We start from the raw sequence: 46,848 nt of genomic DNA, 5'->3' as shown, positions 1-46,848 counted from the left end.
CCAGCTTCTGGGTGACCCAAGTGGGTATCGCATGGTTCAAGGCACCCCACAAGGCCAGCGGCAGGCCCAGGATCAGGGGAAAAAAATCTCTTTGGATGAGGCAACAGGGAACAGGGAACAGAGGTAAAAGTTTCAGAGTTTTAATGTATTTTTTTATTTTTAACAAATCATTTAGAATTCCTACATCACTAGTTTGTGCTAAGATTACATCTTTTTCTACTTGAGGGATACTATCAAATAGTAGCGATTATAGAGATTAGTAAACTTTTATATATTGACAAAATAACACTTTTGTGAATATGAGCTTAAATCCTGAGATTATACTACTCAAGATGTCAAAACTTGTTAACTTTTATATATTGACAAATAGAAATATTTATATATACATGGCTCCTCAGTGTTTTCATCCTCAAGTTAATCATACTATTTTAAAGAATATGTAAAATTACTAAGATTTTATTTAAAGATTTAATGAAGATATAGAGTTTTTTTCAAAATGAAATATATCAACTTTTATATATTTTCATCCTGAAAATTAATTGGCATGATTGTATAAGATAAATGTCAAAGCTTTAGCAATCAAAGATAACCTAGCTTCAGTCAAAAAATATGAAAAAATCAAGTGAAAATAACCAGGAAAGTATTTGGAAACAAAATATAGTTAAAACTAAAAGAAAAGGATATTTTAGAAATATACAAGAAGTAAAAGTTGTAGCAACAGTAGCAAATATTGCTCAAGAATCATCTGCATCAAAATCTTTTACATCAAAAGTTTGGGTAGCTTATACTTCCATATAAAGACAATATTACGTTGAGCAGAGTGGGCAAAAAATCTGCCGATTGTAGAAAAATTAATTACTATCAAAGTTTCCAAATTTTTTTGGAAACTTTTTTTTATTAAGTCTGTTATTTGGGGTATGACAAAACAAAATTTATTATAATTAAGTAGCATTACATAATTAATTGCAGACCTTTATTCTCTGTAATGCCTATAGAATAAAGGTTTTAGTATTGCTAAAATTGGAATTAATTTTGTGTACCCACTTAACAAAATATCATTAAATAAATGAATAAAAAAACTTGTCTTTTCCAACCCAATGAATTGAACATAAATTGTACATAAGAGAGTGAATACACAAGCAAAGATTAAGGTAGGATATTGGCTTAATATTCGGTATGTTCGGTGGGTTATACCAAATTAATAAATGTTTGCTACAAATAGTTAGGCTATTTCTTAGAAGTCAGGTAGGGGAGCCGTCGGTAGGGTGACGTACAGGATAAAGGAGTCAGAATGAATAAGTTTAATATCATTTTTGATGTCGTAATTTCTCTTTTTCATCAAATAGATATTTTCGATCGAGTCTTTTAATACTGCTTATTATTCGTAACATTCTTTTTTTCATCCATGGTATTATACCGTTTCACGGCAGTTAAAAGTCAACCCCCCTTTCCCCTCTAAGGGAGGAAGTCAAAAGTCATGTATTAAGATTTCATCGGCTCAAAACTTTGACGCGCTCAGTAATTTCAGGAAATTATTTCAGCTCTAAAGTTTGAAACTATTTGTGCCATCTTTATAAAGTGAATTGGTATTACCGCAGACAGTTAAAAGTTTGGTGAGTTACCATAAGTGTTGCTGCCTTTTTATGTTGGCAACAGCGGTTTTGCTCCGCTATTCATGTTGCGGAGCTTTGCTTTAGTAAAACCCACCCTATGGCAGGGTTTAATATTCCTTTAACAAACAGTCTCTAATATTGACTATATTCAAGAATTGATAATTGATAATGCATAATTGATAATTACCTCTCCCTAAAACCGATTGGATTGAGACAAGGGAAGAAATTTTTGACTTTTTATTCTTAAAAGAAGAGACTTTTAACCTGAAATTAAGTAATTATCAATTGTCAATTTTCAATTATTAATTGGTAAGTACCTGTTCATACATAAAGTTAACTTTTTATTAGGAGTAGTCAGGAGTAAGAATAGTTGGGAAAAATTTACTTCCTACAGTTATTTTACATTTGATTTTTCCTACCTACTTAAATATCTAATTATCAGTCATCAGGTATCAGTTAATTGTTAACTTTTTCAACGTCTAAGTTTGGCAACTCTCACTATATCAATCTGCGCATTGGTTGTGACAATTTTTATAACAGTTAATTTGAACTGAAAACCTTGAAAATTATGACTCCTGATTCCTGACTCCTGTACGGGCGATTCGCATAGATGCCCCTACCACCAAAATATTACAACTGTGCAGAGGATTGCTATATATTTTTAAAATTAGTAATTCAGGAATTTTGGCGGGTTTGAATCCACCACTGCTATACCTTAAACTTCGCCCTTAATAGGGGGGTTTTGATAACTCTTAACTGTTAACTGTTTCAAGTTTTTGCCTGTAGCAGTGTAAATTAAAATACATGAGGGAAGAGTAATGTTATTTTCAAACTAGGAGAATCTCCAAGTTTGTATAAGTTTCTAAGAGTGGCATAGTTAGGATGACAGACATCGAATCAATATCATTATTTACTGAAGAATTGGTAAGAGTTAAGACAGGCAAATCTCTGTCAGACATTGAAAGGGAAGTTCTCAGAGAATCCTTATCTGGCAAAACCTATAGTCAAATAGCCTCAGAATTGGATTACTCAAGAGATTATATTAGTCAAAATGTAGCTCCTAAATTATGGAAGCTACTTAGTATTATCCTGAAAGAAAAAATTAGCAAAAATAACTGCCGTTCGGTACTAGAAAGAAAAATAATTATCTATCAAGGAAGTAGAAAGGAAACTACAAAGACAGCTTTAATTAATCTAAATACAATCAAAGATTCAGAAAAATTAGACATTAATGATTGTAAACTACTTGATGGTAGAGTTCCTATGGGTTCTCCTTATTATATAGAACGTGCTGAAGAATTAATCTGTTATTTAGAAATTAATAAACCAGGAGGATTTCTCCGCATCAAAGGACCTAGACAAATGGGAAAAACTTCTCTATTAATGAGAATCATCGCCTATGCTACAAAACAGCAATATAAAACAGTTCGATTAAGTTTACAAAGAGTAGATAGTACAGTAAGCAAAGATATAAATAAATTTTTAAGATGGTTCTGTGCTAATGCAACTAGAAAACTACAACTAGAATCAAAATTGAATGAATATTGGGACGAAGATATTGGTAGTATAGAAAGCTGCACTTTCTATTTTCAAGACTATCTCCTATCTATAATAGATAGTCCTATAGTTTTAGCAATAGATGAAGTAGATTATATTTTTCAGTTTCCGGAAATAGCCAATGATTTGTTGTCAATGTTAAATTCTTGGTATGGAGAAGCTAAGGAAGTTAAACTCTGGCAAAAACTGCGGATAGTGTTAGTAAAATCCACAGAAGCTTATATTAGAATGAATATTAATAAATCACCATTTAATATGGGGATAGCTATAGATTTATCACCATTTACTTTAGAGCAAACCCAAGAATTAGCACAACGTTATCAAATCGAATTATTGCCAGCAGAACAAAAGAAATTAATGCGATTAGTGGGTGGTCATCCCTATTTAATTAACACTACTTTTTATCAGATAAAATGTAATCATACTAGCTTAGAAAGCTTAATCGAAACAGCCACGACAGATACAGGTATTTATAGTGACCATTTACATCGACATTTACAAAATCTCCAACAATATCCAGAGTTAAAAAAAGCTTTTGAACAGGTATTAAGGGCTGTTACCCCTGTAGAATTAGAACAAGCATTAGCATTTAAGTTAAAAAGTATGGGTTTGGTAGTACAACTGGAAGGTAATTTAGTTATACCTAGTTGTGATTTATATCGGCGATATTTTTATGATGTTCTGATCGATATGTAGTAGGGAGTGGGGAAAAGTTAAAATATATCTAGTCTATTTTAAATATAGATGTTGATTTGAAAAAGTCTTTAATAGTTTAACAGTCTTTGCCTTTTGCTTTTATTCGTTATCTTTATTATTTCCAAAATAAATGTATCTTAGCTTATCAAATAATGACTTTAGAAAGAGAAGTTAAAAAACCTCGTTATTATCTTCATAATGGATTTCGGATGCCTATGGGATTCCCTCCAGAAGGGTTCAGCTCTGGGATTAGTTATCAAGCACAACCTTCAGATATTTTGATCGCAACTTATCCTAAATGTGGAACTACATGGACTCAATATTTAGTCTGGTTAATTCTAAATAATGGACAACCTTTGTCAACTTCAGAAACTATATCTGACGTAAGTCCTCATTTAGAAGAAGTTGGAAAAGAAGTTATAGCTAAGTTAACAAATCCGAGAATTATTAAAACCCATTTACCTTATAATTTAACTCCTTATCACCGAGAAGCAAATTATATTTATGTAGCGCGTAATCCTTTTGATTGTGCTGTTTCTTTTTATCATCATACGAGGGGATTTATTAAACATTATGATTTTGCCAATGGCACCTTTGATGACTTTTTTGAATGTTTTATTAGTGGAGAAGTAGACTTTGGGGATTATTTTGATAATTTAGTGCCTTGGTATGAACATAAAGATGATGATAATGTTCTGTTTTTGACTTATGAGGAAATGAAATATAATCCCCAAAAAGCAATTTTTAAAATAGCAACCTTTCTAGGTTCAAAGTATGTTAAAAATATCAAAAATGAACAAGTTTTAAATCAAATTATGACTCATAGTAATTTTGAAAGTATGAGCAAAAAACAGGAACGTTGGTCAAGCAAAAGACCTGAAAATATGCCCCCATTTATTCGTAAAGGAGAAGTGGGAGATTGGAAAAACTATTTTTCACCAGAACAGACAAAAAGGCTGAGGGATAAATTTAAAATGCGGACTGTAGGAACTGGGTTAGAAAACCTTTGGTTAGAAGTTTAATTATTAATACTATTTCACAGAAGTTAAAAGTCAAAAGGTGCATCTCAATTTTGAAGAAAGCCAAAAATTTATCGCTTTTAGGGAACAGGGAACAGAAAAAAGTATTTTTGCAAATATGAGATACACCCAAGTCAAAACTAATATTTTATCAGGTCAAAACTTTGATACTATAGCAATTTCAGGAAATTATTTCACAATATAGCAATTCCCATACTGGTAAGGTACAAAATTTTAGGTTTGAGGGAACACTTAACTGGGAACACTTAACACTTAACAGGGAACAGAAAAGAAGAAAAACAACTGTACCTCATAACTTTGGGAATTACTATATATAGTTTGAAACTATAGCAATATGATTTTAGTTGTGAGATATTGGATACTTTTAGGGAACAGGGACTAGGGAACAGAGAAGATGAAAAAAATGTATCTTATTCAATCAGATAACTGCTATATTTTATACTTTTAATGAACACCTAAATTATCACATCTGATTCCTGATTGCTATATTTATAACATTCTTTTTTGAAATTTGTATAATATGAAATCCATTTGTTTAAAATATTAAATAGCAATCTTAAATTACTTATAAATTCACCATGATTACTTTAGCTAAATGGTCAATACAAGACTATCATCAGATGATTTATGCGGGTATTCTGAGCGATCGCCATGTAGAATTATTAGAAGGAGAAATTATTGAAATATCCCCAGAAAAAGCTTTACATCGGAAAATAACTGATTCTGTTGCCGAATATTTACGAGAAAAGTTCCGAGGTCTGGCAAAAATCTACGAAGCACATCCAGTTACTCTTCCTAATTCAGAACCTGAACCAGATATTGCTGTTGTTAAAATGCTAGTATCTTTATATGATTCTCGTCATCCTTATCCTGAAGAAATTTATTTGTTAATAGAAGTTTCTGATACAACTCTAGAAAAAGATTTAGAAAAAAAACGATTTGTTTATGCTCGTGCTGGTATTTTAGAATATTGGGTTGTGAATCTAGAAGCTAAACAACTCATCGTATTTCAACAACCATCAACAGATAATTATCAAGTCCAAAAAACCTACAGTCAAGGAACTATTTCTACAGTTGTTTTTCCCGATATTGAAATATTAGTAGAAAAGTTATTGAAATTAAGGAGTAAGGAGTAGAAAGTAGGCAAGATGGGTCAGAGAATAACAAGCAAAAAATATTTATAGGAGTCGCCATTACTAGCGCAGACATTCTCACACCTTTCAAATTTAGTCTGTGCTACGAATTTAACTTCTGGGTAGTCCTGTAGATGTAGTGATTTAGACTGGAGTAAGGGAATAGGGAACACAGAAGGTGGGAACAGAAAAGCCCCTAAATTCTATATTTCAAAAGAATAATATTCCCTCTCTAATTAACCTTATTATCCGAGTATCACTACTTGTACACCACTACCAATTTCTGATATAGAATTCGGTTATAGAGTATATGTTTATAATTCTATAATTACTTTAATATTCAATCTCCCCATCTCCCCACCTCTCCCAACTATTCTGACTTATGACTTCATCTATACTCAGGTTTAGTTGCTGTAATAAAAACCATGCGATCGCTAAATTTCAACACTGACTTATCCTGATATTTGTCTTCCATTTCTTTTAAACCTGCTGCTAATTCAGTATCATTAAATTCAGAAAGGAAAAACATATAACGATTTTCTACCATTTCAAAATACTGACTTTTTGGCAATTCTAAAGGATACTCTATAATATCAACATCGACAATAAAATCTACTTGTTGAAGTAAATTAATTAGTTCTTGATAGTGAGGTTGTTTTTTTTCGTACAACTCTAGTGCTTTGGCAAATAAAGGATACTCAATAGTGGGTGGTAAGAGCAATAATAGAAAAATCCCCCCAGGAGTTAATCTTTGCCATAAATTCTGGAATAGTAGAAATTTTTCCTCTATATAATGGATAGCTTCTTTTAAGAAAATTTTGTTATAAATTCCTGGTTTTTGAGAGAATTTTACCCCATCCATTTCTACAGGATTTAATCGACTATTTGCCGGGATTTTTTCTAGCATTTCCGCAGAAGGATCGACGCAAATAATCGGTTGCTGTAACTGAATTTGATTGATAATTTCTTTGCTATAAATTCCTGTTCCACACCCAAGATCTACCAAAATATCTGTGGGAGTTAGGTGTAGATGTTCGATGATTTTTTGAGTTGTGAATTTAATATATTCAGGAGAGTATGACCAGAGATTATCGTAAATATTGGCGATATTTTTGTAATGGTTTTCGGAAGGGTTGTTTGTCATAGTAAGGAAGGTAGAACTATAGATTTTAAGGCGGATGGCACAACACAGATTTTGCCACGGATATACGGATGATTAGAAAAATGAATATAGAGATTCATTGATTAGAAAACTATTGCTACTGTACTTCATAAACCTGGAATGCTTTCTATAATAAGACAGAAGTTCAATACTTGGGATTTAATCATAATTTTTGCTCATTTTTTTGACAAAATTTTGATATTCTGGAGAATCTAATCCCTGTTGTAAAATTTCTAATACTAGGGCTAAATATCCTGCAAGTAAAGCTTCTTGAGCTAACCATAAACCAGGGAAATATTCACTACAAATAATACCTTTTTCATTGGGTTTAAGTTTAATATATTTCCCTTCTCTTAGCCGAAACCAATCAATTTCTCTATCATAAACCCGCCAGACTAAATATTCTTGGACTTGATTACCTTGATAGGCTTTTAATTTATCATGTAAATCAATAGACGCTGTGCTAGCTGCAATTTCTACAATTAATTCTGGCGCACCTTCAACATAGCCATCTTCACTAATTGTTGATTGCCCATTAACAGTAATTCTTAGTAAAACATCAGGTTGAGGTTCATTTTCTGCATCAAGACGTACTGTACAATTATCCCCTAGTTGAGTATTAGGAGTATAAGCTTTATAGAAACCAAGCCATGTCATAATTGAAGCATGGGGTTCTCCATGTTGATTAATTCTTAAAGGTGATGCCATATAAACAATTCCTGCAATTAATTCGGCTTTTTTGATATGAGGCATCTGTTCATAACGCTGTTCAAATTCAATACAAGTAAGTTTATCGCCGTTTTCCAGGGGTGGAATTTTTGTTGATGTTAGGGTGTTTTGAGACATAAAAATTTTTGAAATTTAGGAGTTTATTTATTGCATTTTATCAAAAAAATAAAGCTAGTTTACTCAATATTATCTTGAGGAATTGGTAACTCAGGAAGTGAATATCGTAACGCTTCTATAATTGCTTTATCATTATGGCTAATTAACCGCTTTACATAGTCTTTTAATCCTGTCCCTTTAAAAGGAAAGAAGCTTGAAATTTGATTAATCAATCCTTTGTTATTATATAGACGTAATGCTTCAGAGTAATTTTGATCATTCAAAACTTTATTGATTAAAGTTTCCTTTGTCAGATATAGAGATTTAGGATTAACTTGTGATGACATATCTTCAAATGATTGCTTTAATGCTTCTTCATCTTCTTCTGGTTTAAAATTTTTAAAACTTTCTCTAATCTCAGCAGCCACAATAGAACAAACTACCTTTTTTTTCTCCCTTTCCATGTGACTAAATACTAATTCTTTAGTTTTTTGTATTAGATTTTTTATATCATCTTGGTCTCTGCGTAAAGAATTAGCTACTACTTTAAGTACACTTTCTGATAAAAAAATATTCTCAATTTCAGAAAAATTAAGACAATATATTCCAGGTGGTAAATTAGCAATCTGTTCATCTGTTCTATAATCACGATCAATAATACCTACACACTCAAGCTTATGAAGATTTTTCAGCTTAGAAAATGAACGAGTTGCGTTAATAACTTCACTGCAACCTCCACAGGGAATGACAGTATAATCTGTATAAATATGGGAATAAACTAAAAAATCTAGACTTTCCTTACCTCCTTTACTTTCAATAAAAAGAATGGGTTTTCTACTTCCCATAATTTCAAGTAATAGTCGTTCTGGAAGGTTTTCTGTCTCAGGGATTAAAGACCAATCCCATTGATTATTCTCATAACTTTTTACCCAAATCTTAGTAGAATTAACACGGGTTACTGCAAAATCTAAATCGTGAGTTAAATAGACAAATAAACAATCTGGTCTTTCAGCTTCAATTGCATCCCATAAGCGATTTTGTAATGCTTTATGTAAATGAAGTTCAGGTTCGTCAATAACTATAATACTGTTTTTTTTCGCAGCAAGACATTGACCAATAAGATAAAAAATTACTCGTTCACCATCGCTCATTTCAGCAGAGTGATAAGTTTCTCCATTTTTAGGACAAGCTTCTATTTTTCCTGCTTTTGTTGTAATAAGCTCTCGATGTAGAATAACAGACTCCCAAATACGCTTGATAGTATCAAGAAGAGTTTCTGGTATATTTTCTGGTTGTTGTTTAATCTGAGCTTGCTTTTGTTCTTTAATCTTAGCTTGCCGAAACTCTGCGTTTTCCTGATATTCTTCCGTGAATAAACAGGTTAGTAATTTATCATAATCATTCTGAAGTGAAGTATTTGGTTTACTTCGCCATTTATTTCCTAATTTGTAAGCTAGGAAATTTGTATCATCTATAATGTCGTTATGCAAGCCATAATAAAGCATATTTTTAGCCACTTCCATAGAAGATGTAGGAGAAAAATCTGGTATGGAAAGAGATTTTTGTGCTGCTACTCTATGCACGGAATAACGTTGTGTTTGTGGTGACTCTAAGTTATTTTCAATCCAGGAACCAAGGCGAGTTTTTCCTGAACCATTTGCACCAACTATTACAACACTTGCAGCACTTGAATTATCTCGAAACTTAATTACAACACTTGAATTATCTTGAACCTCAATTACAACGTTTGAATTATCTTGAACTTTAATAAAATCATCTGAATTGAAACCTGATTTAGGGAGAGGGAGAACTAACTTTTTCTCTTCAATTTTTTCTGGCAAATTGATGTTTTCTTGCATGATTATGCCAAAACAGTTAACGATAATCTTGAAAAATTTACAGCAGTTTCTATTTTAGCACAAATAAAGTAGAAACGTTTTATGAAACGTCCCTACAAAGTTATGGTTTTAATTGTTGTATTTATGTATTTAAAAATTACGATGACTGTGGTTTTTCCATTACCATCTACACCACACTCACCACAGTTTCTTGACACTGATTTTCCAACATCAAACCATATTCCAAACCTTCAACAACTGCCTGATAAGAAGCATCCAAAATATTAGTAGAAACTCCCACAGTCGTCCATCGTTGTTGACCATTACTCGACTCAATTAATACCCTAGTCTTAGCAGAAGTACCCGCTCCACCATCCAAAATTCTCACCTTATAATCTGTTAAGTAAAAATTAGCGATCGCTGGATAAAAATTTCCTAACGCTTTCCGCAAAGCAGCATCCAAAGCAGAAACCGGACCATTCCCTTCCGCAGCTTCCAGAATATCCCTACCATCAACAGCAACTTTCACCGTTGCCAGAGAATTAGAAACCTTACCACTTCCCTTATCCAAATTCACCTGGAAACCCTTAATCTCAAAAAACTGCTGCCGTTGCTCCAAAGCAGTTCGCATCAATAACTCAAAACTCGCCTCCGCACCTTCAAACTGATAACCCTCATTTTCCAACTCTTTTAACTTCTCCAAAATTTGCCGACAAGCAGGGTTTTGGCGATCTAATTCAATACCGAAACTTTTCGCCTTTGCCAACACATTACTCAAACCTGCTTGGTCAGAAATCACAATGCGACGACCGTTCCCCACCTGTTGCGGTTGAATATGTTCATAAGTTAGAGGGTTACGTTCCACTGCTGACACATGAATACCACCCTTGTGAGCAAAAGCTGATAAACCTACAAATGGTGCATGATCGTCAGGAGCAAGATTAACTATTTCACTAATACCTCGACTGGTCTGAGTCAATTTTTCTAGTTGTTGCGACTGAATACAGTCATAACCCAACTTGATTTGCAAATTAGGAATTAAAGTACAAAGGTTAGCATTACCGCAACGTTCCCCATAACCATTAATAGTTCCTTGTACCATCCGCGCTCCTTCCATGACCGCAGACAAAGCATTGGCAACAGCAGTTCCAGAATCATTATGGGTGTGAATGCCTAATTTTGCAGTAGGTAAAGCTTGAGAAACATCTGCCACTATTTGACTGATTTCGTGGGGTAGAGTCCCACCGTTAGTATCGCACAAAACTAACCATTCTGCTCCGCTGTTGTTGGCAGCAGCTAAAGTTTGCAAAGCATAATCAGGGTTATGTTTGTAACCATCAAACCAATGTTCAGCATCATAGATAACGTGGCGACCTTGACTGCACAGATAAGAAATTGTATCTGAAATCATCGCTAAATTTTCTTCGAGAGTAGTTTTCAACCCTTCGGTAACGTGCAGATCCCAAGATTTACCAAAAATTGTCACCCAGCGCGTACCCGCAGACAAAATAGGTTGGAGAGTAGGGTCGGATGCTGCTTGCTTTCCCGGACGACGGGTGGAACAAAATGCTACAACTTCTGCTTGAGTCAGGGGTTGGTCTTTCAGCTGCCAAAAAAATTGTACGTCTTTAGGATTTGCACCAGGCCAACCGCCTTCGATAAATGGAATCCCTAAACTGTCGAGTTGATGGGCGATGCGTAGTTTGTCTTCCAGGGATAGGGATAATCCTTCTCGTTGGGCACCGTCGCGCAGAGTTGTGTCGTAAATCCAGATTTTGTTCATGGTGGTTGATGGTAGGTTTTAGGTACTAGATTAGTCAATCATACAACTTAGTTTGAAGGAAGATACTTACAATTAAAATATTTTTCAACTTAATTTAAACTTTATCATTCAAAGGTTTACTTTTGAATAGATGGGAATTACTATTTACCAATGGATAATTGATAATTGATAATTGATAATTAATTCCCAGAGCTTGAAACCCTCTCCTAATAATTAATAATTGAGAATTGCGGAACGCAAAACGCTTTTCATGTTGCCCAGCGTTTCATGTCGGCTCTGGCAGCCGAAAACAAAAATAATTCTCCATTAATGAACCACTCTACTTTACTTTTTATGTTAATTTTTATCTGTTGATATATAATCAATATTAGTCAATATAATGAAATAATTTGTTATGGTTAAGATTCAGGCTCAGGGTAAAACTATCAATTGTGCTAAAGGAGCAAATTTACGTCAAGTTTTACTGAAAAATAATGTTGATGTTTATAATGGCAATGCCTCAATTATTAACTGTCGTAGTATTGGTACTTGTGGCACTTGTGCTGTAGTAATAGAAGGAGAAGTTTCTCAACCTCAATGGCGAGAAAAAGCTAGACTTTCTTTGCCTCCCCATATTTCTAATTCTCAGAAACGTTTATCCTGTCAAGTGAAAGTTTTAGGAGATATAAAAGTAACTAAATACAATGGTTTTTGGGGGCAAGGTTCTGAGATTGTCTGGACTCCTGAAGGATAAAATATATATTAAGAAAAATCATTAAAAATATCAGTTATAGGAAAATAAAATCAAGACATAAAAAAAAGAGTAATTGCTCTTTAGAAGAAAAACAAAGTTCAAGCTCATAAACTGTTTCTTATTCCTAATAATTATCTGTAGAATTATCAGAAGCTGTTTGAGCATTGGTGTATATAACCGATGAATCCGTAGAAACCTAACATCCCTACCCTAGAATAGAATCAGGGTTTCAAAGCCTCTATCCTCGTAGGATAGAGGTTTGGAGAGAGGTTTTTATTAGTTGACAAAAAGTTTCTCAGTCCATCCGTGTCAAAAATCCTTGTCATGTTCTTCTTCCTTTATTTAAAATGAATAAATCAAACAACATCCTAATTATTGGTGGCGGTATTATCGGTCTATCAATAGCAATAGAACTTAAACTCCTCGGAGCCAAAGTCACAGTTATTAACCGTGATTTTCAGCCAATTGCCACAAATGCTGCTGCGGGAATGTTAGCTCCTCAAGCTGAAGCTATTCCCCCTGGAAAAATGTTAGACTTATGTTTAAAAAGTCGGACATTATATCCAGAATGGGTACAAAAAATAGAATCAATTAGTGGTTTAGAAACTGGTTATTGGTCTTGTGGAATTTTAACTCCAGTTTATACATTAAAAGACAGACAAAATTATGCTTTACCAAACCTAAATTATCAATGGCTAAATCAAGTAGCAATTCATCAATATCAATCAGGATTAAGTCCTGAAGTAATTGGCGGTTGGTTTTACTCTCAAGATGCGCAAGTAGATAGTCCTTACTTGTATAAGTCAATTATTGCAGCGGCTAAAGAATTAAAGATTGATATTATCCAAGGCTCTGTTAAAGAAATAATTTGTAAAAAAGGGAAAATTCAAACTCTGAAAACATCAATAGGTGAATTAGAAGCAGAACATTATGTATTAGCTACGGGTGCGTGGTCACAGGAGTTATTACCAATTCCTGTTTTTCCTACAAAAGGGCAAATGTTGTCATTAAAAATCCCCTCAGATGTAAGTACAGAAAATTTACCTTTACAGCAAGTTTTATTTGGAAATCAAACTTATATTGTACCACGAAAAGATGGCAGAATAATTATTGGTGCTACCTGTGAAAATATCGGATTTGTTGATGGAAATACAGCCGCAGGAGTTCAACAATTACTAGGAAATGCAATTAGATTATATCCAGGTTTAAGAGATTACGAAATCTTAGAATTTTGGTGGGGTTTTCGTCCTAATACTCCTGATGAAATGCCCATATTAGGAGAAAGTAATTATGATAATTTGACATTGGCAACTGGGCATTATCGGAATGGAATTTTATTAGCACCTGTAACAGGAATGTTAATTGCTGATTTAATTTGGAATAATCAATCTGACCCCTTATTAACAGCTTTTAATTATTCTCGGTTTATGGAAGTAGGAAGTAAAGTTTGAGGAAGTTATGTGATATTAAATCCGGTAGTTTTAGTATAAATAAAGTATAGAAACCGGGTTTGTATGAGATGCCCTACCATATTAACATCCATCTCCCATAAAGTCGGTTTCTTATAATATCAAATCCACTTAATTCGATATAAAAAAATGTTTCATCTTTACTCATTCCCAAATTTTTCTATATCTCCCCCGCACCGCACATTCCCCTCCTGGGAGGGGTTAGGGGTGGGTCTCCACACTATGAATCTAATTACACCAATGCTACCGGATTTGATATAATACTCCAAAGTAAGCAGATTTGATATGGAATGACTTTTGATTTAGTAGATTTAATTTATTTGGTAAAAATACTTAAACTAGGAAAATAATAGTAGAAAAAGAATAGAAAAAATTAGTAGATTCACTGATGCAGAGTTGTGTAGATTCTTGATAGAGTACAGTTGGGATAAAAATTCAATCATTTGTTAGAGGATATATATACGAATGACTACTACAAAATCAGGGAATAAGTCAGAGATATTAACTCTTGCTAAACAGGGAAATATCACAGCGATCGCATCTGTACTTAATTATTTTTTTAAAGATAAAGGAATTACTACTCAAGTCACTATTATAGATAGTGTATTGTGTTTAACTCTAAAATCTCTAGAAGTACCAGACAAAAAAAAATCTGTTTCTTTTGTGCATAGAGCTATTGTAAAGTTAGGAATAGAATCAATAGATTCTGTCAAAGTTTCTGGTCAAGATATAAATACAGATTCTCCTCAGTGGACTGAATTTATTAGTTTGTACAATCAAGCTAAAATACAACAACAAATAATTAAACCTGTAGAATCTATAGAATCAGATAATCAGCCCAAAAATACAAATACCACAACTGAGCAAAAGAAATTAGATAAACTGATTAAATTATCTCAATGCAGTATGTGGTTAACTTTTTTGTTAGGTTTAACTATTCCCATAGCTACATATATTTATACTAAGCGGAAAGTTGCTTTTTATATTTGGTTTTTCGTATTTGGAATTTTCTTACAAGGTATTTTATCTGCAAGTTTAATCAACTTTTTACTAGAAAATAGTGATGGTGAAGATATATTTATTAAAGCATTTTATTTACCTTTCTTAGTAGTGTCATTCATCAGCATTATTGACAACTGTCTGGCAATTAAACGAGGGCGGAGACAAACCTATTTATTAACGGGAAAAACACTTTGGAAACAGAAGGGGAAAAACAAACAGGAAAATCAACAGAAAGAAAACAAAGTAAATAAATGGCCTATATGGTTTCCTTATCCTAGTTCATGGCTAAAAAGTTTATTTATGTTAATCTGGACAGTGATTATAATTAGAGTTTTTGGTTTCTGGAGTGGGATTGTAGGGTTTATTTTATCAGAAATTACAGGAAGTGAAACTCTATTTCTAAAAGCTGTAGGATTAGGAATAATCTTATCTATACTTGTGTTATCCTACGTTGACCATATTTTATCTAATAAAAATATTTTCTTTGGTAAAAAACCTTCTTCAAAATCTTTGATGTGGGTGCCTCATCCCATAAGTATATGGCAGGGTTTTTATGCTCATATTGTCCTAGTTTTAGCTTCTATAATCGTGATGATTATTCTTTTACCATTTTTATCTATTTGTGACTATCAAACATTCGGGGATTTTGGATATTGCACTCGAATGGTAGATACGAAACTAACTGACTATGATGAATTAATTAGTTACTTTGCACTAATAAGTTGGTTGACTATAGTGGCGTATTTTTATCAAATTGAGCGTTGGTTAAGGAAAAATTTTTCTCTCAATGATTTAGGCAAACTTATTCTGACAATATTTATTATTTTATCTTTAAACAGTCATATTTCAATAATTTCACAACTTTTATAAAATAGTAGTATAGCTACTATTTTTATTCCTTATTTAAAACTTCTTACTTATTCTTTATTCCTTCTTGAAGTATAGAAAAACCCTGATAAGGAGATTGACTTGACAATTGTACTTGAAAATTTACTCTGTCTACCATTTCTCCTGAACGTACTTCCAAATGCCACTTACCAGGAGTTAATTTCCAAAAAAAAGAATTGCCAGAATTAACTGCTAACTTCTCTCCATTCAACCACCATTCCACAGATTTTTTGGCTGAATTTGCCAACTTAAATTCTAACTTTTGTTCTCCTGTACTACTATCAATTAAAAAGTAATCATCTTCTTGGGGAAATAAAATTTTTAACTCACCATCAACAAAACTAGACTCACTTTGTCTTGCTAACCATTCGTTATATTCAGCAGGCAAATTCCCCACTCGATAATTATTAGATAAATGCTCGTATTCTGCCAACTTTTCTGAATAAAAATACTCGGTCATTACCGACGGACAATCGGATTTAGGACGCAATCCAGAAATTGTACAAACTGGGCGCTGAACCATATTTTTTGGTGTGGAAAAAAAAGTCGGTTCATTCTTTTCATGTAAATGCAGCATAATTCGATTCCATAAAGGTGCAGCACCCATAACTCCTGATATTTGCATCATCGGTTTGCCACTAAAATTACCTACCCAAACTGCTACAGTATAATCTTTGGAAAAACCGACCGTCCAAGTATCACGAAAATCTGAAGAAGTACCCGTTTTTACTGCTGCTGGAAATGGCAAATTTAAAGCAGAATTAATTCCAAATTCTGTAGCTCTAGCATGAGTATCGCAAAAATCTGAGGAAATGGATTGGTCTTAAATCTCTTGTCATAATAAAATTAATTTCCCATCAACCCGTTTTTTTATAATACTATCGGTGTCAAAAATCTGAGGAAATGGATTGGTCTTAAATCTCTTGTCATAATAAAATTAATTTCCCATCAACCCGTTTTTTTATAATACTATCGGTGTCAAAAATCTGAGGAAATGGATTGGTCTTAAATCTCTGTCGGGAGGTCCGTGTAGGGAGACGCTCGAAAGTAGGAGGAATAATTGTTTGTACCTCTATCTTTTTGTGCTTGTCTACCTTTCGTCCTAACTTTTTGGTCTTAAAGGCTGAAAAATTTGCACTTTTTTCGCTCCAAAAATGCTAAAACCTCTATATATCAGTGCTTTTAGATTATATTGGCCAGCCATACTTGACTAATCCCACACTTTGCGCTATGCACAACCGCATAATTAAAGTTACTTTACTGTAGAGATGAGTTTTTTTGCAGGTCGCTCTGGGTCTCCCGTTAAATCCGAGATTGTAACGGGAGACCCGGAGCGACATTTAGTTGGGAGCAAGAAGTGTGACAAGGTGTAGAGCAATTTTTAAAAGAACATTCTCAAAAAGAATTTAGTATCGAAGGTGAAATTGGCTTGAGATCGGGTTAGTTTTAAAATTATGACTTAGGCAGAAACCGGGTCGATCGACGAAATTTCCTGGTTTGAAAAACAATAATCATGGCAATAAACCCAGTTTCTTTTTTGGGCGCGTAAGTCCTGAAAATTATACTTTAATTTGCTCAAAAATTCCAGATACCGAGTTTCTCACCCTGTTTTAGTTAGAGACTCGGTTAATTTTTTGTGTCTTGTTGTTGTCAATATCAATTTTTAATTGCTACATTTTTTAAACTTTTATATTCAAGAAAAAGCTTGTTTTTAAAAAACAAAAAATTCACAAAATTATTTTTATTTGTAATTTTAATAAATTCAAAATTAATAATTATCAAAAATTGTAAATTATACCAGTTTCAAAAAATAATGCTACATTAACTTTTTTTTGTAGTTAGGGAAGACCTGGATTTGGCTATGAAAATTAAATAAATAACAACGTTTTTCTCTATACTCTATTCTCTATTGCCTTTTTTACTGTAACGACCTTTTTTGAATTTGCTATTAAATTATGAATAAAAACGAAAATTGTTAACGAAAATTGTTCTGGTTAAAGCGGAGATCAAAAGAATAAGCTATAAAGTAATAAGATGTGAGGGGTTATACCCCTCAAGTAGTAAATTGATTAAGGAGGTCCAATGGTACAGAGTTTTGAGATTGATACAACCCACAAGATAAATCCTCTAACTGATAACTTCAGGGTCAAAAATGGATATGAATTTGTAGCTACTCCTGAGTATGACCAGACTGAATCAGAATTATTAAAACTTTCAACTATGCCCAGTTGTATTCGCCTTGGCCTAAAAGATTTAAAATCCTTTGAAGTAGTAGACCATCAATTTCAAAATTGGGGCGTAACTTTCTCTAATGCGATCGCTATCGAACCCTCAAACCCAGCTTTTGCAGTTCCTCCAGGTACCAAAGTCTTAATGGGAGCGCCAAAAAGTGGCCTAATAGAAATGAACTTTACATCTCCAGTCAAGTTTGTCAGTGGACTGGTAAGGAGTTCCCGCCGAACTGTTTTGTCAGCCTATAATCAAAATGAAGAACTCTTAGCTCAAGACGAAATGTCCGCTTCAAACTTGCTTTACCCAGATTCAATTATTCGTCCTGATGCTGAACTAACGGTTGATGCTGAGAATATTTACAAAGTTAGTTTTTATGCTTTTGACGGCCAACTGATAGTTATAGATTTGAGCTTTAGGTTTTAACTAGAATTTAGAATTTAGAATTTAGAATTCTGAATTTAGAATTCAGAATTATGGAAAATTAACTCAAAAGAAAATTTTATTTTCTATGGTACCAAAGAACAAATAAATTAAATTAGTTGTCTTGTACTAGGGAGTTTGAGAATTGAGAATTGAGAATTATGGAAAATTAACTTAAAAGAAAATTTTATTTTCTATGGTACAAAGAACAAATAAATTAAATTAGTTGTCTATCTATTAGACCTCTCCAAAAATCCCGCTCGCTACGCTCGAACGGCGCTGTGAGGGTTTGAGAAGATTTAGGAATAATAATGTCTATTGACAAAGACTTAAATTTAGGTATATACTTTAGATATGCGGCCATTGCAAAACCCGTCAATGCCTGTGGATGAGTAGCCGCCGACGGTCTTAGGGACGTTGCATGCAACGTCCGTACAGCGGGAAGTAAACATTAAAATATCACGCTATGTGAAGTTTTATATCAGTTTTATGAAGCAGTTGCCGAAGTGTTAAATAATCCTCAAGTCTTATTTGTTCCCTGGTTACATTTTCACCAACCTCCGATTTGGAATAATGGTCAATTACACGGCAACTTAGAAAAAATGCTCGGTGGTGAATCCAATTCAGAAGAGCATTGGAATGCTCAATGGTTTGCCCAAGCATACAAAAATCCGGCCCGTTATGCCAAAAAACTATCTGAAGAAGGTCATCAACCTCGGATGATGGTAGATTATTCTGGGGTATTGCTGGAAGAGATGGCAAAACTCTCTACAAATGGCATTTTCTCTAATCTTTATGTTGATGGCGAAGCAGTAGGAGATGTAATAAGTCTCTGGCGAGAAGTTCTGACGGAATATTCAGACACAATAGAATTTACTGGTAGTGCATATAGTCATTGTTATTTTCCAGCTACTCCCGAACGAGACCATGAAGCTCAAATTATGGAATGGCGAAGGGTTTTTGCAGATTTGTTTGGGGAAGAGGCACTATTGCGGATAAGAGGGTTTTGGCCTCCAGAGATGGGAATGACTGGCGACCCCGCGGAAGCGTTGAGATTTATCCGTCTGTTGAAAAAGTGCGGTTATGAATGGATAATTTTACCGAATGCAGCATTGGAACATCCTGAAGGTTGGAGTACCCCAGAGTTAGAAAACCGGGTACATTGGTTGGTGGTAGAATCAGACGGTGAGTCGGAATGTATTATATGTGTGGTTAGGGATACGGATATGGGGATTCGACAACAAAGCGGTCAAAATGCTGAAGGTTGTATTAATGATGTGCGATATCGTGGTGGAGAAGTGGGAATGAAACCACCTGCTTTAGTGGTGCCTACTTCTGATGGGGAGAATGGTAATGTGATGATGTTTGAATATTTTAAGAATTCTTTTGCTCCTCTATTTCGAGAGAGCGATCGCTGGTCGGATGTGGGTTTTATGACGGTGAGTCAATATATCGATACTTATTTATCAGAAGGACCAGTAACAGAGGTGAGGTTGAAGTCTACAGGGGGTTCGTGGATCGGAGGTCATCAGCAATGGCAAGAGGGAGACTTACGACAACAGGTATTGGCAGCAGTTGAACAGTTGAGTCAAGATTATGCCAAGGTTGTAGAGTCTGGCAAGGGTTCTGCTGAAAAAAGTAGAGCGTTGTTATTGTGTGAAACCAGTTGTTTTGTTTATTGGGGTTCTGATTTTTGGGCGCAACAGGCAAAGTTATTTATTGAGTGGGCAAGAGAAATGTTAGGTTCATAATTTAGGAATGTCAAGCTAGTGCCGCTGCGGGGAAGTCAAAATTAAAAATTAAAAATTAAAAAGCATTAGTTAGTAAGGCTTTTAGGATTTTGTAACTGGTCAGTTATTTGTGCCATCCTGCACTAGGCTTAATCATATTAGTAAAATTTTTTAGGAATTAAATTATCGTCAATTCTATTTTCCCAGTCTTGCTTTGTAATTATAGTAATCAGATGAAGATCATAAGCACAATATTTTAGATTTTTAGGGCGCTAACATTTCTAAATTATCAAACTCAGTCAAAGAGTATTTTTTACTTTTGACTGTCAGATGTGCGTCTTATACCATTTTGAAAAAAGAATGTTACGAATAATAAGCACCAGAAAAAGACTTCATAAGAAAGTCTATTTGACGAAAAGGATAATTGACAACATCAAAAATGGTATTAAATCTATTCATTCTGACTCCTGAATTCTGAATTCTGAATTCTTACGAAATACCCTAACTATTTGTAGCAAACATTTATCAATTTGGTATTACATTCTGGAGGGGCTGTGTGCGGAATTACTTCCGCACAGTAGGCGCCCGGTAGGAGACCTCAGAATTACGCACTCGATGCATGACTTGCGCGTAGTGCTATACTTTCTGTTTCTGCTTTTGTTTATCTTTCTGTTTGAAAGCTGACGTCCCTAGGAAACTTAAACCTAATCCCAACAAACTCAATATAGAAGTAGGTTCAGGAACATCTTGACTATATTCAGGAACAGCTTGATTATTTTCAGGAACAGCTTGATTATATTCAGAGTTCAGAGCAGATATAGCTTCATTTGCTATTAACTGATAAAATTTTGTTGTAGGATGAATGTAATCCCAGTATAAGTATCCATCTGATAAGTTTTCATCTGATAAGTTTCCATCTGGAGCTGCTGGATCTGCAAGATTAACATCACACCGAAATTTGTTGTCGCATTCTAACCAACTGTCTGTTACATTAGTAAAACCGAACTCACCGGGATTTTCAAGTATATTATCGAAAGTAGAGTTAACATCTAATAATGTGATAGTCACTTCAGAAAACTCTTCCTCAAACTCAGCTATCTCTAACTCCAATTTTTGGTTATGATCATCTGTTAATTGATTGAATATCTTTTCATCTATACCTTGGATTTTATGAAAATCTGAGTTTGTGAATGATAGCAAGTTAGGGATCAGGAAGTCACGAGCGCCTACATTATATAAATCTCGAATACCATCGATCACATTCTCAACAGTTGTATCTACAATATCAGGAGAGTTACCTGCAATATAATCTTTTGTACCGGAAAGATAATCAGTAGAACCTATCCAGAGAGTATACAGTGCATTAGAGTTAGCTGACTCACCTTCAAGATACCCCAGAAAAGAGTTAAGTTGTTTTCCTAAGCCATTATCTCCACTATTATTTCCACCTTTAGCAAAATTAGCTCCATCTGAACGCGCACCACCACGATTAGGTTTATAAAAAGTTAGAGGATCTAGCTCTAAATGCGATGCTACAATATCTGTAAAAACATTTCCGTTAGAAGCTCTACCCTCAAAATAAATATCGGCGTTCCCAGTTCCGTTTGTATTTCCTGGATCTGAAAGGCTGTCCCCAAAAACAAACATTTGGGAAAAGTCTAAATCGGAATCTGCAGCGTAAACTGGTGCAGTGCCTATAGTTAGAGTAGATGCAGTTATAGCAATGCTGAGTGACACAAATTTATTCATTGATTTAAGCTTTATTATTTGATAAATATACTCTTTAAGTATAAATAAGAATTGTTAGTGTTTTATGAAAATTCAGTAAAGATTGGGGAGAATTTCACTGGTTATATAAAGATTTGATGAAATTAATATAGTAATTTATACTGATAGATGAATATTTGATGAAGTAGGTATTTTTTTCTTGATATAAGGGGGGAGAGAATTCATAATCCGAAAAGGGCCTTGGTAAATTAGGGTATGATTTGTATTTTTTGGTAATTCCTAAAGTATTGAATAACAAATATTTGAGATTGTTCAATTTTTATTTTCATACCTTTATTCACCAACGCCTGATTATACTTTACTGTTTCTGCTTTTGGTTATCTTTCTGCTTGAAAGCTAACATCCGTTCTACTAAACTTACCCAAACTTACCCATGAGTGATTCCATGAGCTTTGGAGCTAGCTTCCTGTTTCACTGAAAACCACTGACCGCCGTCTGCGTACGGACGTTGCATGCAACGTCCCTTCTTCTCCACAGGCTTCAAATCGGTGAGAACTCCACCTACTCACGCGCATAGTTTTCGCTCGTTGACAGCAACATTAAAATCTCTGTCTGTCTCCAAACCACAGCGTTCACACTTGTAAGTTCTCTTGTGCAACGGCATTTTCTGTTTGTGCCCACACTGAGAACATATTTGAGAACTTGGATAGAATCTAGGAGCTATCACTAACTCGCTTCCATACCACTCACACTTATATGATAACTGACGCTTAAACTCATAAAAGCCACAGTCTGCTATGGCGCTTGCTAATTTCTGATCTCTTGGTCGATTGGAGGCAAGCGTTTGCGCTTCGCAAAGCTTCGAAGTTCGCGTAGCGTCCCGGAGGGAACGGAGACCTCGCCATCCCATCCTGACGGAATGCTCCGCTTTCCGACCGCTTTTTGAGCATTCCACTTACATTGTCATACTTCTATCACTATGGTGCTGTGGTTTTTAGCTAACCAGGTTGTCAGTTTATGTAGTGCATCTGCTCTGATATCTGCTACTTTTTTATGAATCCTTGCTAGTTTTTTGATGGCTTTGGCTCTGTTTTTGCTCCCAAGCTCTTTTTTGTTGACACGACGTTGATAATGAGTTAGTCGTTTTTTAGCTTGCTTATAGGCTTTTTTGTTAGCAAATTTGGTTCCATCACTACAAGTTGCGCTTAGATTTATTCCTACATCTACACCGATAATATCTCGTTCTTTTGTAGTCTGATTAGGCCGAGCATCATATTTAAAACTAATGTACCAATCACCTGCCCGCTTAGATATAGTAAGGTTTTTTACTGGTACAGAGGGTAAGATTTCATAAGTTTTTACTATTCCTATTCTTGGTAGTTTTATATAGTTTCCTTTCAGAATTTTAATGCTTCCTTGTAGATAAAAACTATCTTTTTTCCCTTTTTTCTTAAACTTCGGAAATCCATATTTCGGAATAGTTAACAAGTTTTTAAATGCCCTTTCTAAATCTCTTAATGCTTGCCCTTGGTGCACACTTTGATACTTGATAATACCAGGGATTTTCACTTTTTACTTCAGCTACCAAACTATACATGTAACGTGATAGCACTCAGTCGTTTCTTGGTTGATTTGTATTCAGCAATACAAGTTGCTAATCCCCAATTGTAAGCGTGTCTAGCTACACCCGCGTGTTTGGCAAGTATGGTTTTTTGTTTATTATTGACTTTGAGTTTAGTCTTGATTGATTGCATTTCAATTTATTGGCCACCTCTTTTAATATTTTAATAAGTTAGACATAAATCTAGTATATCACAGTAAATGTCTATTTATGTTAAATTTTGTCTAATTATTTTAATACTGTTGATAGCCCCAAAAACAAACATTTGGGAAAAGTCTAAATTGCAATTTGCAGCGTAAACTGGTGCAGTGCCTATAGTTAGAGTAGATGCAGTTAGAGGAATGCTGAGTGACACAAATTTATTCATTTTTATTGCTTATAATAAATCTACTCCTTAAGTGTCAATAAAATTCCTGACAAATGTCAAGTTATCTTTAAGTTTAAGTAAAATTTCTAAGGAATTTCAAGTTAGGCTTAATCATTCAGTAAAATTGCGTAGGAATTAAATTATCGTCAATTATATTTTCCCAGTCTCGCTTTGTAATTATAGTAATTCGATGAAGATAATAACCACAATATTTTAGGCTTTTAGGGAGCAGTAAAATTCTTACAATTACTATATAAGTAATACAAATTGGATAAATATTGGCTGCATAGCAAGATAATTTAACTAGAAGGTGGGGCGAGGCATTTTATCATCAACATAAATCTACGCTTATTCATATTTTGTACTAATTAACCTCAAATGATATAATCTATTGTCAAAAATATTTAATAAATTATAGAATCTTATTGGCAATAATCTCGAAATATTAACTTATGATTAACTCTAAAACGAAAATTTTAATTGTTTTCTTAGGAATGATTTTAATAGCATTTCCATCATTAGCCAATGCTAATAATTTGGGAATATTTACCTCAAAAGAATCAGATATATATCAATCTAAAATTATTACTTCACAAGACGGAGATACCTCCCCTTACATTCAGTTAGAAAACTTATTAGCAGAGAATAAATGGCAAGAAGCAGACGAAGAAACATACGATTTAATTTTAAAATTAACTCAAAGGACTAGAGCAGGAGGCATGAACACAAGAGCAATAAAAGAAAAAATTTCTTGTGAAGAAATTCGCAATATTGACCAACTCTGGCGGGAATATTCTGCAGATAAATTTGGTCTGAGTATCCAAATATCAATCTACTTAAAAACTGGCAATAACTTGGAAAAGTATAACCCACAAAGTTACCAAATATTCGGCGATCGAGTAGGTTGGAGAAAAGCCAGAAAATGGAAAAAATATGAGCAGTTAAATTTCTCGGAAGATGCTCCTAAAGGTCATTTACCTGTAGCTTTAAGAGAACCAGAAGTTACTGTGAATATTCCAGAGTTTATGATTACTAAACGTTTGCGTCGGGTGCTATATTCTAGGGTTAAAGAATGTGGACTCTAATTAATACCTTATGGAAAAAATATTGTTAGGGTAGGGGTTTGGTTACGAAACCCTTACAGGTGATAAATTTTAGCTTTTAAGTAGTATAGCAATCATATTTCAGTTGTAAGATTTTAGTGGTAATTAGGAGTCAGATAGGGGAGCCGTCGGTAGGGCGACTTCATTAATGGATAATGGATAATTACCTATCCCTAAAACGGATTGGATTGACGCGGAGGGTGAAAATTTTTTCTGATCAAGGGGAGATTGGATATGGCTAGGTTTCCTCAGCATCCCATCCTAGGTCATGCTCCGCAAACGACCGCTTGTTTCTTCTAATTAGGAGAGGCTTTTTACCTTAATTATTCGGTAAAGAACTCAGGAGTCAGGAGTTAGAATATAAAAGGATTTTGAACGATCTTAATTGTTCTTAAATATCTATCAAAATCATTCCTGATTGCTATAGTTAAATAATTAATTATTAATTATTAATTATTACCTTTCCTGAAAAAGAAAAGGATTGACTAAAAAGAATTTTTTTTCTTCTCTTGGTCGATTGGATATGGTGTTTCGGCTATCGGCGTTTTGCTTCGGACAACGCGCGTTAACGCGGAGCGACATGAAAAACGTAGTTGTGTCCTAGCTAAACTACGGCTTTTTCTCCTATTAAGAGAGGCTTTAAATTTTAATTATTTGGTAATATTATTTGACCGTGCTTGCTATAATACTAATTAAAAAAAAGAATGCTATACAAAAAAAGGTTCTAAATTTATACAGAAAAGGAGCTTTTATAATCCTATAAGATACCTATATACATGATTTATTGTCTTTATTTCTTCCTTTTTCCTTTTTCCCTATTTATTGCTGATACTATTTGTAATAAACATTTATTAATTTAGTATAAGTCAAAATCTACAACAAAAAGGCCATCAGAAAAAAAATCATCTAAAATCTACAAAAGTCGAGTAAATTCGGACATTGGATGGCCTGATAGTTCTTTTATAGCTGGAATGTTGACTTATCAAGATTTACTTATAGAATAAAAAACAATTTTGAAATTCACCAGCAGGAGTGAAGCTTTGAACAACGAAAGTCTGTCAGAAAATTTATCATTAGTCCAGGAAACTCTTGTAGATGAGATTCCCGAAGCAGTGCGAGACCCCCAAAAGGATGAAGAAATTATCCCAACTCAACCTAACAATAAAAAATGGATTTGGAGTTGGATGGGAATAGTTGTTTTGGTGGGAGTAGTTACTCTAGGGTTACAAGTTCAATCTAATCTCAACCAAGTTAATGCTTCATCATCTCAAACTGAAACTGATAGTATTAAGGTGGCTAATTCTTCTGGCACAGAAACTCCTATAATTGAACCAAAGAAAAATTCCCTTGTAGATTGGCCTTACTCACAAATAGCAGAAATGGAATTAGCATATATAGTTGCTGATAGTGATATTCGATTGCAAATAAATGCAGCAAAAAAGTTTCAGGAAATGCTTTATGCTGCTAGAAATGATGGGGTTAATTTAGTAGCTTTGAGAGGATTTCAGTCTAAGTCTGAATTGGAAACTTTGGTTAGTAATACTAACACTATTGAGGCAAATTCTACCGAAGCTTTTTCACCTCTCAGTTATGGGGAATATATAACAGGTTATGCTGTTGATATTGGGGATGAAAATGCACCTGAAACTTACCAAAATGTGGCATTTGAAAATACGGCAGCTTTTCAGTGGCTAAAAAATAATGCTGCTTATTTTAGCTTTGAAATGATACCTGTTGATAATGAGAAAGGTGTTGGTTATGAACCTTGGCATTGGCGTTATGTAGGCGATCGCCACAGTCTAGAAACTTTTTATAAAAATCTACCTAATATCATCTCTGAAGAACCAGAGTTAATTGAAGAAAATCCCGAATTAAGTAGTGGTGAATAATTGGAATTTAGGAGAATGGAAAAAATTAATAAATTAGCAATTGTTGGAGGAACACATGGGAATGAATTTACAGGTATATATCTTGTCAAAAAATTTGAAAAGTTTCCAGATTTGATTAGCAGAACAAATTTTGAGACTAAAACATTATTGGCTAATCCTCTAGGATTTGAATTAGTTACAAGATACATTGATACGGATTTAAACCGTTGTTTTAAAGTTGAGGATTTAGAAAATAGTACAAACCTTAACTATGAAGAAAGTAGAGCAAAATTTATTAATCAAATGCTAGGACCGAAAGGGAATCCTAAATTTGATTTTCTTTTGGATTTGCATAGTACTACTGCCAACATGGGATTAACAATTGTTTTGGTAAATAATCATCCTTTTAATTTAAAAATGGCTGCTTATTTAAGTTCGGTTGAGCCAGATGTAAAAGTGTATAGTTGGATTAATCCAGGAGTGGAAAATTCTTTTTTAAATTCTATTTGTGAACGTAATCTTGGCATTGAAGTAGGTCCGATAGCTCAAGGAATTATCCAGGCAGATTTATTTCAGAAAACAGAAAAATTAGTTCAGATAAGTTTGGATTTTATTGAACATTTTAATGAAGGTAAGCTACATCATATAAATGGCGATATTGTTGTTTATAAACATTTGAAAGTTGTGGATTATCCTAAAACTGAAGATGGAGAAATAGCAGCAATGATTCATCCTGAATTACAAGGGAGAGATTATCAAAAATTAAGTCCAGGTGAGCCAATGTTTTTAACTTTTGATGGCAAAACAATTTATTATCAGGAAAAAACTCCTGTCTGGCCAGTTTTTATTAATGAGGCGGCTTATTATGAAAAAGGAATTGCTATGTGTTTGACAAAACAAGAGAGTATCACAGTTTAATGAAGTCAGAAGTCAGAAGTAAACCCACCCCTAGCCCCTCCCCCTCCCAGGAGGGGAAGTCAGAAGTTGTTTTTGTAACGGGGATGTGTGAGCAACCCTCCAAAAATATTTCGCCTTAAAAGGCAGGGTATTAGACCCAATTAATTTTGAGAATTTTACTTTTGAGAGAGAAGAAAAAGTCGTTTTTTCATACAGTTTTGATCTGGCGATATCTTGTTTAAGCAAAGATGATACCAAATCAGTTCATTAATGGATAATGGATAATGAATTAATGGATAATTACCTCTGGTTAAAACCGTTCGGGAATTGAATATAAGGAAATATCCTAGCACTTTTTTTCCCCTATGGGGGGAGGCTAATAAAGCTGAATTATTTAATTAATAATTAATAATTATTAATTTTCGGTAAAAGGTACATTTTGTCAATTCCCTCTACTCCTATTGCCTGTTGCCCGATCCTCTTAATAGATATTCCTATCTAAACTGAATTTAGTATGATATTATAGAAAATTAGCAAAATTTTTTTACTTTTGATTTGGATATGAAAGTATTACTAATTAAATTAATTAAAGGCTACAAAATTTTAATTTCGCCAATGTTACCTCCATCATGTCGTTTTCAACCGACTTGTTCAGAATATGCAATGGAGGCGATCGAAAGATTTGGAATTTTTAAAGGTAGTAGAATGGCAGTTATGCGAATTTTACGTTGTCATCCTTTTCATCCAGGTGGTTATGACCCGGTGCCTCCGAAAGATTCAACAATTAATAATGAATAATTACCTCTTCTTAAAAAGAAGAAGATTAGCTAAAAGGAAATTTTTTCTTTAAGAGCAAATCTTCCGATTTTTCGTTCTCCCATACTCCCCTACTGCGCCACTCGCTTATTTCTAATAGTAATACTAATTCACTTTAAAGAGATTACAAATAATTGGCAACTGATGATGTGAAATAATAAGTTGATACCAATTTCATAAAATATTGCTACAGTTACGATACAGGGAACACTTAACTGGGAACAGGGAAAGAAAAACATAATAAAAAAGAGGAAAAAAATTTTAATTTTTAGAGTTGATGGAATTTATATATAGCAATCCTCCGCATATTCGTGGCAAAAATCTTACTGCTTTTTAGGGAACACTTAACTGGCAACAGGCAACAGGTAAGAGTTTCAAATTTTTTATTTACTTTTTAATCACCCGCAACCTATGCGCGGATTGCTATATTTTTTATTGTAGTAATAAATCACATTTTTAAGATGTAACTGCCTATGCATGAATTTGGTATTAAATTACTGTATAACTATTACTTTAAGTCGATCGACTTTGACTTCTGACTTCCTTGAAAGGGTATAACTGTTGAGTCATAAATGATATTAATCGGGTTTAATAGTTAGTATCTTTCTATGAGAGTTATATCATGTCTATTTGAATACCCACAATAAAAAATTTAGGGAATAGGGAAAAGGGAACAGGGATAAATTTATCATAGAAAACATTTTTATTATGGCTAATTAATGAGACTTGATATTATTAGTGTTCCACATTTTTTTAATTTGGCGAAAAATTATCTTTTATAGCTAAAATTTTCTCTGCCACATTTTCAGCAACAGGCATTACAGATAATCTATTTCCTTTCCTCACAACTAATAATTCATCTCCAGTAAATTGTTGTTTCAAATCAGCTAAAGATATTAACTTAGGAAATTCTTCTACAAATTCTACAGAAACAGTTTGCCACCGAGGTGCATTAGGAGTAGATTTCGGGTCGTAATATTTACTTTCTGGCTCGAATTGAGTAGGGTCAGGAATGCCACTTTCTAAGATTTTTACTAATCCAATAATTCCAGGAGGTATAGTATTAGAATGATAGAAAAATGCTAAATCTCCCTGATTCATTTGTCGGAGAAAATTCCGTGCTTGATAATTTCTTACTCCATCCCAGATACAAGTTTTTTCTTGTTTCATATCTGAGATACTGTAAGTTTTAGGTTCTGATTTTATTAGCCAATATTTCATAATTAGGGAGTAGGGAGTAGGGAATAGGGAGTAGGGAGTAGGGAGTAGGAAATGGGAGAGTAGGGAGTAGGAAATGGGAGAGTAGGGAGTAGGAAATGGGAGAGTAGGAACGTTGCACAGGCAAAAATGCGTTTCATGTCGCGCAGCGTTAACGAAGTTGTGCGCCAGCTAAACGTCCCTACAAGGTTATCATTTTTTTGTGTGGTTCATTAAATAGGTTGTAACATTTTATCGTAGGGGTTTAGTTTCTAAACCCAAGCAAAAATGGGATTTGGAGACCAAACCCCTACAGTTTTTTTCACAAATCATTTCATACTTCTATATAATTTTATATTCAAAAAATGAACTTAATTCCACCTATAAAAGCATTAAATAAAGCATATTTGAGGGTCAAACCTAGTAGGCAAGATATTGAAAAATTTAAACACAATCTGAAGTTACTTTTAGAGCAAATTAACGAAGCAGAATCAGAGGAATTTCATAAAAATATCATTTCCCAATTTTTACAATAAACTTTTTACAAAAAAAATCATTTTATCAACACAAAAGGGCAAAATTACTTAGTGATTCATAATGGCAAAGACCCGAAAAGTAATGTAAATCTAATACTATAAATTAAGAAACCAACCAATACAAAAGAAATGCTCAAAGTCGATAACCTGAATGCTAAAGCATTTCAAGAGTTGCTATTGTACTTTTTGCGGGAACGTTTCCAAGAAAATAACCTAGAAATCAAATATCTAGTAGCTACTAATGTTTATCAATGGTTCATTTTTGATGCTCAATCATTTGAGAAATACTTTATTCAAGATAAAAGTTTAGTTCAACAATTCCATGACTTTGCGGCAGGAAGATTAACAGGTAAAAAAACTGACTTTTTCTACAGAGAAATTGCTCAACCAGCTATTGAAAGTATTAAAAGTGAAATTACGTTTACTCAGTTTGATATTAGAGAATATCAAACCTATTTACAAAGTAGAGAAACCCAAGATGACAAACAATTAATCGTTTTATATAAATTACTTTCTCCAGAGCATCTATTAAAATTACCTTTTGCTAATGATAGTAATAGTCTGGATAAAAAATTTTACGGCGAACTACTTCATATTATTGGTCTCACAGAAATTAAAAAAGCTAATAAAAAACTTATCCAGCGTCAAACAGAAAATAAACGAAACCGAGGTTCACTTATAGAAAAGGCAATTTTTCAGCTTGATAGTTTAGATAAAATTTCTAGACTAGAAAAATCAGAGCAATATGGAGAAAATTCGGAAGAGCAACTTTTTAATGTCAGTTTAGAGTTAGTGATAACTTGGATTAACAGAATTCTGTTTATTAAGTTACTGGAAGCTCAATTAATTAATTATCATAAAGGCGATCGCTGTTTTGCGTTTTTGAATTGGGAAAAAGTACCAAGCTATCAGGAATTAAATAATCTCTTCTTTAATGTATTGGCTCGAAAATATAGCGATCGCCAGGGTCAGGAAAAAGATATTTTTGCTAAGGTTCCTTATTTGAATAGTTCCTTATTTGAGCCAACAGAAATGGAACAGCAAACTATATTTATTAGTAATCTGACAGAGGAAAAAATGCCTATTTTTTCGGAAACGGTTCTCAAAGATAGTCAGGGTAAAAAATGTCAAGGTGAATTTAATTCTCTACAATATTTATTTGAGTTTCTCAATGCTTATGATTTTAGCAGCGAAGGTTCGGAAGCAATTCAAGAAGATAATAAAACTCTAATTAATGGTTCTGTATTGGGGTTGATTTTTGAGAAAATTAATGGTTATAAAGATGGTTCTTATTTTACTCCTGGTTTTATTACTATGTATATGTGTCGTGAAACAATTAGTAGAGCCGTGGTACAGAAGTTTAACGATATTAAAAGTTGGAATTGTCAAAATCTTGAGCAACTTTATGACAAAATTACAGATAAAAAGGAAGCTAATCAAATTATTAATAGTTTAAAAGTTTGTGACCCTGCAGTAGGTTCAGGGCATTTTTTAGTTTCTGCTCTCAATGAAATTATTGCTATAAAAAGCGAATTGAAAATTTTATTAGACAGAAAAGGAAAAACATTGAGAGATTATCAAGTTGCTATAGTTAATGATGAGTTAGTAATTACTGATGATCATGGAGAATTGTTTGAGTATTATCCGAATAATCAAGAATGTCAACGAGTACAAGAAGCCATTTTTCACGAAAAACAGACAATTATTGAAAATTGTTTGTTTGGGGTAGATATTAATCCTAATTATGTCAAAATTTGTCAGTTACGGTTATGGATAGAGCTTTTGAAAAATGCTTATTATAAACAGTACGAAAGTTCCATGCAATGTTCCTACGAATTAGAAACTTTACCGAATATTGATATTAATATCAAGTGTGGCAATTCTTTGATTAGTCGTTATGGTTTAGATTCTGATTTACGACAAGCTTTAAAGAAAAATAAATGGAATATTGAAAGTTATCGGAATGCTGTACAAATTTATCGTCGTACTGACAGTAAACCGCAAAAGCGAGAAATGGAAAAGTTGATTCAGGATATTAAAGGTAATTTTAGAACAACACTTCAAGGAACAGACCCCAAGAAAAAAAAGTTGAGAAATTTAGAGTATGAAGTTGACGATCTAGTGAATAAAAATCAATTGTCATTATTTGAGGAAACAAAGGCTGAAAAAAAAAGCTAGAGAGAAAAAGATTGTTAAGTTGAATAATCAGATTGATAAATTAAGAGTTGAAATTGCAGAAATAGAAAGTGGTAAGGTTTATGAGAATGCTTTGGAATGGCGATTTGAATTTCCCGAAGTATTGAATGACAATGGAGATTTTGTAGGGTTTGATGTGGTTATTGGTAATCCACCTTATGGAGTATTACCTTCAAAGTTTGAGTGGGCTATTTTGCTTAAGAAGTACAAAACACTAGGCATGAATAATTTACTAAAAGACAGTTACTTTACATTTTGCTTGTTAGGTTTGAAAGATATTTTAAAGCCTTATGGTTATCTATCTTATATAATTCCCAATACTTGGAAATTAATTGATTCAGCTTATGATTTTAGGCAGAGCTTAATCGGGGAATTTTGTTTGATATGTATAGATGAGTTTAAAACAAAAGTATTTGATGAAGCAACAGTAGATTGTGACGTTATGCTTATACAGAAAAATAAAATTCCCAGCTATATATTGCAAGCTAACCAGAGAAGTAAAGATTTGATTCAAAGCACAATTACTATGTCAAATGAAAGTTTGTCTAAACAATACTTCTTCAATTTTTCTCTTAGTCAAAAGGAGCTATTCATTTTAGATAAAATTCGCTCAAATTCATTTTTAGTCAAAGATTATTTTCAAATAAAAAATGGTGTCAAACCTTATGAAGTAGGTAAAGGTTTTCCACCACAAACGAAAAAGATAGTGAGTCAAAAGCCTTATACCAGTGAGGTAAAATTAGACTCAACTTTTCAGCCATTAATAGGTGGTCGTTACTTTAATAAGTATGTCATTTTATGGAATAATAATTTTTGGATTAGTTATGGAAAATGGCTGGCAGCTCCAAGACAAGAATCAATTTTCAAAGCTGATGAAAAACTAATTTTTAGACAGACTAGCGATCGCATAATTGGTACATTGATTCAATCTGGATTTATTATACGGGATAATACTCATATTATTCTTAAAAAAAATGAAACGTTTAACCTGAAATACTTACTAGGTATTTTAAATACTAAGCTAATAGATTTTTTTTATACTGCAATTAATCCTGAAAAAGGCGAAGCTCTAGCACAAGTAAAAGCATTTCATGTAGGAATGTTACCGTTTTGCCCAATTGATTTACAGGAGCAAATTCCTTTTATAGAAATAGTTGATAAAATACTCACAACAAAAAAATCCAATCCTAATGCTGATACAACAGCACTAGAAACAGAAATAGACCAATTAGTTTATCAACTCTATAAATTAACAGAAGAGGAAATTAAAATAGTGGAATCAAAAACAACCTAGCTCAAAATATTTATCCAAAAATCTTAGATAGCGATATAGCTGCCGCTAGGCTCCGCCAACGCCAGTTTTGGCGATACTAAAAAGTAGACTTTTTCAACAAAGTAGACTTTTTCAACTTGTTTAACGAGTTGTCTAAAGTCAAGAAAAATAGATTTTTTAAATAACGAGCGCTCGATATAAAAACCGAAATTTTCTGACAACCGATAACTGATAACTGAAATACCATGAACAAAAACCAAACACAACTACCCACAGACACTTGGATAACAGCAACTTGGTCAGAATACATCCAAACTATTGAAGACCCAAGTTACGAAAAAGCCAAAGTTTACTACCACAAAGGAAAACTCAGAATAGAAATGTCACCATTAGGAAACAAACATGGTAGAGACCATGCAGTTATTATGGGTGCAATTGTTTTATTTGCTGCCACTAAAAATATTGCCCTGAATGGTATAGATAACTGTACCTACCACAAAAAAGGATTTCGAGCAGCTCAACCTGATGCTTCCTATTACATTAGGGAAAATGCAGATGTCATTCCTTGGGAAATTTCTTTTATTGACCTGGATATTTATCCTCCACCAACTCTAGTTATCGAAGTTGCTAATACTTCTTTTCCTGATGATATAGGGGAAAAACGTTTGCTTTATGAAACACTTAATGTCGCTGAATATTGGATAGTTGATGTGCAGAATGCAGAAATTATTGCCTTTACTGTTGCTGATGGTGGTAGTAGAAAAATCGATCGGTCTCAAGTTTTGCCTGGGTTAGATATTTATTTATTAGAGGAAGCACTTCAGCGCACTCGTCAAACAAATCAAACTCAAGTTTATACTTGGTTATTACAGCAGTTTCAATCGTAGGGGTTTGGTCTCCAAACCCCAAAAAAAGCAGAGAAACCGGGTTTGTATTAAATGCCTCGTTATCATAATATTAACCTACAACAAACCCGGTTTCTGATAACAGAGGTTTAATCTCCCAACCCTAGCAAAAATAGGATTTGGAAACCAAACCCCTACAGTTTTTTTCACAAATCATTAACGATTCCTATATAATATCTTTCTGTTTTTGAAACCAAATAGAAGTAGTGCGTTAAATTTTGGGGCGGGTTTATTTCATCTATTGGTTAAACTCGTTAATTTAACAGGGAACCCGCCCCTACTATTGCACCATTTTAGATGTGTCAGTCCACTACTGGGCTATACCGGACATAATATTAATTATTAATTATTAATTGTTAATTATATAATATCTTTTCTCTTCTGAAAGCAAATAGTTAAAACTAAATAAATCAGCGAATGTAAACATAAAATTCCCCAACTTAAACCTAAATTTTCCCAATTAAGGTTATAAACATCTGAACCAGAAAATGGTAATGGAACGGTACTTCCGTCTGGTAATTTAGTTGGTTCTGGCACCATTTCATTAACATTTACCAGCGCCCCATAAGCAGCTACAGACCAACGACTTAACATTACCCAAGAAAATTTACTAGCTATACCTGTCATCTCAAATAAAACACCAGAAAAAATAATCTGAGGCAACAATATTAAGGGTAAAGCACTATTAGCTTGAGAACCATTTTTAACAATAGAGGAAATCATTAATCCCAGACTAATACAACTTATTAAAGTTAAAAAAGTAGTAATACTAACTCCTATTTCCCATGAAATTAATTCTGGCTGGGGACTTTCAAATCCCAGGATAATTACTCCTGCTATTAATAGAGTTTGGAAAATTGCTAATAATCCCAAAACTATTACTTTTGAACCGAGATAAGCAAATAATCCTAAATTCACCAATCTTTCTCGAATATAAATAGCTGACTCTTTGACTATTTCTTGCAGGGAACTAGAAAGACCAACCCATAAACAGGCACAAGTAAATACAAATAATACTCGCAAAGCTAAAGGAGCTAAAGTAGGTTCTGGGTCGCCAATCAATGGATTTTTATCTCTAACTGCAAATAAAATTAAACCAATGCCAATAGGAGCAGTTAATAAAGCTAAACCTAAATTAATCGGGTCGCGGAAAATTAATTTCAAATATCGTTGAATTAAAATAAATAGTTGTTGCCAAAAAGAAGCTGGTTGTTGTTTGGGAGGTAAGTTAGTAGGAGATTTTAAATTATCGATACTCAGATGATTGGAAATATAATGCCGATAATATTCTGATTGACGAAAATTATTTACCCATTCATTGACATTTTCATCACTGGTTTCTAGTTCATTGTAAATATCAGCAAAGTCTCCAGTATTTACAGAGAAAAAATTTAGAGCTTCTCTAGAAGAACCAAAGTAACATAAGCGCCCACCTCTACCTAAAAATACTACCCTATCGCAAATTCTAATATTAGCTGTGGCATGGGTAACTAAGATAATTGTTCGTCCTTGATTTGCCAACTTTCTTAATAGCTGCATCATTTTTTTGTCTAATCCTGGATCGAGTCCAGATGTCGGTTCATCTAAGAAAAATAATTTCGGATCTGCTAATAATTCCACCCCAATACTTACTCTTTTTCTTTGCCCTCCGCTTAACTGACTAACTAATACATTTCTTCTCTCTGTCATCTCTATTTGTTCGAGGGTTTTTTCGACTACTTCTTTAACATTAATATCGGGAGGTAAGCGCAACTTTGCAGCATAAGTTAAAACTTCCGATACTGTTAATTCTGGATGAATAATATCGTCTTGAGGAACATAACCAATTTGAGTCCGATAAATATTAAAATTATTCCTTAAATCTTCACCATTAATATAAACTTTGCCTTTAGTTGTAGGGTCTATTCCTAATAATGTTCGCATCAAAGTAGACTTCCCAGTTCCACTTCCTCCCACTAAAGCAACAAACTGCCCCGGTTCGATCGCGAAAGAGATATCATTTAGCAAAACTCGTGTCTTTCCCCGTTGGTCTCTGACTATTCTGTAGAGGCGATCGGCATCAAGACGAATTTGGTTGCCAGGGTCGAAGACTTCCAAATTATCGCCACGACGAATGAGAGTAAAAGGTCCGATTTTAATTACTGCTCCGTCAGTCAGAACAATAGTATTTTTAACCCGCATCTCATTGACAAAAACGCCATTGGTACTATAATCTCGTAAAATGTAATTACCTTGACCATTCGGTTCAATAGTGGCATGACGACGAGAAACAATGGCAGCATCTAATTCTAGATTGGCATCAGGATCGCGACCAAGTAACACCGATCTATCTTGCAAAGATATTGAGCGCGTTTTTGGCAAAGATGCTAAAGCTACAGGATTATTTGGTTCAAAATATTTGAGCAGGATTTGGTTTTGGGGGTCGAGACCGATTTTGATTTCTATACCATTTTGCAACAGATGACCTTCAGATGGAGTAATGCGGGTGCGGTCGAGAAATAATCCGTTAGTGCTTGCTCGATAAGCATCGCCATCATAAATATGGTAGCGATCGTCAATTTTCTGGATGACAGCGTGATAACTAGAGATAACTAACCAATCTGAAGGTACTACTAGATCGGCACGGAGGCGATCGCGTCCTAATATATGATTGTCTTGTGTCAGTTGGAGAGTGATAATTTGGCCTTGATTATTTAATTCTATATAGGGATTACTGTTTAAAAGGGTAGTTTGCCCTGTTTTGTTACTCATAATAATATTTGATTTTAGATTCTTTGGCACAGATTGACAAAAACTATTTATATTGAATCATAATACCGTTTCACCGAAGTTAAAAGTCAAAAGTCAAAAGTCAAAAGCCAAAAGTAAATGTAGGTTGGGTTGAGGAACGAAACCCAACTGACTAGACTGACACAGCTAATTTTATGCGCTAATTCTTGTTCCTTAAATAATTTTTTTTTGTTTTTCCTGATTTAGTAAATGTAGGTTGGGTTGAGGAACGAAACCCAACTCAAGAAAATGATCTAAGAAAAAATTCACAACCAATACAAACGTATATTCAAGAAGCAGAAGAAAATAACAATCAAGAAAAGATACATAAGGTTACTAAGATCCTTAATTTCTTAGTTGAGATTTCAATATGTATTGAAAACAGAGTTGCTGATGAAAAAGTATTAAAGAGCTTTTTCCAGGGAATAGTTGAAGATTACTGCGAAAAATTCGATGAGCTGATCCATTCTCGGAGAGAAGGAAATGGGCACCGATAAAGGTATAAGAAACTTCTAAAACTCAAAGATGATTGGAATAGAAATAAAGAAGCAACCTGAATTATTTAGTTTAATTGGTCTTTAAAGGATTAATGTTGTGTTCGGTTTGGAGACAAAATCCCTACATTTACTAAAATTAAATGAGTTTGGAGACAAAACCCCTAATAAAATATTACAACTTATTTAGGATTGTTATAGTAATATAGCAATCCTAAATAGGTTGGAACAATTCAAAAACTAGAAATAAATTCCAAAACTCTTACCCATTGCCCATTGCCTATTCCCTATTCCCGAAAATCAGTAAGATTTTTATACACAAATAAAATGGGATTGCTATATAAAATTCGGATAATTATTATATCCAAGTCCGCAGCAACTGGAACAAAGTGGAAGGAAGCAATATCAGAGGTTTAGGAGATTTCTTCCCCTTCATCGCTGCGGACAACTGTTCAACCGGATTTTATATAATAAAATCATTCAGTTTGCTTGGCAATATCAAATCTAGTTAAATAGATGATATTATGTGTTTGGTTTAGTTCCTAAACCAAACCTACATTTACTTATTTACTGGATTTTAAATGAAAAAAAAACTATCTATAACTACTCTCTGTATTTCCTTATATCTAACTGGATGTCAATCTCCTGAACCGGAAATAACATCTCCCAGTCCCGAAACAACTCCTTCCCCACAAGTATCAATTGAAATTCCCCAAAAACCCTTGACATTACCTCCAAATAATCCAGAACAAATAGCTTCTACTCAAGTACAAACATATCTCACTACATTAGCAAATCAAGGATTTTCTCAACAAAATCAAGGAATATGGATACAATCAAATGATACTTTATTAGCAAATCATCAAGGTACAATTCCTTTACCAGCAGCCTCAATTACTAAAGTAGCAACTTCTTTAGTCGCCTTAGAAACTTTTAATCCTAACCATCAATTTATTACCTTAATTGGTACAACAGGAAAAATTGAAAATGGAGTATTAAATGGAGATTTAGTCATTCAAGGAGGAGAAGACTCATTTTTTGTTTGGGAAGAAGCGATCGCTATTGGTAATTTATTAAATAAAATCGGGATTCAAAGAGTTACTGGGAATCTAATTATTACCGGTAAATTTTACATGAACTTTGAATCTAATCCTCAGACTGCTGGTAATTTTCTGAAACAAGGAATTAATAGTCAAATTTGGTCGGGAGAAGCTTTAAGTCAATATCAAACTTTACCTCCAGGTACGCCAAAACCTCAAGTAATAATTGATGGTGTTATAGAAGTTTATCCCACTCCTCCTGAAAATCTCAAACTATTAATTAGGCATTATTCTTTTCCCCTAGCTGAACTGGTCAAGAAAATGAATCAATATAGCAATAATTTAATGGCAGATATGTTAGCTGAAGCTGTGGGAGGTTATCAAGTAGTTGCGACAAAAGCTGCTGAATTTATAGGAGTACCAAAAGAGGAAATTCAACTAATTAATGGTTCAGGTTTAGGAGAAGAAAATCGTATTTCTCCTCGGGCAGCTACGGGAATGTTTCTAGCAATTGATAAATATCTTCAGCAATACAATATGAGTGTGGCAGATGTATTTGTTATAGTTGGCAAAGATAAAGGTATTTTAGATGAACGGAAACAACTTCCAAATTTTGCAGTAGTTAAGTCTGGAACCCTAGATTATGTTAGTGCTTTAGGAGGTGCTTTACCAACAAAAGAAAAGGGAGTTGTTTGGTTTACAATTCTGAATAAAGGAGCTAGTGTAAATCAATTAAGAAATCAACAAGAAATTTTACTAAGAGATATGTTGAACAAGTGGGGTACTGTTGAGTCATCGCCACCAGAATTAACAGCTAATCCTGAGAGAAAAGCTAAAAAATCTCGTAGTGAAATTATTGAAAATGGCAAATAATAAGAATCTAGATAAGTTAAAAGTTAAGATTAATACTATTACAAAAATTTCTGAAAAAAATCTTAGAGATTGTTTGTAAAGGAAACATAAAAAGGAGATAGGGAATAGGGAAGAATAAATAAATAAAGACAACTATTTGTCATTTATAAATCTAGGAATATATCTACCGAACACCTCTGTATCTACCAGATTTCAATCCCTTGAAGTATTAACGCTTTTAGATTTTATATTATGTAGGGTTAAATAGTTATAATTAAAGTTCGTAGTAGGGCTTTAGCCCTATCTATAGTTCGGGCTAAAGCCCTACTACAAACAAAATTTTTATGAGCGAATCAAGATTAAAACAGCTTGTCAGCCAAGGTAAAGCGACCATATTTTACATTCACGGAACTGATAGAAGTGGATCTACGCTGGCCGAAGTGATTTTTTCAAAATTGGCGCATAGAGCAATTCATCAACCTTTTTTGCGTCTGACTAAAAAACTGGGAGGTATCCTCAGACCTAATAAACACCCCTTTGATGCTGACATCTATGAAATGGGTTGCGGCTTGATTGTTGAGCAGATAGAAGAAATTCTCCAGCAGAAAAACCACGCTACAATTTGTGTCAAAGAGACTACTCGTTTCTTTCATTCCCAAATTTGGGAGCAATGGATTCAGATTCCTGAAAAGTTTCTGTTTACAATTCGGGAGCCTCATTTACAGCATTTATCATGGTTATCCTTTATGACTGACTTAGCATACAAGGGCAATGGCTTATGGATGACCAATCCTTACAAAGTCCTCGAGAAAGCCCAAAAAACAGAAGCCTTAGACATCCAAAGCTTCAGACCTGGAGGACCTTCGGGTACAATTATTAGTTATAATTTGCAGATATGGCAGAATTTAATCAGAGATTGGAATTTGTTGCAATCTAGGATTGCTGGAAGTTCAAAAAAACTGGCAGTTCTGGATTTAATCGAACTCAGGCAAAATCCTGAATATGCAATTGGCAAAACAATTGAGCAATTGGGTTGGGAAATTGATAATCTTGAGAGGCTCAATTGCAATTTAATGGTGCAGTCTCAAAACAAGGTCTTTAATAACATAGTAGCTTCCTACCCTTCTGCAACAAAAAAAATACGCAATAGTAATGAAATAGAGTTGTTAGTTCCTGGGGAAGCTATCGCGACCTACGCCTTTTCACCTCAGTCACAAGAGCTTATTTGGCAACTGATTCCCCTGTACCTCGATCTGCTCTACGCACCTGAAAATGCTGCCATGCCATCTTCGCAACAGCTAGAGGAGACCGTGGCAGGCAGCGAAACTTTGAAATTAGGGGATATTCATCCTTTTGTTGCCTACGCGATCGCGAATTTCCATCAGCACAAAAACCCAGCTCCAGAAATTAAGGTAGTGCTAGAAAGTATTGTCGATGGGAAAACGAAAACTGCTTTGGGGGAAGAAAAGCCAAACTCAGAATTATTCGGAGATTCTTTTGCAGTGGTGGATGCTTACTGGCAAGAAGCAGACTAATTTGAGGAGTTATTTCCAGAGGAAGAATCTAGTGCGCGATCGCCTTTCCTCCGGAAGAAACTATAAAAAACCGAAGGGTAAATACCCAAATGCTTAATCACTAGAAAACTAAGCCAGACATTCCACATAGCCATCGTCAAGCTAGTAGCGATCGCTGCTCCAATGGAACCAAAGATAGGAATTAATACTCCATTCAAAACAATATTACTTAAAGCAGCGTAACCATAAATAAAAACTGCTTTATTTTGATGACCTGTCATGATCAACAAGAATCCCACAGATCCGCATAAAGCATTCACTAACTGTCCTAAAACCAAAATCTTTAACTGCCAGTGAGCAACGACAAAATCTGACCCAAAAAGCCTCATTACAGGTTGGGCGAAGATAATCAAAATAGCAGCAACAGCTAGGGAAGACCAGAACATCCAGACAGTCACTTTAGAGACCAGGTTTTGTAACTCTTGGCGATCGCCTTGTACATACAGGGTAGTAAAAACAGGAGCGACTACGATATTAACAGTTTGCAAAGAGAAAGCTACCCATTCAGCAGTCTTCACCGCTGCGCTGTAAATCCCTGCCTCCTCAGCTCCAATTACCGAACCCACCATCACAATATCTGTTTGATTCAAAATCTCCTTAAATCCCGCTTGTAATAACAAAACTAGGGCGATACTTATCCACTCGCGGTAGTTATAGATGGGAGTAGTCTGCTCAACTTCTGTATTCAATTTGCCCCACAACAGCCATAATTGGAATGATAGAGCGATCGCTAGCATTACCATTGCCATTTCGATTGTTGTGATACTGCGGAGTGCGTGGTTTCTTTGCCAAAAAAATAATCCTCCTGACAGCAATAATATTGGCCATATTACTAGGGATGGTGCATAGGCTAAAGTTACATCTTTCATTGCTCTAGCTGTTTCCAAAAATAATTGGACTAAAGCTTGTAGTGGCACCAACCAAATCCCGATTAGAAGTGGTTTTGCGTAGGCAAAGCTGTGATAATGATTGAGCAATAAAATTAGACCTGTGGAGACTAAGCACAACAAGATACTATTCAATATGGTCAGTAATAAGCTGCCACGGATAATACCGCCCAAACGCCCCCAATCTTGCTTAACTCGGTATTCGGAAATTAAGCGCAATACGGTGCGAGGGAAACCCAATCCTGCTGGAATTGCTAAGAGTAATGACCAAGAGATGACATATTCATAAATTCCGTACTCGGTTTTACCCATCCATCGGGCTAGAAATACTTTAACTAGGTAGATGAGCAATAACCCAGTTAATTGAATAATCAAGGCTACTTTAACATCTTTAACTAGAGCGCTGAAATTGAAACTGTCTGATTTTGCTGATAATGAGGTTTGAGTCATAGATGTTGATTTTTTTGAAGAAGGAAGAAGGAAAAGACATTGCACTATTATTCATCAATTATTTTCCCTTAGTCTGTAGGGAAGTTGCATGCAACTCCCTACTATAAAGTAAGCATTCAGCTATTAGCTGTCAGCTTAAGCGCGACAAGACTCTTCCCGGTTGTAAGATTTTATAAATGCGGAGTTTGGTCTCCAAATATTTTGGCGCTTGGGTTTGGAGACCAAACCCCTACAGTTTTTTCTAATGTAAAATCTTACTTTTGATTTTTGACTTTTAACTTTTAACTTCTCTTACTTTTGACTTTTGACTTTTGAATTTTGAATTATCAATGTGAAATCTTACTTTTGACTTTTGACTTTTGAATTTTGAATTATCTTGGATCGACAGGTCTTGCCACTAAAATACCAATAGCACTTTCCACATTCCAAATATATCTTTCTAAATCATAAGCAACCGTTACTTTTCCAGCAGGGGAAGCATGAATTAAACCAATATTACCATCAGAATTACGATAAACTAAGCCAGTATGAGTAACATCTAATCCATTAATTTCTGTCGCTACGGCAATAATATCTCCTGGTTTTAGCTGAGAATAAACACTGTTAATTTTATAGTATGGAATGTAGTTTATTTTCAGTTTACTAATGCTATCTTCCATACTAACAATACACTGATAGTTCGCATCATTCCTAGAAATTTGTGGATACTTCAATCTATTTTTACTCATAAAAAATAATTGCTTGTTTACCCTTTCTCCACCTAATTCAACACCGATATCTCTCACATTTCCACGTCTTTGATTATCAGCAATCCATTCAGAAAAATAATGTAAACGGCTGCAATATCCATCCATTTTACCTTTCCAGTAACGCTGGTTTTTAATGTGATTAATAAAGGTCAAATAAGAATAATCTTCCATTGCTATTCCCCTAGCCATTGCCAAGACAGTTTCCACAAACAATACACAATCAAATCCATCCAAAGTAATAACTAAAGACTCTTGGTTTGATTGGTCTAATAATCCAGCTTTGTAGGGAGTATCAATAAAATAATCAGCGATCGCCTGCATAATTTCTGCCATGGAACCTTCAGCAAGATTCTGTTTTATGGCATACTCCATAACTGGTTTAAACTTGGGGTCTTCTTGAATATTTGATTGTGGTATTTTATTAATTCCTTTTTCTCGACGACTTTTATTTAAGTGAATATCAATTAATGGTCTTGTTGGAGGTTGAGACGGACCTACTGGGAATTCTTTTGAAACATTTCGCTTTGATAAAGTAGATGATTCTGAGAAATCATTACCAGATAAATTTAGGGATTTTAAAGTAGTATCAGAAAATTGAATTAGACGCAAATTTAATGATTTATCCGAAATAGACACTAGGGGATTAATTAACTTTTGAGAGTCAGACTTTATTTTGTCATTATCGTGATTATTTGCCAGATATTTTTTCTGAATACTGCTATCTTTTTGAGCCGCATTAACTAGGCTGAAAAAAGAAATCGAACTATTTAACACCAGAGGAAAATTTACTGTGTAGAAGCCAGTGACTGACACTACTAAAATAGTTAACTCTAATAATTTTCTCATTTTTTTTTCAGGAATTTTAGACTACAAATATGTGCAAGTATTAGTTATGGCTGATAGCTGACCGCTGATGGCTAAATGCTTACCAATAGATAATTTATAATTGGTAATTAGAGATAGTTTTCATTATCCACTATCCATTATTTATTATTCATTATCAATTAAATTAAGTAGGGTTTTAACCAGAGGTAATTATCCATTATTCATTATCCATTATCAATTAATAAAAAGTATGTTATCCTAAATAAGAATAAATTGGTAATAGTTACTGATGTGAAACCTACAGTTTTGAACAATCGCTATCGAGTTATACGAGCCATCAGTAGTGGTGGATTTGGGGAAACCTTTTTAGCACAAGATACCCAAATGCCTTCTGGTCGCTACTGCGTAATTAAGCAACTTAAAGTAGTTACAAATAATCCTGATATTTACCAAGAGGTACTACAACGCTTTCAACGAGAGGCGGCCATTTTGGAAGAATTAGGGGAGACTAATACTCAAATACCTAAATTATATGCTTATTTTAGCGATACAGCGGGTCAATTTTACTTAATACAAGAATGGATAGAAGGAGAAACCCTGGCAAAAATAGTAGAAACTAGAGGCAAAATGACAGATAGTTATGTTCATAAAATGCTGATTAGTTTACTATCGGTTATTAACTATATACATAACAAAAATATTATTCATCGGGATATTAAGCCGGAAAATATTATTTTGCGTCAAGAAGATGATTTGCCAGTTTTAATAGATTTTGGGGCAGTAAAAGATTCTATTACTACAGCAATTAATTCTGAAAAAAATACACCTATTTCTATTATGATTGGTACTCCTGGATATATGGCTTTTGAACAAGCTGCTGGACGACCAGTTTATGCAAGCGATTTATATAGTTTAGGAATAACAGGAATTTATCTACTCACAGGAAAAGTTCCTCAAGATTTAGAAATGGATTTACAAACTGGAAAGATTATTTGGCAGCAATATACTAATAATTTAACTCCTAAATTAGCAGGAATTTTAGATAAGGCAATTCAACCTAATATTAGCGATCGCTTTGCTACAGCTAGAGAAATGTTAGAAGCTTTACAGTCTGATTCAATTCAGGTTTTTACTAATGAAACAGAAACGTCATCTCCATCCTTAGTAGTTATTAATAATTCTGACAAAACAACAACTTTAGATGCACCTGTAGATCAACATTTAGAACTACCTTCAACTCAACTATCTATCAGTCGCAGAAATTGGCAGAAAGCTGTAATTATTAGCGGTGCTATTAGTAGTTGTTTTTTGATTGGTATTTTGCTCAAAAATACCTTAATTAAATCTGCCCAACCACAATTAGAAATACCAACCTTTCCCACACCACCTACCACAGAATTAGTAACATCAATTTCTCAACCACAAGCTAAAAAATTAATCCAGACTTGGTTAAATGCAAAAAAAGATATATTTGCTCCTCCCTATAATCAAAAACTTGCTGCTGAATTGACAACAGCAAAAGTATATGATACAATTACTTCTCCAAATGGAGCGATGGCTTGGTTAAAAGAAAACAATGCTTACTATCAGTATGGAGTTCAAAAAATAGACAGTGTTGAATATTTTTCAACCCAAGGAAATCAAGCCACTATTCAAGTAAAGGTTACCGAAGAATATCAACTATTTAAAAATGATAAATTAGAAACTAAAAGGTCAGGTTCATCCCAATTAACAGTCATCTATACTTTGCAATTTATAGACGGCAAATGGAAAATAGCTGCTTCTAGAATTATTTAGAAAAAATAGAATAGGGAACACTTAACTGGGAACAGATATGGAGGGAATAGAAAAGAAAAAAACAAGTATACTTCACAAAGGGTGAGAAATGCTATATTTACTTCTTTATTCTTAAATTATTAGACCAAATTTCAAAAAGGTAGTTATACGATGTCCGGATAATAAGTGATCAAAAAGTATATGGTTTGTAGTAGGGCTTTAGCCCTAAGTATAGAAGTGGCTCAAGCCCTACTACAAGCTTTAATTATAACTATTCAACCGGACATGATATTATATAAATTTGGTTGAACCTGTTTCCTAATTCCAAGAGATTTTATTCACAACCAAAATCTGACTGCTATATGAATCAACAGATTTTAAATAACCGTTATCGGATTATCAATACATTAGCAAGTGGAGGATTTGGTGAAACATTTCTTGCTCAAGATACTCAAATGCCCTCCGGTCGTCTTTGCGTTATTAAACAACTTAAACCTATAGTAAATAATCCTCAAATTTATCAACTTGTACAAGAAAGATTTCAAAGAGAAGCAGCTATTTTAGAAGAATTAGGAGAAACAAATAATCAGATTCCGCGATTATACGCATACTTTACAGAAAACGGACAATTTTATCTAGTACAAGAATGGATAGAAGGAGAAACTCTGACAAAAAAATTAAAAACAGAAGGAGTATTTAACGAAAATTCCGTGAGACAAATCCTCCTTAGTTTACTCCCTGTTTTAGAATATGTTCACAGCAAAAGAATTATCCATAGAGATATCAAACCAGGCAACATAATCA

At 33.9% G+C, this 46,848-nt stretch carries 31 protein-coding genes and 3 pseudogenes; 22 read left to right on the top strand and 12 right to left on the bottom strand.

The window, feature by feature from the left end:
* Positions 1–609 precede the first annotated feature (609 nt).
* From F6K22_RS00170 to F6K22_RS00155, 4 genes are all read left to right on the top strand, one after another.
* On the top strand, positions 610–798 hold the full coding sequence (locus tag F6K22_RS00170) for a hypothetical protein (protein ID WP_293092080.1): 189 nt from the start codon (positions 610–612) through the stop codon (positions 796–798).
* 1,697 nt (positions 799–2,495) lie between these two features.
* The gene (locus F6K22_RS00165; protein WP_293092078.1) at positions 2,496–3,866 is read left to right on the top strand and encodes an AAA-like domain-containing protein; all 1,371 of its coding nucleotides are present in this window, start codon (positions 2,496–2,498) and stop codon (positions 3,864–3,866) included.
* 152 nt (positions 3,867–4,018) lie between these two features.
* On the top strand, positions 4,019–4,888 hold the full coding sequence (locus F6K22_RS00160) for a sulfotransferase domain-containing protein (protein ID WP_293092076.1): 870 nt from the start codon (positions 4,019–4,021) through the stop codon (positions 4,886–4,888).
* Between the two features lie 596 nt (positions 4,889–5,484).
* The gene (locus F6K22_RS00155) at positions 5,485–6,042 is read left to right on the top strand and encodes a Uma2 family endonuclease (protein WP_293092074.1); all 558 of its coding nucleotides are present in this window, start codon (positions 5,485–5,487) and stop codon (positions 6,040–6,042) included.
* A gap of 385 nt (positions 6,043–6,427) precedes the next feature.
* Here F6K22_RS00155 and F6K22_RS00150 read toward each other — a convergent pair whose 3' ends face one another.
* The 4 genes from F6K22_RS00150 to cimA form a co-directional block, all read right to left on the bottom strand.
* Positions 6,428–7,183 (bottom strand): class I SAM-dependent methyltransferase, encoded by a 756-nt coding sequence (locus F6K22_RS00150; RefSeq protein ID WP_293092072.1) that lies wholly within the window; start codon positions 7,181–7,183, stop codon positions 6,428–6,430.
* A gap of 177 nt (positions 7,184–7,360) precedes the next feature.
* Complete coding sequence (locus F6K22_RS00145) at positions 7,361–8,047, bottom strand: Uma2 family endonuclease (RefSeq protein ID WP_293092070.1); 687 nt, start codon at positions 8,045–8,047, stop codon at positions 7,361–7,363.
* 59 nt (positions 8,048–8,106) lie between these two features.
* Positions 8,107–9,885, bottom strand: a complete 1,779-nt coding sequence (locus F6K22_RS00140; protein ID WP_293092068.1) for a DUF4435 domain-containing protein — start codon at positions 9,883–9,885, stop codon at positions 8,107–8,109.
* A gap of 166 nt (positions 9,886–10,051) precedes the next feature.
* Entirely contained in the window at positions 10,052–11,647 is a 1,596-nt protein-coding gene (gene cimA / locus F6K22_RS00135) for a citramalate synthase (protein ID WP_293092066.1), read from the bottom strand.
* Between the two features lie 394 nt (positions 11,648–12,041).
* Between cimA and F6K22_RS00130 the strand changes: the two genes are divergently transcribed.
* The 3 genes from F6K22_RS00130 (at position 12,042) to F6K22_RS00120 (ending at position 15,721) form a co-directional block, all read left to right on the top strand.
* Positions 12,042–12,380 (top strand): 2Fe-2S iron-sulfur cluster-binding protein, encoded by a 339-nt coding sequence (locus F6K22_RS00130; RefSeq protein WP_293092064.1) that lies wholly within the window; start codon positions 12,042–12,044, stop codon positions 12,378–12,380.
* Positions 12,381–12,727: 347 nt separating this feature from the next.
* Positions 12,728–13,831 carry a glycine oxidase ThiO gene (gene thiO, locus F6K22_RS00125; RefSeq protein ID WP_293092062.1) on the top strand — a complete coding sequence of 368 codons (1,104 nt, stop codon included), beginning with the start codon at positions 12,728–12,730 and terminating at the stop codon, positions 13,829–13,831.
* 483 nt (positions 13,832–14,314) lie between these two features.
* The gene (locus F6K22_RS00120) at positions 14,315–15,721 is read left to right on the top strand and encodes a hypothetical protein (protein ID WP_293092060.1); all 1,407 of its coding nucleotides are present in this window, start codon (positions 14,315–14,317) and stop codon (positions 15,719–15,721) included.
* A gap of 43 nt (positions 15,722–15,764) precedes the next feature.
* Here F6K22_RS00120 and F6K22_RS00115 read toward each other — a convergent pair whose 3' ends face one another.
* Positions 15,765–16,487, bottom strand: a complete 723-nt coding sequence (locus tag F6K22_RS00115; protein WP_293092058.1) for a penicillin-binding protein 1C — start codon at positions 16,485–16,487, stop codon at positions 15,765–15,767.
* Positions 16,488–17,821: 1,334 nt separating this feature from the next.
* Between F6K22_RS00115 and F6K22_RS00110 the strand changes: the two genes are divergently transcribed.
* Together F6K22_RS00110 and F6K22_RS00105 are read left to right on the top strand one after the other, a co-directional pair.
* Positions 17,822–18,394: a hypothetical protein gene (locus F6K22_RS00110; protein ID WP_293092056.1), complete on the top strand. Its 573-nt coding sequence runs from the start codon at positions 17,822–17,824 to the stop codon at positions 18,392–18,394.
* Between the two features lie 503 nt (positions 18,395–18,897).
* Positions 18,898–20,142 (top strand): polysaccharide deacetylase family protein, encoded by a 1,245-nt coding sequence (locus F6K22_RS00105; protein WP_293092054.1) that lies wholly within the window; start codon positions 18,898–18,900, stop codon positions 20,140–20,142.
* Between the two features lie 615 nt (positions 20,143–20,757).
* Here the strand turns inward: F6K22_RS00105 and F6K22_RS00100 are convergent.
* The 3 genes and pseudogenes from F6K22_RS00100 to F6K22_RS00085 form a co-directional block, all read right to left on the bottom strand.
* Entirely contained in the window at positions 20,758–21,870 is a 1,113-nt protein-coding gene (locus F6K22_RS00100) for an SGNH/GDSL hydrolase family protein (protein WP_293092052.1), read from the bottom strand.
* 565 nt (positions 21,871–22,435) lie between these two features.
* Positions 22,436–23,385, bottom strand: a pseudogene (locus F6K22_RS43365) (zinc ribbon domain-containing protein); the annotation flags it as partial.
* A gap of 53 nt (positions 23,386–23,438) precedes the next feature.
* Positions 23,439–23,603, bottom strand: a complete 165-nt coding sequence (locus F6K22_RS00085) for a helix-turn-helix domain-containing protein (RefSeq protein WP_293092048.1) — start codon at positions 23,601–23,603, stop codon at positions 23,439–23,441.
* Between the two features lie 686 nt (positions 23,604–24,289).
* Here F6K22_RS00085 and F6K22_RS00080 point away from each other — a divergent pair.
* The 4 genes from F6K22_RS00080 (at position 24,290) to yidD (ending at position 28,503) form a co-directional block, all read left to right on the top strand.
* Complete coding sequence (locus F6K22_RS00080; RefSeq protein WP_293092046.1) at positions 24,290–24,922, top strand: GUN4 domain-containing protein; 633 nt, start codon at positions 24,290–24,292, stop codon at positions 24,920–24,922.
* A 1,058-nt stretch (positions 24,923–25,980) separates the two neighbouring features.
* Positions 25,981–26,829, top strand: a complete 849-nt coding sequence (locus F6K22_RS00075) for a M15 family metallopeptidase (RefSeq protein WP_293092044.1) — start codon at positions 25,981–25,983, stop codon at positions 26,827–26,829.
* A 15-nt stretch (positions 26,830–26,844) separates the two neighbouring features.
* Positions 26,845–27,726 (top strand): aspartoacylase, encoded by an 882-nt coding sequence (locus tag F6K22_RS00070; RefSeq protein ID WP_293092042.1) that lies wholly within the window; start codon positions 26,845–26,847, stop codon positions 27,724–27,726.
* Between the two features lie 540 nt (positions 27,727–28,266).
* Positions 28,267–28,503 carry a membrane protein insertion efficiency factor YidD gene (gene yidD / locus F6K22_RS00065; RefSeq protein WP_293092040.1) on the top strand — a complete coding sequence of 79 codons (237 nt, stop codon included), beginning with the start codon at positions 28,267–28,269 and terminating at the stop codon, positions 28,501–28,503.
* A gap of 771 nt (positions 28,504–29,274) precedes the next feature.
* On the opposite strand, the gene F6K22_RS00060 is transcribed toward yidD, so the two are convergent.
* A complete protein-coding gene (locus F6K22_RS00060) occupies positions 29,275–29,742 on the bottom strand; it encodes an EVE domain-containing protein (protein ID WP_293092038.1) in 468 nt (155 codons plus the stop codon).
* A gap of 341 nt (positions 29,743–30,083) precedes the next feature.
* Here F6K22_RS00060 and F6K22_RS43360 point away from each other — a divergent pair.
* The 4 genes and pseudogenes from F6K22_RS43360 to F6K22_RS00040 form a co-directional block, all read left to right on the top strand.
* A pseudogene (locus tag F6K22_RS43360) lies at positions 30,084–31,475 on the top strand (DUF7149 domain-containing protein); the annotation flags it as partial.
* Between the two features lie 93 nt (positions 31,476–31,568).
* Entirely contained in the window at positions 31,569–32,432 is an 864-nt protein-coding gene (locus tag F6K22_RS43355; RefSeq protein ID WP_483244103.1) for a DNA methyltransferase, read from the top strand.
* 19 nt (positions 32,433–32,451) lie between these two features.
* Positions 32,452–33,744: a TaqI-like C-terminal specificity domain-containing protein gene (locus F6K22_RS00045; RefSeq protein ID WP_293092032.1), complete on the top strand. Its 1,293-nt coding sequence runs from the start codon at positions 32,452–32,454 to the stop codon at positions 33,742–33,744.
* Positions 33,745–33,968: 224 nt separating this feature from the next.
* Positions 33,969–34,610: a Uma2 family endonuclease gene (locus F6K22_RS00040; RefSeq protein WP_293092030.1), complete on the top strand. Its 642-nt coding sequence runs from the start codon at positions 33,969–33,971 to the stop codon at positions 34,608–34,610.
* A gap of 378 nt (positions 34,611–34,988) precedes the next feature.
* Here the strand turns inward: F6K22_RS00040 and F6K22_RS00035 are convergent, their stop codons facing one another.
* Entirely contained in the window at positions 34,989–37,379 is a 2,391-nt protein-coding gene (locus tag F6K22_RS00035) for an ATP-binding cassette domain-containing protein (protein ID WP_293092028.1), read from the bottom strand.
* A gap of 287 nt (positions 37,380–37,666) precedes the next feature.
* Here F6K22_RS00035 and F6K22_RS41595 point away from each other — a divergent pair.
* From F6K22_RS41595 to F6K22_RS00025, 3 genes and pseudogenes are all read left to right on the top strand, one after another.
* Positions 37,667–37,894: pseudogene (locus F6K22_RS41595) on the top strand (DUF4760 domain-containing protein); the annotation flags it as partial.
* Between the two features lie 578 nt (positions 37,895–38,472).
* On the top strand, positions 38,473–39,804 hold the full coding sequence (locus F6K22_RS00030; RefSeq protein ID WP_293092026.1) for a D-alanyl-D-alanine carboxypeptidase: 1,332 nt from the start codon (positions 38,473–38,475) through the stop codon (positions 39,802–39,804).
* A gap of 323 nt (positions 39,805–40,127) precedes the next feature.
* On the top strand, positions 40,128–41,318 hold the full coding sequence (locus F6K22_RS00025; RefSeq protein WP_293092024.1) for a hypothetical protein: 1,191 nt from the start codon (positions 40,128–40,130) through the stop codon (positions 41,316–41,318).
* Here F6K22_RS00025 and F6K22_RS00020 read toward each other — a convergent pair.
* Together F6K22_RS00020 and F6K22_RS00015 are read right to left on the bottom strand one after the other, a co-directional pair.
* A complete protein-coding gene (locus F6K22_RS00020) occupies positions 41,315–42,694 on the bottom strand; it encodes a flippase (RefSeq protein WP_293092022.1) in 1,380 nt (459 codons plus the stop codon). The two genes, F6K22_RS00025 and F6K22_RS00020, sit on opposite strands and share 4 nt — an antisense overlap.
* Before the next feature lie 371 nt (positions 42,695–43,065).
* Entirely contained in the window at positions 43,066–44,289 is a 1,224-nt protein-coding gene (locus F6K22_RS00015; RefSeq protein ID WP_293092020.1) for a DUF1460 domain-containing protein, read from the bottom strand.
* Positions 44,290–44,541: 252 nt separating this feature from the next.
* On the opposite strand from F6K22_RS00015, the gene F6K22_RS00010 reads away from it, so the two are divergent.
* The gene (locus F6K22_RS00010; protein ID WP_293092018.1) at positions 44,542–46,065 is read left to right on the top strand and encodes a protein kinase domain-containing protein; all 1,524 of its coding nucleotides are present in this window, start codon (positions 44,542–44,544) and stop codon (positions 46,063–46,065) included.
* A gap of 341 nt (positions 46,066–46,406) precedes the next feature.
* The coding region (locus F6K22_RS00005) for a protein kinase domain-containing protein (RefSeq protein ID WP_293092016.1) at positions 46,407–46,848 on the top strand (442 nt) is incomplete at its 3' end.

The organism is Okeania sp. SIO2F4, assembly GCF_010672385.1.
GTDB lineage: Bacteria > Cyanobacteriota > Cyanobacteriia > Cyanobacteriales > Microcoleaceae > Trichodesmium.
The sequence above is the reverse complement of the archived record's forward strand: the minus strand, read 5'-3'. Positions and strand labels throughout refer to the sequence as shown.

Bases quoted from the DNA above. Each gene is read 5' to 3' on its own strand.
- F6K22_RS00145 (WP_293092070.1), bottom strand. From the start codon at position 8,047: ATGTCTCAAAACACCCTAACATCAACAAAAATTCCACCCCTGGAAAAC.
- F6K22_RS00080 (WP_293092046.1), top strand. From the start codon at position 24,290: ATGATTAACTCTAAAACGAAAATTTTAATTGTTTTCTTAGGAATGATT.
- thiO (WP_293092062.1), top strand. From the start codon at position 12,728: ATGAATAAATCAAACAACATCCTAATTATTGGTGGCGGTATTATCGGT.
- F6K22_RS00060 (WP_293092038.1), bottom strand. From the start codon at position 29,742: ATGAAATATTGGCTAATAAAATCAGAACCTAAAACTTACAGTATCTCA.
- F6K22_RS00025 (WP_293092024.1), top strand. From the start codon at position 40,128: ATGAGCGAATCAAGATTAAAACAGCTTGTCAGCCAAGGTAAAGCGACC.
- F6K22_RS00100 (WP_293092052.1), bottom strand. From the start codon at position 21,870: ATGAATAAATTTGTGTCACTCAGCATTGCTATAACTGCATCTACTCTA.
- F6K22_RS00030 (WP_293092026.1), top strand. From the start codon at position 38,473: ATGAAAAAAAAACTATCTATAACTACTCTCTGTATTTCCTTATATCTA.
- F6K22_RS43355 (WP_483244103.1), top strand. From the start codon at position 31,569: ATGTATATGTGTCGTGAAACAATTAGTAGAGCCGTGGTACAGAAGTTT.
- F6K22_RS00165 (WP_293092078.1), top strand. From the start codon at position 2,496: ATGACAGACATCGAATCAATATCATTATTTACTGAAGAATTGGTAAGA.
- F6K22_RS00085 (WP_293092048.1), bottom strand. From the start codon at position 23,603: ATGCAATCAATCAAGACTAAACTCAAAGTCAATAATAAACAAAAAACC.
- F6K22_RS00070 (WP_293092042.1), top strand. From the start codon at position 26,845: ATGGAAAAAATTAATAAATTAGCAATTGTTGGAGGAACACATGGGAAT.
- F6K22_RS00150 (WP_293092072.1), bottom strand. From the start codon at position 7,183: ATGACAAACAACCCTTCCGAAAACCATTACAAAAATATCGCCAATATT.
- F6K22_RS00155 (WP_293092074.1), top strand. From the start codon at position 5,485: ATGATTACTTTAGCTAAATGGTCAATACAAGACTATCATCAGATGATT.
- F6K22_RS00140 (WP_293092068.1), bottom strand. From the start codon at position 9,885: ATGCAAGAAAACATCAATTTGCCAGAAAAAATTGAAGAGAAAAAGTTA.
- F6K22_RS00015 (WP_293092020.1), bottom strand. From the start codon at position 44,289: ATGAGAAAATTATTAGAGTTAACTATTTTAGTAGTGTCAGTCACTGGC.
- F6K22_RS00020 (WP_293092022.1), bottom strand. From the start codon at position 42,694: ATGACTCAAACCTCATTATCAGCAAAATCAGACAGTTTCAATTTCAGC.
- cimA (WP_293092066.1), bottom strand. From the start codon at position 11,647: ATGAACAAAATCTGGATTTACGACACAACTCTGCGCGACGGTGCCCAA.
- F6K22_RS00035 (WP_293092028.1), bottom strand. From the start codon at position 37,379: ATGAGTAACAAAACAGGGCAAACTACCCTTTTAAACAGTAATCCCTAT.
- F6K22_RS00130 (WP_293092064.1), top strand. From the start codon at position 12,042: ATGGTTAAGATTCAGGCTCAGGGTAAAACTATCAATTGTGCTAAAGGA.
- yidD (WP_293092040.1), top strand. From the start codon at position 28,267: ATGAAAGTATTACTAATTAAATTAATTAAAGGCTACAAAATTTTAATT.
- F6K22_RS00160 (WP_293092076.1), top strand. From the start codon at position 4,019: ATGACTTTAGAAAGAGAAGTTAAAAAACCTCGTTATTATCTTCATAAT.
- F6K22_RS00170 (WP_293092080.1), top strand. From the start codon at position 610: ATGAAAAAATCAAGTGAAAATAACCAGGAAAGTATTTGGAAACAAAAT.
- F6K22_RS00040 (WP_293092030.1), top strand. From the start codon at position 33,969: ATGAACAAAAACCAAACACAACTACCCACAGACACTTGGATAACAGCA.
- F6K22_RS00120 (WP_293092060.1), top strand. From the start codon at position 14,315: ATGACTACTACAAAATCAGGGAATAAGTCAGAGATATTAACTCTTGCT.
- F6K22_RS00110 (WP_293092056.1), top strand. From the start codon at position 17,822: ATGGTACAGAGTTTTGAGATTGATACAACCCACAAGATAAATCCTCTA.